The organism is Streptomyces sp. NPDC058741 (genome assembly GCF_042746715.1).
Taxonomy (GTDB): domain Bacteria; phylum Actinomycetota; class Actinomycetes; order Streptomycetales; family Streptomycetaceae; genus Streptomyces.
The window spans coordinates 124862-178981 of record NZ_JBHYQH010000006.1; the positions used below are offsets into that span (position 1 = coordinate 124862).

A 54120-nucleotide genomic window follows, 5' to 3' on the forward strand; every position below is an offset into this window, starting at 1 on the left:
GCTGACAGCCGTGTCCGGAGCGGCGGCACGACCCCGGCGGCCCCCGAGGAACGTGCGGTGCCGCCCCCTCCGTACACCGCCGGCATCGGTGGCCCAGGCAACGTCGCGGCGTGCGCCGCCCCAGGTCACGCGCCCGGGCCTCTCAGACAGCGCCGCACCGACGCCCCACGCACCTCGCAGCATGCATCGCCCGTCCCAGGCCACCCGCCCGGACCTCCCGGCCCGCGTCTCACCACCCGAACGCCGAACACCCCCGAACCTCACGGGGGCTCGTACACGCCCTCCGAGCACCTCGACCCCACACGCGCACCGCACCCGAGATCCGAGCACCCACCAGCCACAGGCGCCCCGCACCCGAACGCCGAGCCCGCCAACCCCACAGGGGCCCGCACCCGAAGGTGCGAGGCCCCTGTCCTGTTCGGGTCCGTGCGGGTGGCTAGCCCAGGAGGCCGCCCACCAGGCCCGGGCGGCCGGAGGAGCCGCTCTCGGAGGAGCCGCCGCCCGTGGAACCCGTGCCGCCCGTCGCCGTGCCGCCGGACGTGGGGCCGGTGGTCGTGCTCGGGGCCTGGTCGGCCGGGGCGGTCTGCCGGGGCGGGGCCTGGCCGGCGCTGCCCTGGGTCTGGCTCGGGACACCGCCGGTGACCGTGCCGGTGTCGCGGGTGGCGTCCGGCCGGGTCGTGGTGCCGGCGCTGGGGCTGGCGGAGCCCGCCGTGGTGCCCTGCGGGGGCGAGGTGGAGGCCGACGGGGTCCGCTCGTCCGGCCGCTGCCCGCCGGGCTCGCCGGGGAGTGGGGAGCCCGGCAGCTCGTTGCGCGGGGCCTCGCCGGGGCCCGGGACGACGACCCGGTCGGCGTCGCGGACGGCGCCGCCGAGCAGCGAGCCGATGAGCAGGGTGAGGCCGACGGCGACGGCGGTCACCAGGGCGCCGCGGCGCAGCACGTGGCGGCGCAGGTCCCAGATGTCGGCACGGGGGCCGAGACGGCGCCAGGCGCTGCCGGCCAGGCGGCCGTCGACGGAGTAGACGGGCGCGCCGGCGATGATCAGCGGGGACCAGGCGGCGAGGTAGATGATGTCGGGGGTCTCGTACGCGGGGACGCTCTTCCAGCTGACGGTGACCAGCAGCGCCGCGGAGAGCAGGGCACCGAAGGCGGCGGCGACCCGCTGCCAGCAGCCCAGGACCGTCAGGACGCCGACGACGACCTGCGCGAAGGCGATGACCAGCCCGGCGCCGACCGGGTGTTCGAGGGCGAACTGCCGCAGCGGCTCGGCGACTTCCCAGGGGTGCAGGGTGTTGAGCCACTTGACCATGGAGCCGCGCTTGCCGCCGTCGAAGTAGACGGGGTCGCACAGCTTGCCCATGCCGGCGTAGATGGAGATGAAACCGAGGAAGACGCGCAGCGGGAGCAGGACGACGCCGAGGTTCATCCGGCGGCCCGGGTAGTAGGCGTGCCGGGCAGGGTCGTCGGCGTGCCGCCGGGAGTGCCGGCCGGTGGCGTCCTCGTGGGCGTCGGGCTCGTCGAAGTCCCCGTCCTCGTAGGCGGGTTCGTCGTAGGCGCTGCCGACCGGGCGCATCTGCGGGAGCAGCCGGGTGCCGTCGGCCGGGTCGTGGGTGCGCTGCGGGCCGACGACGGGTGTCTCGACGGTCTGGGTGAGGTCGTCCCCGTAGCCGCGGTCCCCGTAGCCGTGTCCCGGGTACCCGGCGCCCGCGTACCCGGCACCGTGGCCCGCGCCCTCGTGGCCGGTGCCGAAGCGGGAGATGACCTGCGTGGCGCCGGTGTCGGAGAGGGGCTCGTCGGCGGGGCGGACGCTCTCGTGCCGTACGGCCTGCAGGAGCCGGTGGGCGCCGGTGTCGTCGGGTGCGGATCTGCCGCTCCAGACGACGGGCCGGCGGCGGGCGGTGGCCCCCTCCGCCGCGCCCCCGGCGGTGGTGACGGGGATGCGGGCGGTGTCCTCGGCGGTCAGGTGCCGTGCGACCCGTGGGGACTGGGCGCGACGCGTCGAGACGCCCAACTGCACGCGGAAACTCGCGTGATTGACGATGACCTGCGCCGGGTCGCTCGGCACCTTCACCATGCTCAGCGCGGGAGCGTCGTCGAGTCCCGACGAACGGTCCCCCGTGGGTGTGCGGGGTGTTCTGGTGTCCACACTCATCTAACCGAGTGACGTCGGGTTAGGACACTGCTTTGACCCGCCGGATCTGTCCGGACCCCGTCAAGCTTGTCCTCGTCGTCCCGATGACCCCGGAATTACCGCGTACGGGTGAGGTGGCCGGACACCTGTTCAGGCGCGCCTGCGGGCGGCCTCCCAGAGCACGATCCCCGCCGCCACACCGGCGTTGAGCGACTCGGCGCCGCCCGGCATCGGGATGCGCACCCGCACGTCACAGGTCTCCCCGACCAGCCGGGACAGCCCCTTGCCCTCGCTGCCGACGACGATGGCGACGGGACCCTCCAGCGCCTCCAGCTCGCTCAGCTCGGCCTCGCCGTCCGCGGCGAGGCCGACGACCACGATCCCGGCCTTCTTGTACGCCTCCAGCGCGCGCGTCAGGTTGGTGGCGCGGGCGACGGGCGTCCGGGCGGCCGTACCGGCGGACGTCTTCCAGGCACCGGCCGTCATCCCGGCGGCCCGCCGCTCGGGCACGACGACGCCGTGCCCGCCGAAGGCCGCGACGGACCGGACGACCGCGCCGAGGTTGCGCGGGTCGGTCACCCCGTCGAGGGCGACGATCAGCGCGTCCTCGCCCGCGTCGGCGGCGGCGCCGGCCAGGTCCTCGGGGTGGGCGTACTCGTAGGGCGGGACCTGGAGCACCAGGCCCTGGTGGTTCAGCCCGTTCGTCATCCGGTCGAGCTCGGGGCGGGGCGCCTCCATGAGGTTGATGCCGCCGCGCTCGGACGCGAGCTGCAGGGCCTCGCGGACCCGCTCGTCGCTGTCGATGAACTGCTGGACGTACAGCGTGGAGGCGGGCACACCCTCGCGCAGCGCCTCGACGACGGGGTTGCGCCCGACGACGAGCTCGGAGGTGCTCCGGCCGCGCGGGCCCTTGGTGCGGCTCTGCGCGCGGCGCGCCTTGGACTGGGCGGCGCGCTGCTTGATGTGCCCCTTGCGCATCTCGGCGGGCGGGGTGGGGCCCTTGCCTTCCAGTCCGCGGCGCCGCTTGCCGCCACTGCCGACCTGCGCGCCCTTCTTGCCGGACATGCGACGGTTGTTCGCGGCCATGACCTACCTGTCTGTGTGAGCGTTCGTACGTACGTCTATGCAGTGTGCCGCCCGGAGGCCCGGGCGGCACAATCGATCACCGGCCGGGCCGGCTCAGCGGGGGCCGAGGCTCCAGCGCGGACCCTGCGGGCTGTCCTCGATGACCAGGCCGGACTGGCTCAGCTGGTCGCGGATGGCGTCCGCGGTGGGCCAGTCCTTGCGGGCCCGGGCGGCCTCGCGCTGGTCGAGGACCATGCGCACGAGCGAGTCGACCACCCCGTGCAGGTCCTGGCCGCGCTCACCCTCCCCGGCCCACTGCGCGTCGAGCGGGTCGAGCCCGAGGACGCCGAGCATCGCGCGGATCTCGGCGAGCCCGGCCACGGCGGCTTCCTTGTCGTCGGCGGCCAGGGCGCTGTTGCCCTGCCGGACGGTGGTGTGCACCACGGCCAGCGCCTGCGGCACGCCCAGGTCGTCGTCCATGGCCTCGGCGAAGGCGAGCGGTACCTCGGACGCCGGCTCGACCGGGCCCCCGGCCAGCTCGACCACGCGCTGCACGAAGCCCTCGATCCGCGCGAACGCCGACTCGGCCTCGCGCAGCGCCTCCTCGCTGTACTCGATCATCGAGCGGTAGTGCGGGGTGCCCAGGTAGTAGCGCAGCACGATGGGCCGCCAGCGCTTGACCATCTCGGCGACCAGCACCGAGTTGCCCAGCGACTTGGACATCTTCTCGCCGCTCATGGTGACCCAGGCGTTGTGCACCCAGTACCGCGCGAACTCGTCGCCGTAGGCCTTGGCCTGGGCGATCTCGTTCTCGTGGTGCGGGAAGACCAGGTCGAGGCCGCCGCCGTGGATGTCGAAGGCGGTGCCCAGGTACTTGTGCGCCATCGCCGAGCACTCCAGGTGCCAGCCCGGGCGGCCGGGGCCCCAGGGCGTCTCCCAGCTGGGCTCCCCCGGCTTCGCCGCCTTCCACAGGGCGAAGTCGCGCGGGTCGCGCTTGCCGGTCTCGCCGGCGCCGGAGGGCTGCTGGAGGTTGTCCAGCTCCTGGTTGGACAGCCGCAGGTACTCCGGGAAGGAGCGCACGTCGAAGTAGACGTTGCCGTCGGCCTCGTAGGCGTGCCCGCGCTCGATGAGGCCGCGCATCATCTCGACCATCTCGGTGATGTGGCCGGTGGCACGGGGCTCGTAGGTGGGCGGCAGGCAGCCGAGGGTGCGGTAGCCGTCGTTGAAGGCGCGCTCGTTCTCGTAGCCGATCGCCCACCAGGGGCGGTTCTGGCCGGCCGACTTGGCGATGATCTTGTCGTCGATGTCGGTGACGTTCCGGACGAAGGTGACGTCGTAGCCGCGGTACTCGAACCAGCGGCGCATGATGTCGAAGTTCAGCCCGGACCGGATGTGCCCGATGTGCGGGGCGGCCTGCACGGTGGCGCCGCACAGGTAGATCGAGACACAACCCGGGACGAGCGGGGAGAAGTCACGGATCTGCCGGGCGCTGGTGTCGTACAGGCGAATAGTCACGACACCAGGGTAGTAGGCCCGCGGGTGTGCCTCAGGACCTTTCGTTCCCGGCGTCCGCATTCGTGACCTCCCCCGGGAGGGCCCGCTCAGCCGGCCCGGACCACCAGGGCCGTCGCCACCGCCATCAGGCCCTCGTCCCGCCCCGGGAAGCCCAGGCCGTCCGTCGTCGCCCCCGACACGGAGACCGGCGCCCCGGCCGCCTCCGACAGGAGCTTCTGCGCCTCGTCCCTGCGCTTGCCGATCTTGGGCCGCGGGCCCACCACCTGGACGGCGATGTTGCCGATGCGGAAGCCCGCCTCGCGGACGATGCGGGCCGCCTCGGTCAGCAGGGTCACGCCCGACGCGCCCGACCACTCGGGCCGGCCCGTGCCGAAGTGCATGCCGAGGTCGCCTAGGCCCGCGGCGGAGAACAGCGCGTTGCACGCCGCGTGGGCGACGACGTCCGCGTCGGAGTGGCCCGCGAGGCCGGGGCCCTCGCCCTCCCACCTCAGGCCGGCGCACCAGAGCTCGCGGCCCTCCTCGAAGGCGTGGATGTCGGTGCCGATGCCGACCTGGGGCAGCGGCACGTCCCGCGGGGTCGCGTCAGAAGCCATCGTTGAGCCTCCTGCGGGCCAGGACCGCCTCGGCGAGGACCAGGTCGAGAGGGCGGGTGACCTTGAAGGCCTCCTCGTGGCCGGGGACGGCCACGACCGTGAGGCCGAGCAGTTCGACCATGCCGGCGTCGTCGGTGACCTCGCCGGTCACCGTCTCGTGGGCCCGGACCAGCGTCGCCCGGTCGAAGCCCTGGGGCGTCTGCACCGCTCGCAGCAGCGCCCGCTCCGGAGTGGCCACGACCGGCTCGGGCTCGCCCGGCGTCGCGGCGGGCTCGACCTGCTTGACGGTGTCGGCGAGCGGCAGCGCCGGGACCACGGCCGGGGCGCCGTCGCGTACGGTCTCGATCACCGCGTCGACCGTGTCGACCGGCACCAGCGGCCGGGCCGCGTCGTGGACCAGCACGATGTCGAAGCCGGGGGGCAGGGCGTCCAGCCCGAGCTTCACGGACTGGCGGCGGGTCTCACCGCCGGGCACGACGAGGACGTCCGTGCGCTCGGGCAGCACGTGCGCGTCGAGCAGGGACTTGACCTCGGCGGCGCCGTCGGGCGGGGCCACGACGACGACCAGGGAGACGGCGCGGGAGGCTGCCATCGCGTGGACCGCGTGGATCAGCATGGGGGTGCCGCCCAGCGCGCGGAGCGCCTTCGGGGCGCCCGGGCCGAGCCGTACACCGCGGCCGGCGGCCGGGATCACGGCCGCCGTACGGGTCGCGGCGGAGGTGGCCGGCGGCGAGGGACGCGAATCGTCAGACATCGGTTCCTGTCAGGTTTGTGTGCTGGCCTGGCGTGGGTATGGCCTGGAGGAGTGCCGGGCACGACGCGCTCGACCGGACCCTTCCGTGACGCTGGTCGAGCCGGCGGCCCGGACCCGGCACACCACACGCCGGGGCGTGAGTGATAGCACATCCGGGGCAGCGGCGCACAGGCCTTCGGGGACGAATCTCCTGCCGCAGCCGGTTACGGACATGCCGCAGCGCCCGGCGACAGGAAATTCGTCATCGGGCACCGCGGCATTTCGATGTGCAGGCGCTTGAGAAACGAAGCGCTGGGCGACGGACTCGGCCTCAGGAGGCGAGGACCTCGTCGAGCAGGGCCTCGGCCTTGTCCTCGTTGGTGTTCTCCGCGAGGGCGAGTTCGCTCACCAGGATCTGGCGGGCCTTGGCGAGCATGCGCTTCTCACCGGCGGAGAGTCCACGCTCGCGCTCACGACGCCACAGGTCACGCACGACTTCCGCGACCTTGATGACATCGCCCGAGGCGAGCTTCTCCAGGTTTGCCTTGTAACGACGGGACCAGTTCGTGGGCTCCTCGGCGTACGGTGCGCGCAGCACCTCGAAGACCCGGTCCAGCCCGTCCTGACCGACCACATCACGCACGCCGACGAACTCCGCATTGTCCGCTGGCACACGCACCGTCAGGTCGCCCTGGGCGACCTTCAGCACCAAGTAGGTCTTGTCCACGCCTTTGATCTGGCGAGTTTCGATGGCCTCGATCAGCGCGGCCCCGTGATGGGGATAGACCACGGTGTCGCCAACCTTGAACGTCATGTGACAGGTACCCCTTCCGTGGCTATCCAGGGTAACACGGAAACCGGCGGTTCTGAATGGCGTTTTCGCAGGTCAGGGCATATCTCGGGGCTTGACAACTCCGACAGGAACGTGCTTCGGACGGGGAGCGGAAGAAGGTATTCGCAGGTGGGAGCGGCTGTCCGGGCCGAGCGAAACGCGTACGTTACACACATCCGGACCCTCCCCCGGAGGCCTGAACATCCCTAAATGTCCGGTTCCATATGATCGACTCTCGCTACTCCGTTCGACGACCCGGGCGGGGTTCCGGCCGAATCCGGAATTGATCACCGGGTCCCCCGCTGAGCCGGCGGTGATCAATTCCGGGGGCCACGCGCGCATTCCTTCACGGAAAATCCGCCCGGAGGTGCGGCGCTCTTATACGAATGCCGGACCGGCACTCCGGGCAATGTGACGCAGGAATCCTACGTGACACATGGGTCAGGTGTGACGCACAACGGGATCGGAGTCGCGGGGGGTCGGGTGCGGCGGGGCGGGAACGGCTCGGTAACCTGAGGCCCGCTGACAGACACTGAGGGCGGCTTCATCGGCCGCTCCGCTCGAGTCAAGGAGTTGCCGCCGCCGTGAGCAGCAGCCTTCGACGCGGCGCCCTCGCCGCCGCCGCCATCGCGTTCTCGATCGCCTCGCTCGCCGCATGCGGAGCCGGCAACAACGCCCAGACGCTGCAGATCAAGCCGGACAACGCGGCGACCAGCGTCGGGGACATCATGATCCAGAACGCCGTCGTGATCACCCAGCCGGACCTCGAGTCGACCGGCCCGGCCGCGATCTCCGCCACGTTCTTCAACTCCGGCGACACCGCCCAGACGCTGGAGTCCGTCACCCTTCCCGGCACCGGCAAGAAGGCCGAGCTCAAGCCCGTCGAGGGCGGCAGCCTGACCATCCCGGCCGGCGGCTCGTTGATCCTGGGCGGCAAGGACAACGCCACCGCCGTGCTGCCGAGCAGCCGCGAGGCCGTGCAGGACGGCAACGCCCAGAAGGTCACCTTCACCTTCAGCAAGACGGGCGACGTGAGCCTGCGCGCCTTCGTCGTGCCCGCCGAGAGCTACTTCTCCGAGTGGGGCCCGAGCGAGGTCCCGGCCGGCCCCGCCGGCTCGGCCTCCCCGTCCGGCTCCCCGTCCGAGGGCGCCTCCGGCTCGCCGGCCGAGTCCGGGAGCCCCGCCGCCGGAGAGACGCCGGGCGGCTCCGAGTCGCCGGCCACGCCGACCGACGAGGCCTCCGCGAGCGCCTCGGCCTCGTAGGCCGGGTCGGACCGCAGCGGACCGTCGCAAAGGGGCGGGCCCTCTCGTCGGAGAGGGCCCGCCCTGGTCGTCGTCTCGTGCGGTGCCGGCCTACGGCTCGAACTTGTAGCCCAGGCCGCGGACCGTCACCAGGTAGCGCGGGGCGCCCGGGTCCGGCTCGATCTTGGCGCGCAGGCGCTTGACGTGGACGTCGAGGGTCTTGGTGTCACCGACGTAGTCGGCGCCCCAGACGCGGTCGATGAGCTGCATGCGTGTCAGCACGCGGCCGGCGTTGCGCAGCAGCATCTCCAGCAGGTCGAACTCCTTCAGCGGCAGGTCGATCTTGGTGCCGCCGACGGTGACCACGTGCCGGTCGACGTCCATGCGGACCGGACCGGCCTCCAGCGCGGCCGGGGTCACCTCCTCCGGCTCGCCCCGGCGGCGCAGCACGGCCCGGATCCGGGCGACCAGTTCGCGCGAGGAGAACGGCTTGGTGACGTAGTCGTCGGCCCCTATCTCCAGTCCGACGACCTTGTCGATCTCGCTGTCCTTGGCGGTCACCATGATGACCGGCACGTTGGAGCGGCCGCGCAGCTGGCGGCACACCTCGGTGCCCGGCAGGCCGGGCAGCATCAGGTCGAGGAGGACGAGGTCGGCGCCGTTGCGCTCGAACTCGTCGAGTCCGTCGGGCCCGGTGGTCGCGACGGCGACCTCGAAGCCCTCCTTGCGGAGCATGTACGACAGGGCGTCGGAGAAGGACTCCTCGTCCTCGACGACGAGCACACGGGTCACGGAAGGACCTCCGGGGCGGGAAGCGTTTCGTACGCGGTTGATTCGGGGGATTCGAGGGTGGACCGCCCGGCCTCCACGTCGAGGCCCGCGCCTGCGGCGCGTTCTGCCCGGGCGGGCTGCTGAGGTGCGCGGTCCCGGGCACGTCCGGCCTCCGGGAGCCGCAGGGTGAAGGTGGAGCCCTGGCCTTCGGCGCTCCACACCGTGACCTCCCCGCCGTGCGAGGCGGCCACGTGCTTGACGATGGCCAGGCCGAGCCCCGTTCCGCCCGTGGCACGGGAGCGGGCGGGGTCGACGCGGTAGAAGCGCTCGAAGATGCGCTCCTTGTCCTTGTCGGAGATGCCGATGCCCTGGTCGGTGACGGCGATCTCGATGTGTTCGCCGCCGGGGGCGTTCACCCGGCGGGCCGCTATGCCGACGCGGGTGCGGGCGGGCGAGTAGTTGACGGCGTTCTCGACGAGGTTGCCGAGCGCGGCGGCGAGCTGACCGCGGTGCCCCCACACCCGCAGGTCGGCGGTGCCTCCGGTGGCGATGGTGATCTGCTTGGTGCCGGCCTGGTGCCGGCAGCGGTCCATGGCCTCGGCCACGAGCTCGTCGACCGGGACCGGCTCGGCGTCCTCCAGCGGGTCGTCGTTCTGCACCCGCGACAGGTCGATGAGCTCCTGCACCAGGCTGGTCAGCCGGGTGGCCTCGATCTGCATGCGCCCGGCGAACCGCTGGACGGCCTCGGGGTCGTCACTGGCGTCCATGACGGCCTCGGAGAGCAGCGAGAGGGCGCCGACGGGCGTCTTCAGCTCGTGGCTCACGTTGGCCACGAAGTCGCGCCGGACCGCCTCGATGCGGCGGGCCTCGGTCAGGTCCTCCACGAGCAGCAGCACCAGCCGGGAGCCGAGCGGCGCGACCCGCGCGGAGACGGCCAGGGCCTCCCCGCGTCCGGTGCCGCGCCGGGGCAGGTCCAGTTCCACCTGCCGTATCTCGCCGTCGCGGCGGGTGTCGCGGGCCATCTGCAGCATCGGCTCGACGGCGAGCTTGCCGCCGCGGACCAGACCGAGGGCGTACGCCGCGGAGCTCGCCTTGACCACGCCGTCCGCCTCGTCGAGGACGACGGCGGAGGACCTGAGGACGGACAGGACGGTGTCCACGCCCGGCGGGAGCACCGGGTCGGTGTGCAGGGAGGTGCGGGTGGGGCGCTTCTGCTCGCGCTCACTCCAGCGGAACGCCAGCATCGCGATGACACCGGTGAGCACCCCGGCGATCGCTGCCGCTGCGGCGACCGCCGCGTTCACGTCCATGCACCCAGGTTAGGCATGGCTCGGGCACCCTCCACAGCCGTCGGGGTGCGAGCTCGAACACTCGTCGCCCAGAGTTCACCTTGGAGCCAGTGTGGGTTCATTCGGGATGCCGGAAACGGACGCGTGGGGGCCGGAACGTGGGAGCGTGGGGTCCGGATCGTCGTCTCACGACGGTCGTACCGCCGGTCGTCCGGTGGGCCCCGGCCCCTGGACCCCCGACACAGACGCACGAGAGGGAACGTTGATGCGGGACGCGTACCACGAGGAACTGGACTCGATAAGCGACAGTCTGGTGGAGATGGCCCGGCTGGTCGGGTCGGCGATCGGGCGCGCCACGACGGCCATGCTCGACTCGGACCTGAAGCTGGCCGAGAACGTCATCGAGGCCGACAAGAAGGTCGACGAGCTGCAGCACGAGCTGGAGGCCCGGGCGATCGCCCTGCTCGCGCGGCAGCAGCCGGTGGCGACGGACCTGCGCATCGTCGTCACGTCGCTGCGGATGTCGGCCGACCTGGAGCGCTCGGGCGACCTCGCCCAGCACGTGGCGAAGCTCGCGCGCCTGCGCTACCCGGACCGGGCGGTCCCGAGCGACCTGCACGCCACCATCCTGGAGATGGGCCAGCTCGCGCAGCGGTTGATGGCGAAGGCCGCGGAGGTGATCATCACCAAGGACGTCGACCTGGCGCTGCAGCTGGAGCAGGACGACGACGCGATGGACCTGCTGCACCGCACGCTCTTCCAGCACCTGATGGACGACCGCTGGAAGCACGGCATCGAGACCGCGGTGGACGTCACGCTGCTGGGCCGCTACTACGAGCGGTTCGCCGACCACGCGGTGTCGGTCGCCAAGCGGGTGGTGTACCTGGTCACCGGTGAGCACGCGGACGAGATCCAGACGGACGTGCAGCCGGAGATCCAGGCCGTGCCGGGGGCGGAGGGCGCCTGACGGCGGAGGGGCAGGGTCGCCTCCGTGCGCCGTTGATGCGCCCGGCACCCCGGGGATGCAATGGGGACAGGCACCAGCCTCGAGGAGGGACCCATGGCCGAATCCCCCAGCACCACGCCCGACCCCGCGCAGCAGAGCGAGACCCAGCAGCCCGCCGAGATCAGGAGCCTGCCCCTGGTCGCCGCGTGCGGCTGCGGTTCGGGCTGCGGCTGCGGCTGCCAGTCGGGCGGCCCCTGCCAGTGCGGCTGACGCCGGCAGCCCGTCCGCACGGCCCGTGGGGCCCCGGCCGGACGGCCGGGCCCCCACGGCGTCCGGGTCTCCTCCGAGGGGGCCCGGGCTGAGAGCGCCCGGTCACGTGCCGGTCATGGCCGCCTCGACCGCCGCCCGTACCGTCGGGTAGACGTGTCTCAGCCGGTCCTCGGCGTGGGCGGCTCCCAGGACGTCGCGCACCTGTCCCACGTCACGGGCGAGCAGGAGCCGGACGGCGCGGGTGTCGAGCTCCCCGACCAGCGCGTCGAGCATGCGCACCGCCCCGACGTCGACGAAGGAGACCGTCTCGGCGTCGATCACGACCGCCGTCGTCCCTTTCCGGCCTGCGGCCTGCCGTACCGCGGAGCGGACCCGCTCGGCGTTGGCGAAGTAGATGCCGCCCTCGACGCGCAGCACCACCACGCCCGGGATCCTGCGGCCGTCCGCGTGCCGGTCCAGCGAGGCGAAGTGCCCGTCGCGGGGCAGCTGCCCCAGTTCGCTGACGACCGGCCGTGACGAGCGGTAGAGCAGCAGGAGCAGCGAGGCGCCGATGCCGATGAAGAGGCCGGGCAGCGTGTCGAAGACCAGGACGCCGAGCACCGCGGCGACCGCGGCGAGGAAGTCGGGCCGCGCGGCGACGCCGTAGGCACGGCCGAGCCTGTGGGTGAAGACGCGGTGGAGCGTGAGCAGCGAGGGGATGTAGACCAGCTCGACCACCGCCGCGATCACCACCGCGGCGAGCACCGCCTCGGGCAGGTGCTCGAACAGGCCGGTGAGGAAGAGGAGCGTGACCAGGGTCAGGGCGGCGACGAGGACGCCGGAGAGCTGGGTGCGCGCTCCCGCCGAGCGGTTGACTGCGGTCTTGGAGAGGCTGCCGTTGACGACCATGCCGCTGGACAGCCCGGCGCCCAGGCCGGCGGCCCCGAGCCCGATCAGCTCGCGGTCGGCGTCGATCTCGTAGTGGTCACGGGCGGCGTAGGTCCTGGCCGCTCCGAGCCCCTCGGCGAAGGCGACGAGCAGCACGCCGAGGCTCCCGGCGGCGAGGCTGCCGAGGTCGTCGAACGAGACGCCGGGGAAGCCGAACGAGGGCAGGCCGGTCTCGATGGCGCCGACGACCTCGACGCCGTGGTCCTCCAGGTGGAACGCCGCGGACGCCGCGATCCCGAGCGCCACGGCGACCAGCGAACCGGGCACCGCGGGGGCGAGCCGCTTCAGGACGAGGATCAGCACGAGCCCGCCCGCGCCGACCAGGACGGTGAAGCCGCTGGTGCCGTCGAGGTCCGCGACCAGGCCCCACACCTTCTCGAAGAAGTCCCCCGAGCCGCCCTGAACGCCGAACAGCTTCGGCAGCTGGCCCACGACGATGGTCAGGGCCAGGCCGACGACGAAGCCCTTCAGCACGGGCTCGGAGATGAAGTCGGCCAGGAAGCCCAGGCGCAGCAGTCCGGCGAGGAGCGCAGCCGCACCGACCGTGAGGGCCAGGGCCGCGGTCAGCGCGGTGAAGTGCGCGTCCGAACCGTCCGCGACGTCCCCGACGATCGCCGCCGAGAGCGCCGCCGTCGCCGCCATCGGCCCGACCACCAGGTGCCGGGAGCTGCCGAGGACGGCGTAGAGGACCAGGGCCGCGGGCGCGGCGTAGAGGCCGACGACGGGGGAGACGCCGGCGATCGTCGCGTAGGCCAGCGCCTCGGGGACGAGCACCGCCCACACGGTCGCGCCGGCGAGCGCGTCCCGCCCGAGCCACTGCCGCCGGTACCCGCGCAGCGAGGGGAACAGCAGGCCCATGCCGCCGCGCCGTCAGGAGGAGAGGTCGCTGATGGCGTCGCCGATCAGCTTCGCGGCGAGGATGAGGCAGAGCACGGCCATGATCGCCGAGTTGTTCTTCTCCATCCAGGACTTCAGGCCGTCGAGGAGGTGCTTCGAACGCTCCTTGAGCGCGAAGTAGAGGACGAGGGGGGTGCCGGGCCCGAGCGCCCCGATGACCACGAACTCCGCGAGGGCCACGGCCTGGTCCCCGGCGGAGGTGCCCGTGCGGGCGATCGCCTCCGCCGCGGCGATGACGAGCAGCAGGTTCTTCGGGTTGACGGCCGACAGCGCCATGCCGAGCGCGCCCGCCTTGACGGGGGTGAACGAGTCGACCGTCCGCATCCACTTCGGCAGCTTCACCTCCTCGTCGCCACGCGGCCGGTGGCGCCACTCCGACACCGCCACCCACAGCAGCAGCACGCCGAGCGCCAGGTCGAGCGCGCTGACCCAGTCGGCGGGCTCCCCCTGCTCGCTCGGGTCCGCGCCGCCGGAGACCAGCAGCACGATCGTGCCGACCAGGGACAGGCCCAGCACCCAGCCCAGCACCAGCGCGGGGCCGTTGGTGCGTGCCCGGGGGGTGGCGAGCATCAGGACCACGCCGATGATCGGGAACGGGCTCAGCGCCACGCCGACGCCGTAGGACAGAATCTGACCGATCGCCTCACCCACGGCCGCCTACCTCACGCCGGTTCGATCTCGCCCGGCCGCCAGCTCTGGTCGAACCAGTTTTCGAGCGGACCGTAGAGGCGGAGCATCACGAAGTACCCCTTGCCCGGCACGGTCTGGACCCAGTTCCCCGGTCCGCTCTCCGGCGCCGCCGGGCCGAAGTGGATGACCGTGTCGCCGTTGTCCTCGGACCGGACGGCGTCCGAGAGGCTGTTGACGCTCGGGTACGGAGTGTCGGTGCGCAGCAGGGAACGGGTCTGCGGGTCGTAGACGTTGACCGCCCAGAAGTTCTTCACCGGGATGCCGCTCGGCAGCCTGAGCGTGTAGGCGCGCCCGCCGTCGAGCCAGGCGCCGGTGGAGTCCTCCGCCGTGTACGCGTACTGCGATCCGGCCCCGACGGCCGCCGTCACCATCGCCGGCGAGGAGGCGGCCGCGAAGTAGTAGAACACCGACCGCGAGTCCAGCAGACGGGCGCCCTCCGCCGACAGGAACTCGTGACTGCGCGTGGGGAACGGGGTCTTCCACGACCGGTCGGGGTAGTGGTAGAAGCCCGGGTCGCGCGGTTTGAAGGCCAGCGTCCGTACGATGCCCGAGGCGATCCTGGCGGCGGTGTCGAGGATCGAGCGCATACGGTCGTCCGGCCGGAAAGGCCTGCCGCGCACGATGCCGAGAGCGGCGAGCTGACCGGCCCGCTCGGGGTCGAGCGACTCGGGCGGCTCCGCCTGGACGATGGTGTCGATCTCCTCGAAGAAGGAGAAGTCGTTCGCGTGGATCGTGTTGAAGTCGGATTCGGCCCAGTTGACGAAGCGCTGCTCGGGCCGGTCCGCCGCGGCCGAGAGCGGGTAGATCCGCGCAGTGAGCAGGCTCTCCGTGCCACCCAGAGCACGCAGCAGCACCCAGGAGGCGTACGTCTTGGGCCGTACGACGAAGTAGCCGTCGGGGACGTCATCCTCGTGCCCCGGGGGCAGGAAGAGGTACTTGCCTCCCTTTCCCCTGTCCGGACCGGCGATGCCCATGTCGGTGACGTAGCGCTGCCACAGGTCGTCGACGACGCACAGCGAGTTCCCCGGCGCCTCCACCACGGTGGGACCGTCCTCGTCGAGCGCCAGGAAGGTCATCCCGTAGGTGGTCTCCGTGTTGCCCGTGAGCAGCACCGGTGCGGAGGTGCAGCGCGGGGCCGTGAAGCCGATCGTGCGGGAGTCGACACCGATGCTCCGCAGTCCGCGTCGCATCGCCACCATGGAGGCGCCCGGTACGCAGTTGAGGAACGCCTCGATGCCGCGCAGCAGATCCAGCGTGTCGTAGCTGCGGGTGATCGTCTCGGGCAGGGGCATGCCGTCGAAGAAGTCCAGCGCTCCGAAGACCGTCTCCAGCCGGTCAGGGCAGACGATCGAGGAGAGGGTCTCGGGTGAGGTGCCCGGACTGGGGGCGTCACTGACATGGGGCACTGGGTTCCTCCTGGGGGTGTCGTTCCTCGAGAACCGTCTTCCAGTCGTGCTTCACGCTGACCGTCGTCCAGCCGTCCCGCTCGGCCGCCGCGCGGGCCCGCCGCGCGCTGTCGTCGTAGGCGTACTCCCGGACGTCGTCGTCGTGGACGACGAGCAGGGCGAACCGCGCGGACCGGAGCAGCTCGACGTCCACGTCGTCGTTGCCGGCCGCGAAGCCCGGCAGCCGGCCGGTGCGGGCCAGGACGTACTCCGGCTTTCCGGGGCCGAGCGCGACCGGCCCGTGCAGGACCGCCCGGCGGACCAGCTCGCCGTCCCGGTAGGCGAACTCCGGCGCCGAGCCGATCACGTTCTCCCGCGGCAGGCCCCAGGTGTCCTCGCAGATCACCCGCATGAAGTCGCGCCCGCCGCCCGAGCAGACGAACAGCCGCCAGCCGTACGCCCTGAGGTGGTCGAACAGCTCCAGCATCGGCCGGTAGACCAGGCCGGTGGCGGGCCGGCCGAAGCGCTCGTGGCGCCAGGACGCCAGGTACCGGGCGGCGTCGGCCTCGAACTCGGCGAGGGTGGTGCCCTCCCAGGCCGAGCCGATGGCCTCCACCATCGACGCCACGGCGTCGGGGTCCTGGTCGTTCAGCGCGCGGAAGTACGACTCGTCCCGCTCGGCGATCGCCCGGTAGGCCCGCTCGCCGGCCAGCGACGGGTCCGCCTCCAGCCGCTCGGCCAGTTTCCCGAGGACGAACGGCATCTGCACCGGCACGGGCTTCTCGACCCACAGGGTCCCGTCGTTGTCGAACACGGCGATCCGGTCCATCGGCGCGACGAAGCCCGGCGAGCCCTCGGCCGCCGAGGACGTCACGAAATCGACGATCGCCCGTTTCGCGGCACCGTCGTTCCAGCTCCCCAGCGGGGTCGTGCCCATGCGCCTCACCGTCCGGACCGTCGTGCCCTCACAGCGCCGTCGGGCGGGGTCAGTCCACCCGCTCGACCTCGCCCGGCCGCCAGGTCTTGTCGAAGAACGGCTGCAGCGGGCTGTAGAACCGCAGGACCACGAACCACCCCCGGTCCGGCAGGGTCTGGATCCAGTTGCCCTCGGGGACGCCGTCGGGCCGCTCGGGCCCGAAGTGCACGGTGGTCGTGCCGTCCGCGTCGGTGACCGCCGCCGGGGTGGGGTAGGCCTGGCTGCCGGCCCGGGGGAAGCGCTGCGGGGTGTCGATCATCGACCGCGTCTGGTTGTCGTAGACGGTGACCGACCAGAACCGGGCGGCGGGGACGTCCGGCGGGAGCGTCAGGCGGTAGCGCCTGCCGCCGTCCAGGGGCCGGTCGTCCTGGTCCGCGAACGAGAACAGGTACTGCGAGCCGACGCCGGTCAGCTTCGTGGCGAACGTCGGGCTGATGCCCACGGCCAGGTACCACCACCAGGACCGCAGGTTCAGCTTGCGGGCACCGGTGCTCGGCAGGGGCTCGACGCCGCTGTCGGTGATGTCCGCGGGCGGGGTCATGAAGTCGTAGCCGGACGCGAGCAGGCCGTTGACCCACCGGGAGGACGTGCCGTAGTAGTGCGCCCCCTCGGCCGGGCGCGGGCGGCAGGCGAGGGTGCGGGCCGTGGCGTTCGCGACCGCGGCCGCCTCGGTGAGGATCTTCCGCATCCGCTCGTCCGGCTCGAAGGGCCGGCCCTTGACGATCCCGACGGCGGCCAGCGGACCGGCGATCTCGGGGTCCAGCGCCTCGGCGGGCTGGTCCTGGACCAGCTCGTTCGCGAGGTCGAAGTACGTCTCGTCCGCGGGCGGGACCGTGTTCAGGGGGAGCCCGGAGCCCTCGACGAAGCGCGGCGGGTCGGCCTTGCGCAGCGCGGCGGTCCAGGTCTCCGCGGTCCACGGCAGCGGCGGGGCGGTGCCCCCGGTGACGATCTCCGCGACACTCGTTCCGTACAGGCCCGGGACGTAGCGGTGGATGCGCATCCGCTCCTTGACGCGCGCGACCGCGGGCGCCGGGTCGCCGTCCTCCAGGAACGCCCGCCCGCCGAGGATGAGCCGCGTGGTGCGGACCCGGTACGTGAAGAACCCGCCCTCGGGCAGCGGGCCGTCGTATCCGGGCGGTACGAAGAGGTAGGCGCCGCCGGCCCCGCGGTCCGGCCCGGGCATGCCGGGGTCGGTGACGTAGCGGAACCACAGGTCGTTGCAGAAGGTGAGGGCGAGGGGCGGGACCTCCACCACCAGGGGCCCCTCGGTCAGGTCGAGGAACGTCACGAAGTAGACGGTGTCCGCGTTGCCGGTGAGCAGGACCGTCTTGGGGTCCATGAACTCGGAGAAGAGCACGACGTCGTGGTCGTTGATCCCCGCCTCCAGGAAGCCCTTGCGGGCGGCCCACACGTTGACCCCGGAGTACGCGTCGAGGAAACCGCGGACGGCGTGCAGATGGTCCAGGTGGTCGTAGAGGCGGTCGGCGGTCTCGTCGGTGGGGACGCCCAGCGGGAAGTCGAGCGTGCCCAGGTGCGTCTCGACCCGCTCGGGCGTGGAGAGCGACTCCAGGACCCGGGGGGAGATCCGTGTGGCGTACTGCAAGGAATCGCTCCGTTCGGGAAGGAAAAGACGTTTACCCGACTATGTCCCCAACCCGCCCGGTGACGGCAACTGAAGCTCGGCCGACCGAAGTCCGCCCCCGCCCGGAAGGTGTCCCCGAGGCCCCGCGCCCGTGAGGACGAGGACCCGCCGCGCCGGTCCCCCGGTCACCCGGCCCCGATCTCGGGCCGGGGCCGTGCTCCCACCCCGGGCTCGACCACGGCCGCCCTCTCCCGCTTCTCTCCGGGAAGCCGCCGCATCAGCACCGCGTACCCCGCCCCGGCGACCGTCCCGAGGACCGCGCAGGACCCCCACAGCCACTCCGCCCCGAACCGGTCGACGACGACCCCGGACAGCAGCGGGGCGACGAGCGCGGCGACGGACCAGGACATCGTGTACATGCCCTGGTAGCGCCCTCGTCCCTGCGTCGGGGACAGCCGTACGACGAGACTCGTCTGGGTGGGCGCGTTGACGATCTCGGCGAGCGTCCACACGCACACCGTGAGGGCGATGACCCCGACGGACCCCGCGAAGGCGGTCAGCCCGAAGCCGTACCCCGCGAGGACGGACGAGAGCACGAGCAGCCGGCGCGGGTCGCGGTGCTCGATGAAACGGGTGACCGGGATCTGCAGGACGACGATCAGGACGCCGTTCACCGCGATCGCGAGGCCGTACTCCGCCGCGGAGAACCCGGCCGCGCCCATCGCCACCGGCAGCCCCACCGACCCCTGCATGAAGATCAGCGCGACGAGGAAGGACAGCCCGACGACGCTCATGAAGCGCCCGTCGCGCAGGACGGTGCCCAGGCTGACCGGGTCGCCGGGCGAGGAGCCGGCCGTCCCCCCTTCCTGCCCTGTCCCCGCCGCCCGCCCCGGCTCGGACTCCGGCAGCCGGAGGAAGACGAGGAGCGCGCAGACCAGTGTCATGCCCGCTTCGAGCAGGAAACCGGCGCGGTAGCTGACCTCGGCGATGAACCCGGCGGCCATGGAGGAGACGGCGAAGCCGAGGTTGATCGCCCAGTAGTTGAGGGAGAAGGCGCGGACCCGGTCCTCGGGCCGGACGATGTCGGCCATCATCGCCTGCACGGCGGGCCGTGACGCGTTGCTCGCCATGCCGACGAGGAAGGCGACGGCGGCGATCGCGACGGGGTCGCGCACGAAGGCCAGCAGCGCCACGGACCCGGCGGTCGAGGCCTGCGCGACCAGCAGCGTCGGCCGTCGGCCCAGCCGGTCGGCCATCACGCCGCCACCGATCGAGGAGACCACGCCGCCGAGCCCGTGCAGGGCGGCGACCAGACCGGCGTACGTCGCGGAGCAGCCGCGGTCGAGGGTGAGGTACAGCGCCATGAAGGTGGCGACGAAGCCGCCGAGCCGGTTGACGAGGGTGCTGGCCCACAGCCACCAGAACGCGCGGGGAAGCCCCGAGACGGTCTCCCGGAGGGCACGTCGGACACGCGTGGCGTACGGCATGGAACTCCCCCGTGTAAGTGGCTCTGCACATGGCGCTGCAAGCAGCCCGCCGAGTGACGCCGTAAGTGGTGCTACAGGTAGCCGCAAGTTACCGACGGGGGACTGTCGGACACCACCCGATTAACAGATCCAGTCAAACGTCCGGTCAGATGTCCGCCTGCCGGGCAGCCACGCGAACGGGCGAATGCGTGGATTACGCTCTGGGGCATGGCCGACGCACCGTACAAGCTGATCCTCCTCCGCCACGGCGAGAGCGAGTGGAACGCGAAGAACCTGTTCACCGGCTGGGTGGACGTGAACCTGAACGAGAAGGGCGAGAAGGAGGCAGTCCGCGGTGGCGAGCTCCTGAAGGACGCCGACCTCCTCCCCGACGTGGTCCACACGTCCCTCCAGAAGCGCGCGATCCGCACGGCCCAGCTGGCCCTGGAGGCCGCGGACCGCCACTGGATCCCGGTGCACCGCTCGTGGCGCCTGAACGAGCGCCACTACGGCGCCCTCCAGGGCAAGGACAAGGCACAGACGCTCGCCGAGTTCGGCGAGGAGCAGTTCATGCTCTGGCGCCGCTCCTACGACACCCCGCCGCCCCCGCTGGACCGCGACGCGGAGTACTCCCAGTTCTCCGACCCGCGCTACGCGACCCTGCCGCCGGAGCTGCGTCCGCAGACGGAGTGCCTCAAGGACGTCGTCGTCCGCATGCTCCCGTACTGGTTCGACGGCATCGTCCCCGACCTCCTGACGGGCCGCACGGTCCTGGTCGCGGCCCACGGCAACAGCCTCCGCGCCCTGGTCAAGCACCTGGACGGCATCTCGGACGAGGACATCGCGGGCCTGAACATCCCGACGGGCATCCCGCTGTCCTACGAACTGGACGCCGAGTTCAAGCCGCTGAACCCGGGCGGCACGTACCTGGACCCCGAGGCGGCGGCGGCTGCGATCGAGGCGGTCAAGAACCAGGGGAAGAAGAAGTAAGCAGAGCTGATCAAGGCCCCTGCCCGCCGTTTCCCCGCCGGCAGGGGCCGCGTCGCTGCGGTGGGGCCGTCTGTGGACCGTCAGCTGCCCGGTCGGGCCGTGCTCGGTGCCCGGTGAAGCCCGGCTCCGGCTGTTCCCTCGCTTCTGCTTGTGCTCCCACCGCGTGCAGGGCCGCGACGGCTTCCTCAGCGTCTTCCTGAGGCACGCCGAAGAGGATCACCGCTGGGATCCGTGTGGCGAGGACCTTGCTGCGCCAGAGGCTCAGCCCCGTCAGCCGACGGACGACCTGAACGACGTCCAGCACATGGGCACCGGGGTCAGTGAGCACCACGCCATGGGGCACGTCGTCGCACACCAGCAAGAAGTACTCGTCCGCCATCGCCCCTCCCCCCTCTCCGGTCCGGGCCGAGGGACCCGGCGAGGCCCTTGATGTACTCCCCGGCGTCCTGGAGCACCGAGGCGTGGAAATGGCGCTGCGTGCATGCCGTTGTCACGCGGCTCCGCGTACGGCCGGCCCCGCTCGGGCGCGGAGATGAACGCCGGCCGCCGCGAGTTGCTGCCCGCTGACGAGCCGAGGCACGGTTTTCTCCAGGACGAACTCCTGCTGCGACGGCGTTGGATTTCGCAAGAGCTTTTCTCGCGTCAGGTTCCCCAGGGGAATGAATGCGGCATTGTTCGCCGCACTCGGATCCTGTCCGCTCGGCACCCTGCGGAGTGCGTGCGCGGTGCCGTGCCTCCGGGCCTTTATGCCGGGGACTTCATCCAGGCGACGAGCCGGGCCCACCAGCGGGCGTTCGGGGCCGACGCCGTACGAGACGTGTGTTCTCCCGGGCGCACCCGCTCGGGCTCCGCCGTACCGCACTGGCACCGCTGATGCGGTGGCACGTCGACGAGTACCTGCTCCACGTGTTTCCCGCAGCCCTCGTAGGTCGCCTTCCGGCATGACTGGCACTCGGCACGTCGGCACATGATTGCCCTCCACCCGCTTCCGCATGGATGCTCAGTAATATCAACAGTTTCGTCACAGTCAAATTCACAGGAACACCACAATCACAGCCCGTAAGGGCACTGTTTCCACGGGACGTCGCCGTCCTTCTGCGGAACACCCGGACGCGAGGGGGTCACGTCGGAAATGTCGTGACGGCCCACGTCACTTGGCCTTGTCGAGAGGTGACGAAGGGAATTCTCCCGAGGTTGCCCGGGACGCCGAAACAGTGGTTGCATCACGGCCGGTCGAGAAAGGAGGGCACCACCACTCCGCACATGAGAGGCCGTCACCGCTCCTTTTGACATCGTCGACCCGGGCGCGGCGAGGGCACGAGACCGAGAACGGCGACCGCCCTCACGGAACGGGTGGTGTGCGCCGGTCAGAAGGGAGCGACGTGGGTTGCTCGCATGCCGCAGGATGTCCCCTCTTCCCGTTGCTCAGGGCGAGTCTGCAAGGTTGGCGCGACTACTACTGCGACAGCGGGGATCAGTGGCTCGGCTGTGCGCGCTACAAGATGTCACTCACCGGTGATCGTGTGCCGATCAGTCTGCTGCCCAACGGGGCCTACGCGCGCCACCTCGAGAACGCGGCCGCCGGCACGGACCGGTCCGGTGTCGTCGGCCAGAGGCAGAGACCCTGTCAGGAGGCGCCCGTGCAGGACACTTCCTGGGCGTCGGGGAACGCCTCGTGGTCTCAGCCGGCACCCGCACGGCCTGGAGAGTGGCCGGAGCCCGTGCCCATGGGATCGCAGACCGCGGCTCACTTCGCGACCCCCTCCGCGACGGTGCCGGCCTCGTATCACCGACCGTCACAGGTCCCGCAGACCCCGCAGGCCTCCGGGCCGCCACCCGCACCGTCCCGCCCGGCCGGAAGAAGGACCAGGTCGAAGCGCGGCTGGTGGGCTCGGTTCACCGAATGGATGGGAGGCCCCGCATGAGTGGCTACTGGCCCTGGTGGGCCGGCGCCGCCGCGCTGGCACTGATCACCGTCAACTACACCCTCAGCACGGAACGGTCCTTCGGGGTGTCGTCCGCGTGGGATCGGGTGCTGCACTGGCGCAGGGAGCGCCGCCTCGAGCAGATGGACGAGGAGTTCACCGACGAGCGCGCTCTCGCCGACGCCCTCGCCGCGGCCACGGCGGAGCACTTCGGCACCGGACCCACCGCCGCCGCGACGGCCGCGCCGCCGGCTCCGCACGGGTCTGCGGGGTCGCTCGACGGGTACCCCGAACCGGCGGAGCGCGAGGACACCTCGGAGGCGAGCCCGGGTCCGGCCCCGCTGGTCACTCAGGCCGCCCTGCTGCTGTCGATCTTCTTCGGCGGGCTGATCGCCGCGGTCACCTCCGGGCGGTTCCACCTCAGCCTCGACATGGGGCCGGGATTCGAGAACGTGGTCACGGCGGATCCGATCACCATGATCATCGTGCTCTTCGCCGGCGGCGTGCTGGTCGGCTTCGGCACCCGGCTGGCCGGCGGGTGCAGCTCCGGCCACGGACTCAACGGCTGCGGGCGTCTGCGTCCCGTCAGCCTGGTGGCGACCGCCGTGTTCTTCGGCACCGCCGTCGCGGTGTCGTTCCTGCTGTGGAAGGTGATCTGATGCGTACGCGGGGCGCGATTCTGCTGGCCAACATCATCACCGGACTGGCTCTCGGCTACACCGTCTCCCACATCGGCTTCGGCGACTACACCGAGCTGAACCGCATGTTCACGTTCCAGGACCCGCGCATGCTCCTCTCCTTCGCCGGCGCCGTCCTGATCATCGTGTGTGCGTTCGTCCTGCTGCGGGTCCGCCGCACCCCGGGGCGCGTCCACGCCGGAGTGATCCCCGGCGCGGTGCTGTTCGGTACGGGCTGGGCGATCTCCGGAGGGTGCCCGGCGATTCCGATCGTTCAGGTCTCCGGTGGTTACCTGCCCGCCCTGGTCACCATCGTCGGCGTCGTCGTCGGCATCCGGCTCAGCCGCTGGGCGAACGCCCGCTTCTTCCACCTCGACCGCGGATCCTGCGGCTTGTAGGCAGGTACGGGTGCGTGGGGCGGCGGCGCGTGTGCCTCCGACGCCGTCGTCAGGGCGCCTTCTTGGGCGGGCGCTCCGTGCTCCTGCCCTGGGGCGTGTCCGTGCCGCCGCCGTCCGGAGCGGTGGGCGCGGGCTTGCGTCGTGGGGGCTGGTCCGTGACGGACTCCGGGCGGGGCGGCGCCGGCTCCGGTGGGGTGGTGGACCACGTGAACTCGATCTCCAGCTCGATCTCCCCGCCGCCGATCTCGACCTCCACCTCGAAGCGGAGGTTGTCGGGGACGCGCAGGCTCAGCGTCCCGGGGTGCAGGTCCACTCCGGCCTCTCCGCCCTGTCTCAGGGCCTCCGCACCGCGAGTGCCGTGAGCCGGTCGGCGGCCTCATGACGGGACAGTGAGCGCTTCTGCTCGAACTTGAGGTCCTTCATGGAGTCCTCCGGTGTGGCACTCGGGATGAGAGAGGGCCGGTGGTGAGGCTCCCCGCCGGAGCGCGGAGGCTTCGAAGCGGTGGAGCCCCACAGCGGCGCGGTCCCGCCGTCGACCACGCGGTCCTAGGCCCGCTTCTGGGCCTCCGCGTCGGCGACCGCGATCGTGATGCCGAGGGCCTTGGCGATGTTGCCGGCCGCCGTCATGATGCGGGCCGTGCCCACCACCGGCGCGATGGCGACCAGGACGTCCTGCACCTGCTCCGCGGTCACCCCGGACTGGATGGCGGGGTCGATGTGGGCGATGTAGGAGATCGGCGGGGCGTCCGAGGCGGCGAGGGCCGCGATGCGCGTGAGCATGAACGTCTCGGGAGCCAGCCCGCACCGCTCGACCGAGTCGCCCGTCATCGCGGCGAGCGTGTCCAGGACCGGGGTTTCTGAGGCTGTGGCCATAACGGGTCGTCTCCTGTTTTGGTGGGTGTCGGAAGGGGATCGTGTTCTGGTGGGTGTCGGAAGGGGATCGGCGGAAGCTCCGGGGCATGAGGTCCCCGTGGGACGTCCGGGGCGCCCGCCGCTCGACTCGACCGTAAGGCCGTTTGCCCCGGGTCGCCCGTCGAGAGCGTCGGCCTACGGGTCGCACACACTCCTGAGCAGCGCATTCGCCGCGCGCCCCGGTACCGTCCGGCCTACCCTCGGGGCATGACCGTCGCCGGGCCCGGCGGCGTCCGGGCCGAACGGATCGGCTGAGGGCCGATATTCGGTGGCGGGCCCGGCCTCCGCGGTCCACCATGCCCGCATGACATCGGGTGAACACACGGGCGCACGACCGACGGCGGGCACCTCTCCGGAGACGGCGGCCGCGGACCGGTGGACGGCGGCGACGGTCTACCCCGACATGTGGGTCGACCCGGAGGACGACCCGCGCGAGACCGAGTCCGTACCGGGCGACGAGCGCGAGATCCTGCTCGACTACCTGCGCAACTACCGGCTCACCCTGGAGATGAAGTGCGCAGGCCTGGACGCCGAGCAGCTGGCCCGGCGGTCCGTGCCGCCGTCCACGATGTCCCTGCTGGGGCTGCTGCGGCACGTGGCCGAGGACGAACGCCACTTCCGCCGGGTCATGGCCGGTGAGGACGCACCGTGGCTGTACCGCACGCCCGAGGACCGCGACGCCGCGTTCGACGGGGCGGTGCCCGACGAGGCGGTCGTGGCGGACGCCTGGCACCGGTGGCGGACCGAGGCCGAGCTCACCGACCGCTACCTGGCCGGGGCCACCGACCTCGGTGCCTGCAACGCCGGCTACTCCGACCTCGGCCCCGAACCCGGCGGCCGGCTCCAGCTGCGCGACATCCTGGTCGCCCACATCGTCGAGTACGCGCGCCACTGCGGCCACGCCGACCTGCTCCGCGAGCGGATCGACGGCCGGGTGGGGCAGTGAGCAGGGCAGTAGGCCCCTTTACCTCCGGCGTCATCGCCGCCCGCAGCAGCGCGCCGTGCACCACGCCCATCCCGCCCACCTGGTACGGGCGTTCGGCACCGCGTACGACATCGCCCCACATCAGTACCTGACGTCGCTGCGCGTGGGGCGGGCCCGGCGGCTGCTGCTGGAGGGGCGCTCACCGGGCGAGGTGGCGGCCGCGACCGGGGTCTACGACCAGTCTCATCTCACGCGGCACTTCAGGAATCTGGTGGGGGTGCCGCCGGGGCGTTTCCGCGCGGGGTGAGCGGGGGCTGCCGGGAGCGGCCCGGTCAGCGCTCCGGGCGCTGGGTGAGGTGGGCGAACGCCTCCAGGTTCTGAGTCGACTCGCCCCGGGAGACGCGCCAGTCGTACTCCTTGCGGATCGCCGCGGCGAAGCCCAGCTCCAGCAGGGAGTTGAAGCTGCCGTCGGAGGCCTCCAGGACCTGGCCGAGCAGCCGGTCGAGCTCCTCGGGGGTGACGGCGGCGAGGGAGAGGCGGCCGGTGACGTAGACGTCGCCGTGCCGGTCGACGGCGTAACTCACGCCGTAGAGCTTGAGGTTGCGTTCGAGCAGCCAGCGGTGGACGCCCTGCTCGTTCTCGTCGGGGTGGCGTATGACGAAGGCGTTCAGGGACAGGGAGTGGCGGCCGACGCGCAGGGAGAGCGTCGTCCTCAGCTTGCGCGTGCCGGGGAGCTGGGCGACGTAGGTGCCGGGTTCGGGGCTCTCCCACTCCAGGTCGGCGTCCTTCAGGACGGTCTCGACGACCTGTGCCACGCGCTGTTCGAGATCGGTTTCACCCATGCAGCGAGCGTACGTGACGGCGGTGCGACTGCAGGGCGGCCGCGTAGACGTCCGCCGTGGCGGCCGCCGCGGTGTCCCAGCCGAAGGACTGGGCGTGGCGGGCGGCCTGGTCGCCGAGCCGGGGCGCCAGGCCGGGGTCGTCGGCGAAGTCGCGCAGCACGCGCGCGTAGTCGGCCGGGTCGTGGCCGCGGACGAGGAAGCCGGTGTGGCCGTCGCGCACGGCGACCGGCAGGCCGCCGACGGAGGCGGCGAGCACGGGGGTACCGGCCGCCTGGGCCTCTATGGCGACCAGGCCGAAGGACTCGCTGTACGAGGGCATGACGAGGACGGAGGCGGCGCGGAACCAGTCGGCGAGCTGGTCCTGGCCGACGGGCGGGCGGAACCGTACGACGTCCGCGATGCCGAGGCGGGCGGCGAGCTTCTGCAGGCCCTCGGGCTTGGCGAGGCCGCTGCCGCTGGGGCCGCCGACGACGGGCACGAGGATGCGCGAGCGCAGCTCCGGGCGCTGGTCGAGGAGGACGGCCACGGCCCGCAGCAGCACGTCGGGGGCCTTGAGGGGCTGGATGCGGCCCGCGAAGAGCGGGATGAGGGCGTCCTGGGGCAGGCCGAGGCGGGCCCGGGCTGCGGCGCGGCCGTCGGCGGGCGAGAAGCGGCCGAGGTTCACGCCGGGGTGGACGACGGCGACCTTGCCGGTGTCGGCCGCGTAGTGCTGGACGAGTTCGTCGGCCTCTTCGGTGGTGTTGGCGATGAGGCGGTCGGCGGCGGCGACGATCTGCGTCTCGCCGATGACGCGGGCGGCCGGTTCGGGGGTGTCGCCGTGGGCCAGGTTGGCGTTCTTGACCTTGGCCATCGTGTGCATGGCGTGCACCAGGGGGACGCCCCAGCGCTGGGCGGCGAGCCAGCCGACGTGGCCGGACAGCCAGTAGTGGGAGTGGACCAGGTCGTAGTGGCCGGGGCGGTGTCCGGCCCAGGCCTGCATCACGCCGTGGGTGAAGGCGCACAGCTGGGCGGGAAGGTCCTCCTTGTTGAGGCCCTCGTAGGGGCCGGCGTCGATGTGCCGGACGAGGACGCCCGGGGCCAGTTCCACGGTCGCGGGGAGGGCGGCGGCGGTCGCGCGCGTGAAGATCTCCACCTCGATGCCGAGGGCGGCGAGGCGCTGCGCGAGCTCCACGATGTAGACGTTCATGCCGCCGGCGTCGCCGGTGCCGGGCTGGTGGAGCGGGGAGGTGTGCACGGACAGCATGGCGACCCGGCGGGGCCTGCGGTGGAGGCGGAGACGGGCGGGTGAGGACGCGGCACGCCGCCCGAGCCTGCCGATGTACTGGCTCACGTGGCGTTCCTCCTCGCTCCAGGCATGCCTCTCGCAGGGCGCCCGATGCCCTCCGCCCCCGTGCAACACCGGACGAGTGCGCTCCATTTCCCGATTCGAGACTTTTACCGAATCATTACCGCCCATCGCTCAACCGTTCGATCGACGCGGAGGTGGAGGCGCGCGGCCGAGGGCCCGCGCGGGAGGCGCCGAGGCCCGCGCAGGACGCGCCACGGGCCCGCGCGGGAGCGCGGAGAGCTCGCGCGGAAGCCCCGAGGGCTCGCGCGGAAGCACCGAGGCCCACACGGGAAGCGCCACGGGCTCGCGCGGAAGCACCGAGGCCCACACGGGAAGCGCCACGGGCTCGCGCAGGAGCACCGGGGGCCCACACGGGAAGCGCCACGGGCTCGCGCAGGAAGCGCCACGGCCCGCCCGGGAAGCGCCGAGGGCCGCGCAGGAGCACCGAGGGCCGCGCAGGAGCACCGAGGGCCGCGCAGGAGCACCGAGGGCCCGCGCAGGAAGCGCCGAGGGCCCGCCCGGGAAGCGCCACGGGCTCGCGCAGGAAGCGCCACGGCCCGCCCGGAAAGCGCCGAGGGCCGCGCAGGAGCACCGAGGGCCCGCCCGGGAAGCGCCGAGGGCCGCTTAACCTCGTAGGTATGACACCCCGCGCCGCCGCCCTCCCCATCGGCACGGTGACCCGCGGGACGACCAACCCCAACCGGCTGCGCCGTATGGACCGCTGGATCGCGACCGTGCACGGCGCCCGGCTGCGCCGCGCCGCCGACCCCGTCGCGGTCGACCTCGGGTACGGCGCCGCGCCCTGGACGGCCGTGGAGTTGCTGGAGCGGCTGCGCACGGTCGCGCCCCGCGCACGGGTCGTCGGCGTCGAGATCGAGCCGGCCCGGGTCGCGGCGGCTCTGCCGTACGAGCGGGAGGGGCTGGTCTTCCGGCACGGGGGCTTCGAGATCCCGATCCCGCAGCGCCCTGTGCTCATCCGCGCCGCGAACGTGCTGCGGCAGTACGACGAGGGCGAGGTCGCGGCCGTGTGGCGGCGGCTGTGCGCACGGCTGGCGCCCGCGGACCCGGCAGCCGGCACGCCCGGCGGGCTGCTGGTGGAGGGGACCTGCGACGAGATCGGGCGCCGCCACGTGTGGGTCTCCCTCGGCCCGGAGGGACCGCGCACGGTCACCTTCGCCACCCGCCTGGGCTCCCTGGAACGCCCCTCCGACCTGGCGGAACGCCTGCCGAAGGCGCTCATCCACCGCAACGTCCCCGGCGAGCCCGTCCACGCGTTCCTCCGCGACTTCGACCGCGCCTGGGCGGCCGCCGCACCCTACGCCTCCTACGGCGCCCGGCAGCGCTGGATCCGCACGGTGCGGGACCTGACCGGCGACTGGCCGGTGGTGGACGGGCCGGTGCGGTGGCGGCAGGGCGAAGTGACGCTGCGCTGGGAGGCGTTGGCCCCGCGCGGCTGAACACCGGGCGGTCCGGCACGTCCGGAACCAGGCCTGCCCGGCCGGGAACGATCTCTTCGTGGCGTTCGTCACACACGCGGGGAGACCGTCGGACCGGGGCATACGGGCCGGGGGTCGGCGGGAAGCACTCCCCCTGTCGCTTGGCCCGCCGACATGGCACCATCCCCAGGCGGACCGGATGTTACTGACGGTTAATCAGCTGGGGAGGGCCGAGGTATGGATACGGGCAGGCGTGGCCTGATCGCGACGGCCGTGACCGTGGTCTGCGCGGTCACGGTGCTGGCGGTACCGGGCACGGCGTTCGCGCGCTCCTCCAGCCCCGACCCCTCTCCCGCCCCGGGCGCGAGCGCGCCGCTCGCACCGCCCACGCCGGGCAAGGACCTCGAAGCCGTCCAGGAGAAGCTCGACACGCTCTACCGCGCCGCCGCCCGCGCCACCGACGAGTACAACGCCGCCGAGGAGAAGGCGGACCAGCAGTCCGCCGAGATCGTCAGGCTGGCCAAGAAGATCGTCGCGGGCAAGGAGAAGCTGAGGAAGCTCAAGGGCCGCGCGGGCGCCGCGGCCGCCGCGCAGTACCGCGGCGGCGGCCTGCCCCCGGAGGCCCACCTGGTACTGAGCGACGACCCGCGGGAGTTCCTCGACGGCGCGGACCGGGTCCGCCAGGGCCACCACGCGACGAAGGGCCTGCTCGGCGAACTGACGCGCACTCAGGAGGACTTGGAGCAGTACGCCGAGGACGCCTCCGCGCAGTGGAAGAAGCTGGAGGCCGGCCGCAAGGCCAAGGCCGCCGCCCAGAAGAAGATCGAGCAGCAGATCGAGCAGGCCGAGAGGCTCGAGTCGGAGCTGCGCGAGGAGGAGCGGGAGCGCCTCGCCGAGCTCGAGCAGGAGGCCGCGCGCAAGGCCCAGACCGCCTGGCTCGACTCCGGCGTCCTCGACGAGAGCGACGGCAAGGCCTCGGAGCAGGGCAAGAAGGCCGTGCGGTACGCCACGGCCCAGATCGGCAAGCCGTACCAGTGGGGCGCCGAGGGCCCGAAGACCTACGACTGCTCGGGGCTGACGTCACAGGCCTGGATGTCCGCGGGCCGCGGCATCCCGCGCACGTCGCAGGAGCAGTGGAAGCGGCTGCGGCACGTCGACGTCCGCGAGGTGCGGCCCGGCGACCTCGTCATCTACTTCGGCGACGCCAGCCACGTCGGCATGTACATCGGCGACGGGGCGATCGTGCACGCCCCGCGGCCCGGGCGGACGGTGACGACCGCCGGCGCGGGCACCATGCCGATCCTCGGCGTCGTACGGCCGGACGCCGGCTGAACCACCCGTCGCACACCGGCCATCGGACGCCGACCCGCGCGGTGACCTGGGCCATATGACCCAGCGCACCCGCAACGCCCGCCGCGGCAGAGCGCCGACGTGACGTTCGTCATCCCCGCGGCATCTTCGGCCTGTCCAACTGCGGCGCATATCGCGGCATATGACACTGGCCGATGGCACAGCGGCATGGCCTACACCATTCCACTGCGGCGCCGACACCCGCTATGGTCCCGCTCGGTGGGTCGAGGTCCCTCGCCCCACCGTGCCCTCGGGGGGAGGGAAGGAAGCGAAGAAGATGCCCGTACCCATACCGCGGCAGAGAGGTATCCCGGCCGTGGAGAGTGGTCAGGCCCAGGCCGCGTCCCCGCGCGGTGGATCCGCCGAGGAATCCGGCACGGACGCCTCGGCCCACGCTCGCACGCCGGACAGCGCCGGCACCAGCACGGACACGACGGACAAGGCGGAGAACAACACCGCCCACACCAACCTCACCCTGCTGCTGATCGAGGACGATCCGGCCGGCTCGCCGATCGTGCCGGACCTGCTCGACCAGGCGGGCAAGCCCATCCGCGTGCGCACGGCCCGCAACCTGACGGAGGCGGAGCGGCTGCTGACCGACGACGTCCACTGCATCCTGCTGGACCTCGCGCTGCCCGCGCCCGGCCGCGGCGACTCCGACGACGAGCTCGCCGTGCTCAAGCACGTGCTGGAGCTCGCGCCCCGGCACGCCGTCCTGGCGCTGACCGCCTCGGGCGACGCCGAGCGCGGCGCGCAGGCGGTGCGCGTGGGCGCCCAGGACTACCTCTTCCGCGACGAGCTGGACGGCCGGCTGCTGAGCCGCGCGATCCGCTACGCCGTGGAACGCAAACGCTCCGAGTCGGCCGAGCGCCGGCTCGCCGAGGGCCGGCTGCGCGCCCAGGAGAACCGCCGCCTGGAGCGCGGTCTGCTGCCGACGCCCCTGCTGGAGGGCTCCTCGCTGCGGTTCGCCGCCCGCTACCGCCCGGGCCGCTCACGCGCCCTGCTCGGCGGTGACTTCTACGACGTCGTCCGTACGCCGGACGGCACCGTGCACGCCATGATCGGCGACGTCTGCGGCCACGGCCCGGACGAGGCCGCCCTCGGGGTGGAGCTGCGTATCGCGTGGCGCGCGCTGACGCTGGCGGGCCTGTGCGGCGACCAGCTGCTGGGCACGCTGCAGCAGGTGCTGGAGCACGAGCGGGCCGACGACGAGATCTTCGCGACCCTGTGCACGGTGGACATCGCGCCGGACGGGCGCCGCGCCGGGCTGTGCCTGGCGGGCCACCCGTCGCCGCTGCTGGCCCGCCCGGGCATCCCGGCGCGCCTGCTGCCCTACGACAACAACGGCCCGGCGCTCGGGCTGCTGCCCGGCGCGCGCTGGCCGCGGATGCAGGTGGAGCTGGGCGCCGAGTGGAGCCTGATGCTCTACACCGACGGCCTGATCGAGGGCCGCGTCGGCGGGGGCCGGGAGCGGCTGGGCCAGGAGGGCATGACGGAGATGGTCCGGCGCCAGTTCGCCGAGGGCCTGCGGGGCGAGCAGCTGCTGCGGGCGGCGGTGAACGAGGTCCGCGACCTCAACGGCGGCGAGCTGACGGACGACGTGGCGGTCCTGCTGCTGGACCGGGTGCCCTAGCCCCCGCAGGGGCCGGGGGCGCGCCCGGTCCTACCGGCCGCCGTTCCACGGGCCGTACGGGCCGTCGCTGCTGGAGCCGCCGCGCCGGCTGCGGCCGCCGCCCGGCAGCGCCCGGAGCGCCGGGCGCACGTCGACCATGTACACGATCGTCGCGATGAGGCCGATGATCGGCAGGAACGACAGGATGTTGAAGATCAGACTCACCACGAAGGCGAGCCCGAGGACGATCAACCAGAACGGCTTGGTCTTCTTGTCGGCCGCGCGGTAGGCGTCCTCACGGCGCACGGCGGCGTCGATCAACGCGAAGCCGCTGAAAACGATCAGGGCCAGGTTCAACAGCCACAACAAGTTCTGGAAGCCCTGCATCAGCACTACGTCCACCACCCGAGTCGGCTCGTCCCTTTGCGGTCACCGTACCCGTACAACGGGCCGGGCACCCCCAGGGTGCCCGGCCCGGATCACGCGTCGGTCCGTGCCGCCTACTTCGCGGGCGGCGTCGTCTTCTTGGCGGTGGTGGGCTTGCGGGCCGGGGCCTTCTTGGGCGCGGGCGCCTTCTTCGCCGCGGCGGCGGCCTTGGCCTCGGAGGCGATGACCTGGGCGGGCCTGGCCGGCTCGTCCTTGACCTCGACCGGCTCGCGCTTGGGCTCGACCGCGACGGCCAGCTCCTCCACGCCCTCGGCGATGTCCTCGATGCCCTCGGCGGCCTCGCCACGCCAGGTGCGCACGGCCTGCTCGCCGTGCTCGGCGACCTTCTCGTAGGTCTCCCGGGCCTTCACGGCGTACTCGGCGGCCACGCCGACCCCGCGCAGCGCGAGGTCCTGGGCGCTCTCGCCGAACTTCTTCAGGTCCGCGTCGAGAGTGCTGCCGATCTTCCTGATGTCGGCGTCGAGGGAGCCGATGAACCCGGTGACCTTGCTCTGCAGGCTCTCCTGCGTCTCCTTGACGCGGGCGGAGGCCTCCTTGGCCCGGGCGGACGCCTTCTCCTGGACGGCCTTGGTGTCGGTGTTGCGGACGGCCTCGAACCGCGCGGGGGCCTCGGACCGGAACTGCTCCACCAGGGCCGGCACCTTCTTGGCCTGCTGAAGGGCGAGGTCTGCGGTGCCTGCGGCGAAGTAGAGCGGCGTCGGGTCGCTGAGGGTCTTGCGCAGGTCGTCGGTGATGGCCATGGTGATGGTCCTCCCGGATTCTGTGTCGCTTGAGGGTTCGGTTGAGGGTGGTGTGATCCGCAGCACGGCGGCCGGTGCCCTGGTCCGGCTCAACCGGCCGTCTGCTGCGGGTCGGTGTCGCCGCCGGCGCGCTTGCGGGGGCGGCGGGTGGCGGTCGTACCGCCGTCGTCGTTCCTGATGGCCGTGACGCCGATGTCCTTGCCGCCCGCGACGCCGTCGGCAGCGCGGACGTTCCGTATCCCGGTGCCGGCGCCGTCCGGGAGACCCCCGCCGACACCGTCGATCCCGTCGATCCCGTCGCCGCTCCCGAACCCGTTCTCCTTGCGGAAGGATTCGTAGATCTGCAGCAGCACCTGTTTCTGCCGCTCGTGGAGCGTCGGGTCCGCGAGGATCACGGCCCGGGTCTCCACCGCGTCCCGGTCCCGCTCGGCGTCGAGGATGCCGGCGCGCACGTACAGCGTCTCGGCGGAGATCCGCAGGGCCTTGGCGACCTGCTGCAGCACCTCCGCGCTCGGCTTGCGCAGCCCGCGCTCGATCTGGCTCAGATAGGGATTGGACACCCCGGCGGCATCGGCGAGCTGCCGCAACGACAGCTGCGCGTTGCGCCGCTGCTCGCGCAGGTAGTCACCGAGATTGCCGACGTTGAGCGATGCCATGCCTCCACAGTGCGTCATCACGCTAACTATTGCAAGCACCTGCTTGCAAAAGTGCGCCACGCCACGGGACGCGGCGACCATCGGTGGCGTCCCTGACCTGTCTCTGCGAAGTTGAGGCAGTCCCGGTCATCGTGAGGCATCCGACCGCACGTCTCGCTCAATCTCGGGCATCTGGTGTGACGTCTCGATCAATCTGAGGTGCTGACTTCTTCCGCCTCCTACGGTCGTTCCACCTGGTCAGCGCCGAGTGGGGGTGGCTGGTGGAGGCGGAGGACTTCTGGCTGGAGTACACCGACGCCCGAGGTGAGCTGCATGGCGGGCCGCTTGAGGTGATGTGGCCGACCCGGTTCGAGGCGGCCGGGCAGGTGCGCGCGTTCCCGTCGTACCGCGGGCAGCGGAACTTCCCCGGCTGGTACTGGGCTGCGACCTGCTCCGAGCTGGTGGGTTACGAGTCCTGGGTGGAACTCGGGCACCTGATGCGGCTGGATGCCGAGCCAGACGTGGCGGCAGTGGCCTCGCAACCATTCCGGCTGTCGTGGCGGTACGGCGGCCGGGGTCGGCGGATCAAGCACACGCCGGACTACTTCGTACGCCGACGGGACGGCACGGCCGTGGTGCTGGACGTGCGTCCGGACGAGCGCATCGAGCCCGAGGACGCAGCGAAGTTCGCAGCGACGGCTGCTGCCTGCGCCCGGGTCGGCTGGGGTTATGAACGGGTCGGAGTGCTTGATCCAGTGTCGGTGGCGAACCTGCGGTGGCTGTCGGGCTACCGGCATCCCAGAGTTCGGCGGGAACCGATGGCGGACGCTCTGCTGGCGGTGTTCAGCGAGCCACTGGGGCTGCTGGCGGGGGCTCGGGCGGTCGGTGATCCTCTCGCGGTGCTGCCGGTGCTCTACCACCTGCTCTGGCACCACGAGCTGACGACGGAGCTGCGGACGGAGCGCTTGTCAGCCGCGTCGCTGGTGCGGCTGGTGCCTGCGGCGGTGAAGGAGGTGGGCTGGGATGCCGACGCGTCCGCGGCTGTTGTCGCTGGGTGACCGGGTCCACTACGACGGGCGTGAGCACACCGTCGCCGCCCTGCACGGCACATCGGTTCGCCTGGTCGATGACGCCCAGGCCGCAAGCGTCGTGCTGCTCGGGCATCTGCTGGCTTCGGAGGGCTTCGCGGTGCTCAGCGCCGGCCCGGCCCGCCCGCCGCTGCCCGAGGAGGGAGTGCTGGACGGGCTGCCCGAGGAGGCGGCGGAGCGGGCCCGGTGGTGGCAGCGGCATCTGACCGAGCTGATGACGGGCCGCCCAGATGCGACTCCTGGCACGGCTGTGAGGCGGGAGTACGACCCAGAGGTGCGCTCGGTGCGCCAGCGAGAGTTGGCCAAGCTGGCCGAGCTGCGCGAGGCCGGTGAGGAGGTGTCTTTGAGCACTCTGCAGCGGCTGCGCACCCGTTTCGAGCGCGAGGGGGTGGCGGGGCTGGTGGACCGGCGGCTGGTCAAGCCCTCCACCGGCACGAGCCGGGCGGATCCGCGGCTGGTGGCCGCGATCGAGCAGGTCGTGAACAGCCGGACCGATGAAGCGACGGTGTCCGCGCAGGTGCTGCGGCGCAAGGTCGAACGGCTCCTGGCGGCCGAGCACGGCGCCGGAGCGGTGGCGATGCCGTCGCGGGCCGCGTTCTACCGGCTGCTGGAGGCGGTTTCGACGGGACGGCATCTGCTGGGGTCGGCCCGCACCCGCCGCTCGCTGGGCAAGCAGCCGAAGCGGATGTTCGGACAGCTGACGGCGGCCCGGCCGGGCGAGGTGATGGAGATCGACTCCACGCCACTGGACGTCATGGTGATCCACGACGACGGCGAGGTGGACCGCTGCGAGCTGACCGGGCTGGTGGACGTGGCCACCAGGACACTGGCAGCGGTGGTGCTGCGGCCGTCGACGAAGGCGGTGGACGCCGCGCTCCTGCTGGCGCGCGCGATGACACCGGAGCCGATGCGGCCGGGCTGGTCGGACGCCCTGCGCATGTCGCGCTCGGTGCTGCCCTACGCTTCGCTTCTGCCGCTGGACGAGCGGCTGGCCCAGGCCGCCGCGAAACCAGTGATCGTCCCGGAGACGGTGGTCAGCGACCACGGCAAGGCATACATCTCAGACAACTTCCGCAACGCCTGCCGCCACTTGGGAATTTCGTTCCAGCCCGCGCACCCGGACACCCCGACCGACAAGCCGCACGTCGAGCGGACGCTGGGCTCGGTGGCGACCATGTTCGCCCAGTACGTGGCCGGCTACACCGGCCGCAGTGCGGAAATGCGCGGCAAAGATCCGGCCGCGCAGGCAGCCTGGTCCATCCACGAACTCCAGGAACTCTTGCAGGAGTGGGCCGTCGCCATCTGGCAGACCAGGCCCCATGACGGACTGCGTGACCCGCTGATGCCGGGCCGTCCGCTGAGTCCGAACGAGAAGTACGCCGCGCTGGTGTCGGCGGCCGGATACGTCCCAGTCGCGCTCAGCCAGGAGGAGTACGTCCAGCTCATGCCGCGCGAGTGGCGGGTCATCGGCGCCAGCGGGGTGCGGATCAACAACCGCACCTACGACGCCTGTGAACTCAGCCCCTATCGGCGACAGCCCTCGGGGGCGGGGCCGGACGGCAAGAGATGGGAAGTCCACTACGACCCCTACGACATCTCCTGTGTCTGGGTACGCAACCACCGCGGCCAAGGGTGGATCACCGCGACCTGGCGCCACCTGCGCACTTCTCCGGTCCCGATGGGCGAGTTGGTCTTCGACCGAGCCCACCAGGTACTGACCGAACGCGAACGACGCCGACCGCACGAGGAGGAAATCGCACAGGCCGCCGTCAAGCTGCTGGACCGCGCGGCCGACGGTCCCGAAGGCGGAGTCGAAGGGCCCGCAGGCCAGAGCAAGGGCAGGCGCCGAGCGGTCGGTCGGCGCGACCGCAAGGTGGCCGCCCGCACCCGTGCCACCAGCACCCCCACCTGGCCTCGTCCGGAACTGCCGGCGGTCAACCAGGCACCCCAGCCCGAACCGGACCCGGACCCCGAAGCCGCCGAGGAGAACGAAGAGGTGGCCAAGGTGGTGCCGTTGGGCATCTTCAACGCCCGTGAGGAGGCAAAACGATGGTGGTGAACACGCCCGACGAACGCGAACCACCGACGGGCGACGACGAACGGATCGAACCGCCCACTTCCCTGAGCGGCTGGCGCCGTTTTGTCGAGAAGGACCCCGCGACCTTCGATCTCGCCCCGCCCAAACGCTGGGAGGCCATGGACGACGAAGCGCGCGCCGACTACGACGAGGCTCGCATCGATTACCACTCCGAACTCCAGGTCGTGCGCACCTCCACCGTCAAAGAAGTCGCCCACCAAGGGCGCCTTCTGACCTTGCTGAACCGGCGCGAGCACGGCGCCCGCCGCGGCCTGATCATCTCCGGGGAGCGCACCACCGGGAAGACCACCGCACTGCGGCAACTCGGCCGGCTACACGAGCTTCGTATCCGGCAGCGTTACGGAGACAGCCGACGCATCCCGGTGGTCTACGTGACGGCCCCACCCAAGGGCTCGGCCCGCAAGCTAGCGCTGGAGTTCGCCCGATTCCTCAAGCTCCCGACCATTTCCCCCAGGCACAACACCGCCGACATCACCAGCTCTGTCTGCCAAGTACTGACGGAGGCCCGCACCGATCTCGTCCTGGTCGACGAGATCCACCTGATGAACCTCGCCACCATCGCGGGTGAGGAGTTGTCCGACCACCTGAAGTACTTCACCGAGCACCTGCCCGCCACATTTGTCTATGCGGGCATCGACGTCGAGCATTCCGGGCTGTTCACCGGAATCCGGGGCGGCCAGATCGCTGGCCGTTGCACACTCCTGCACACCGGCCCTTTCCCGCCCGGAGCCGAATGGGAAGGGCTGGTAGCGACCATGGAGGACACCCTCCGCCTGCATCACCACACTCCAGGAACCCTGACCAAGCTGCACGCCTACCTCCACCAACGCACCGGTGGCATGATCGGCAGCCTCTCTCACCTGATCCGGGCCGCCGCCATCTCGGCAATCCTCGACGGCAGTGAGCGGATCACCCGCCGCCAGCTGCACACCATTCACGTCGACCACGCCAGTGAGAGCGCCTACAGGACATCGGCATGACCCCCTCCGCGGACCTCTACGGACCAGTCTGGCCGCTCCCCCTCACCACCACCCCCTTCCCGAACGAGACCCTGCGGTCCTACATTGCACGGCTCGCCCTGCTCAACAGGCTTCCGCCCGAACGCATACTCCGCCGCTTCTACACAGCGGAATCGCCCCTGGACAACGTGAAACTCCTGGCATCGCGCAGCGGGCAGGCCCCTCTTCTGCTGATGCGGAAATTGCCCGAGCTGGCCACTCCAGGCCCCTGGCCCCACGAGCAGTACGAAGGTCTCGCCCGCAGTTGGGCCTGCCATCCCTGCGTTGCGGCCCGCACCGGACGGGACGACTGGAAAGTCGAAATCTGGGTCATCAATGGACACCATCACCTCTGTGTCAAACACCGCCGATGGACGGGCACCCACCACGGGCACTACATGGCCAACTTCGCCGGCCCCATCGACGGACAGTTCAGCCTCAACCGGGCCCCTGAGATCGTCCATGCGCAGCGGAGGCTCCATCGGCTGTTTCGGCGGCGGACACCCCGAAGGGTTCTGGCTGCCTACCAGGAATGCGTCGACTTCTGGCGTGAGCTGGCCAAGCACGGATATGCCGTCAACAGGACCGAACGCCTTCTCGACCTCATCGCTCCCGACGAGCCCCTTGCTCGCCGAAGTTACGCGATGCGCGAGGCCGCTCTCCTGCCAGACCTCGTCGAAGTCCTGGGGATCTACACATCTCCGGTCTGGCGCCACCTAGCTCTCGGCAGCCCCCGCGATGTTCAGCTCTTTCACCGAGAGTTCGAGCGGCGGTTGCCTCCCGAACGACGGCTGAGAACGACCGCCATCCCATGGTTCACAAGCGAAATCACACTGGTCGCGGAAAGGATCAATGAACGGATGGACGAACAGGAACGTCAACTGATGCGGGTGGCGTCGGCTGCACCAGGCACGCCAGAGTGGTGGCCTCCACTCATCATGCGCAGACTTCTGCGACACACCCCCTCTCATGCACGGTGAAGCACCACGTGGTCGAAGTCGAGGCGCTACCTGTCCGGCGTCAGGGACGAACGGACCGCACGGAGTTGATCAGCCCCTCTGCGGTGATCATCCGTCACACCGACTCTGCACGACATCCTGATCACTGGGGCTACTGTGTCGAGGCATGAAGACGGACCAGTGGTTGGCAGACACCCGCACGTCCTACGACACGGTCGCGGTCAGCTATGCCGACCAGCTGCGCGAGGCCCTGGCGGGGGAACCCTACCTTCGAGCAGCTCTGGCGTTGTTCGCCGAGTTGGTGCACGCCACTGGCGGCGGGCCGGTGGCGGACGTGGGCTGCGGACCTGGACACGTCACCGCTCACCTGCACGAGCTGGGCGTGGACGCGTTCGGCATCGATCTTTCACCCGCGATGATCGACCTCGCTCGGCGCGACCACCCCAACCTGCGGTTCGAGGTCGGCTCGATGACGGATCTCCACCTCGCCGACGCTTCGCTCGCCGGCCTGCTCGCCTTCTGGTCGTTGATACACGTCCCCGACGATGCCGTCCCCACGGTCTTCAGCCACTTCCACCGGGTGCTACGCCCTGGCGGACCACTGCTGCTCGGCTTTCACGTCGGCGACGAGTCGAGGCTGAAGACACAGGGCTACGGCGGTCACCCGATGAACGTTTACGTCCACCGCCGCCAGCCTGACCAAGTGACAACCTGGCTTCGCGATGCTGGCTTCACGGTCGAGGCCCACATGCTCCTCGACCTCGACGAGAGCGTTCCAGGGGCGGTCCTCTTCGCACACCGTCAGCCCTAGCTCAGCCAGCAGTCCATGTCCCCTGAACACGTCAACACCTGATGAGCAAGCCAGCGTCTTGGGCTCAGATGGTCCACACATCCGACGAGAGCGAGGAACCTTGGCAGGGCCAGCAAGGCTTCTTCCTGGCTCACAAGCCCAGGGGATCGTGACGGAATGCCTCAGGTTGAGCGAGACCGACGAACATCGAACGTCTCGCTCTGCCTGAAGCACCCCAGGTCAGAGCGCTGCCCTGCCTCACCTTCAGCGAGACGGGACAGTCCCCCGCGAGACGGAGCCGGCAGGCGCTTCACCGGGCCCTCCACGCGGCCGGGCCGCGCCGCGGCTGAGCACGCTCGTCCGGCCCTGGAGGACGGGCGCCCGCGTCACCGCGGCCGGTACGCCAGGACCGTCCCCGTCTTCCTCCTCGCCCCGCCCTCCGGCTCCTGCACCATCCGCGTCGTGACCACGAGTCCGGCCTGATCCAGCAGCGCGGCGATCCGCTCGGGCGGGAGGAGGTAGGACTCGTAGAACACCGGGTGATCGCCGCAGGCCCGGGTGGGGCGGAGATGCTCGCCGTCGCCGACGTGGCCTGCCAGGAGCAGGTGGCCGCCCGGCGCGAGGGTGCGGTGGAACTCGGCGAAGACGGCCGGCAGCAGGTGCGGCGGGGTGTGGTGGGTGGCGTAGTACGACAGGATGCCGCCGACCTCGCCCGTGCCGATGTCCAGCGCGGTCATCGAGCCGGTGGTGAAGCGCAGGTCCGGGTACGCCGCCCGGGCCAGCGCTGTCGTCTTCGGTGAGACGTCCACGCCGAAGATCGGCACCCCCAGGGCGGCGAGGTGGGCCGTCACCTTGCCCGGGCCGCACCCCAGGTCCGCTACCGGGCCCGGGTGCGGAGGCAGTACCAGGTCGGCGGAAGCGGCCAGCATGGCGCGGGACACCGGGTCCAACTCGGCCGGTCCGGCACGAGTCGGGCGTAGGCCTCGGCGACCGTGTCGTAGGACTGCCGGACGGCGCTGAGGTAGGCGGGTTCGGTCATGGCGTGGAGGTAGGCGACGGTACCGACACGCCCGTGCCGTACGCCCACCCCGGTACGCCGGGTTACTCCCCCCATGGGACGCCCTCGGCGCCTGCGCCCGGCAGCGTGTCGTGCATGCAGAGTGAAACCAGGCCGACCGCACTCCCGCAGCTCCGGCGCCCCGCCCGGCGAGCCGTTCTCGTCGTCCACGTCGTCGCCTCCGCGAGCTGGCTCGGGCTCACGCTCGGGCTGCTCGCGCTCGGTGTCACCGCGGCCGGCGGCGGCTCCGCCGGGGCCGTGGAGGCGTCCGTGCGGTCCATGCGGCTGTTCGCCGACTGGCTGCTGCTCCCCGTCGCGTTCCTCACCCTCGGCAGCGGACTGGTCCTGTCGCTCGGCACGCCGTGGGGGCTCGCGCGGTACCGGTGGGTCTGGACGAAGTTCTGGCTGGCCCTCGCCACGACCACCGCCACCGCCTTCGCGCTGCGCCCGGCCGTGCGCGCGGCGAGTGACGCCGTCGCCGCGGGCGGGCCGCTGCCCGACGCCGGTGACGTGGTGATGGGGCCGGTCGTGTCGCTGACCGCGTACGTCTTCATGACGGTGATCTCCGTCCTGAAGCCGTGGGGGCGGACACGGCGGGGGAGGCGAGGACAGGTTCGCTAAGGATCATTGGATTTGCCTAAAGCTGTTAGGCAAGGGCACACTTCCTCAAGGCAAAAGGAAGGTTCCCTATGGCACGCGCGGGACTCACACCCGAACGACTCACCCAGGCCGGTGCCGAGCTCGCCGACGAGGTCGGGTTCGAGCAGGTCACCGTCTCGGCGCTGGCCCGGCGGTTCGACGTCAAGGTCGCGAGCCTCTACTCGCACGTGCGCAACTCACAGGACCTGAAGACCCGGATCGCCCTGCTCGCGCTCACGGAACTCGCCGACCGGGCCGCCGAGGCCCTGGCCGGACGGGCCGGCAAGGACGCGCTCTCCGCCCTGGCGAACGTGTACCGCGACTACGCACGGGAACACCCCGGCCGCTACGCCGCCGCCCAGCTGCGGCTCGACCCCGAGACCGCCGCCGCGAGCGCCGGTGTCCGGCACGCGCAGATGACCAGGGCCCTGCTGCGCGGCTACGACCTCACCGAACCCGACCAGACGCACGCGGTCCGGCTGCTCGGAAGCGTCTTCCACGGGTACGTGAGCCTGGAACTGGGCGGCGGCTTCAGCCACAGCGCCCCCGACACCGACGCCACCTGGACCCGGATCCTCGACGCCCTCGACACGCTCCTGCGGAACTGGCCCGCACTCCCTACAGACCCCCGAGGCTGACACACGATGCACACCGAGCACGACTGGATCACCACGCCCCTCACCGCCGAGCTGCTGCGCGGCGCCCTCGACGTGGAACACACCGAGCACGGCCTGATCCCGCACCGGCTGCCCGCAGCGGCCCGGGCCCAGAACACCGACCAGCAGCTGGCCATGGCCGAGGCGCAGCCCTCCGGCGTACGGCTGGCCTTCCGCACCGCCGCCAGGGCCGTGGAGCTGGACATCCTGCGCACCAAGCGCGACTACGCCGGTTTCCCGCCCCGCCCCGACGGGCTGTACGACCTGGTCGTCGACGGGCGCCCGGCCGGTCAGGCGCCGGCCAACGGCGGCAACGTCCTCACCATCGACCTCTCCACCTGGCAGGGCGAGGTCACGCCCGGCCCGGTCGGCACCGTCCGCTTCGCCCTGGCCGAGGGCGAGAAGGACGTCGAGATCTGGCTGCCGCACAACGAGACCACCCAGCTCGTGGCGCTGCGCACCGACGCGCCCGTGGCGCCCCTGCCGGACCGGGGCCGCCGGGTGTGGCTGCACCACGGCAGTTCCATCAGCCACGGCACCGACGCCGCGAGCCCCACGGGCATCTGGCCCGCCGTCGCCGCGTCGCTCGGCGGCGTGGAGCTGGTCAACCTGGGGCTGGGCGGCAGCGCGATGCTCGACCCCTTCACCGCGCGGGCGATGCGGGACACCCCGGCCGACCTGATCAGCGTCAAGATGGGCATCAACCTCGTGAACCAGGACGCGATGCGGCTGCGCGTCCTCGGCCCGGCCGTGCACGGCTTCCTCGACACGATCCGCGAGGGGCACCCCGACACCCCGCTGCTGCTGGTCTCGCCCATCCACTGCGCCATCCACGAGGACACCCCCGGCCCGACGGCACCGGACCGCGAGGCGATCGCGAACGGGCGGATGCTGTTCGCCCCCATGGGCGACCCGGCGGAGACGGCCGGCGGCAAGCTGACGCTCACCGTCATCCGCGAGGAACTCGCCCGCATCGTCAAGCAGCGCGCGGCCGACGACCCGAACCTCCACCACCTCGACGGCCTCACCCTCTACGGCCAGGACGACGCGGCCGAACTCCCCCTCCCCGACCACGTCCATCCGGACGCCGCCACCCACCGCCGCATCGGCGAACGCTTCGCCGCCCACGTCTTCACGGAGGGAGGCCCCTTCTCGGCACGGGGTTGAGAACGACCGACGACACTCCGCCCGACGCCCCGGTACCCACTTTTTTGTGGGTACTTGGCAGTGCTCCGCCCCTGGGAGAGGCTGAGGGCGGGCAGGCGGTGAGGCGTCGGCGCGGAGAGGACGGAGGTGACGCGCGCGTCAGGGAGCGGGCCGGGCGACCCCGGTCAGCTTCTCCAGGCGGCGGTGCCCCCAGTCGGACAACGGGGCCAGCGCCTCGGCCAGTTCACGGCCGAAAGGGGTCAGGGAGCAGACCGTCTCGGCGGCAGCACCTCGTACACCTTCCGGCGCACCAGCCCGTCCGCCTCCATTTCCCGCAGTGCCTCGGTGAGCACCTTCTCGGTGAGGCCGGGCATTCCGGCCGGCCGCACCCTCCGAAGACCGGGGGGACCCTCCGAAGTCCGGGGGGACCCTCCGAAGACCGGAGGCACCCACCGCGGACCAGGGGCACCCTCCGGAGAGCAGGGGCACCCTCCAAGGACCCGAACCGGAGGCACCCTCCGACGACCGGAGGCACATTCCGACGACCGGAGGCCGCCGCTCAGAACGGCAGCGGCCTCCCCCGCACCACCTCCAGCCGGGACACCGCCCGCGTCAGCACCACGTACAGCCGGTGCAGCCCCCGCTCCTCGGCCTCGGCGATCGCCGCCGGCTCGACGGCCACGACGTGGTCCAGTCCCTTGACCACGGTCGCCGGTACCAGGGACACCCGCGCGCCCGGTTCCTGCGGACCCGCCGCCGCGATGCCCGCCGCGTCCAGGGCCGCCCGCACCCACGGCACGTCCGCGTCCGCCGCGACGACGCCGACCGAGCCCTCCCGCCCCAGCGCGTCCCGTACGGCGTCCACGACCGCGGCGGGCACCCCGTCCGGGGCGGTCTCCCGCATCCGCAACTCCCCGTCCCCGCGCAGCGAACGGCCCGGCGGCACGTCCACGTCCAGCCGTTCCAGCAGCCGGTTGGCCAGGGCGACCACCGCCCGCGGCACCCGGAAGCCGGTCGTCAGCGCCACCACGGCCGCGTCGGGCCCTGCCCAGGTGCGCCAGCGCCGTCCGCCACGACCGGGCCGCCCACGGCGTCGTCCCCTGCGCCAGGTCCCCCAGGACCGTCAGCGAACCGAAGGGGGCGCGGCGGGCGACCGCCCGGCACTCCATCGGCGACAGGTCCTGCGCCTCGTCCACGACGACGTGCCCGTACCCCTCGGGGTGCTCGATCAGCCCGGCCACCTCGTCGAGCAGCACCAGATCGGCCGCCGACCAGCGCGCCGACTTCCACGACCGGGGCGGCTCGCCCCACCGCAGCGCCCGCTGCTCGACGGCGTCCAGCAGCCCGTCGCCGGCCGACGCCAACGCTCCTTCGTCGGAGAGCAGTTCGGCCACGACCTCCTCGGGCCGCACCCGGGGCCAGACGGCGTCGACGTACGCCGACACGGGCCGGGACCGCTCGAAGGCCCCGCCCAAGTCCTTGCGCATCCGCATGCTGGTGCCGGTCTTCACGGCGCGCAGCCAGTCGGGGAACTCGGCCTCGGTGACGGGACGTACGTCTGTTTCGGCGCGCGGGGTCATGGGGGCCACAGGAGGCGCGGGGCCGGCCGGTGTCGCGCGCCTATCCGACCGCCCCCGCCATGAGCCCCCGGCGGTCACACCAGCAGGTCGTCGACCTGCGCCTCCCCTTCGCGGTAGCGGCGCGCGATCTCCGCGCCGCACTCGTCGGCCGTGCGCTGGAGCCGTCGGCGCCGCCGGGAGACCTGCTGCTCGTAGCGCACGAGCCGCCCGATGCCCGTGTTCAGCTCCGGGTCCGTGCGCGCCTGGAGGTCCGACAGCTCGACCTCGCCGAGCATCTCCGCCGCCAGCCGCCGGTACTCCTCGCCCCGCGGGGTGCCCAGGGTCACGTGCCGGGCGGAGGAACGCTGCCCGGCCGGGGCGTCCCGCAGGATGTCGGCGAGCCGCTCCACCACCGACCCCTCCGCGGCCACGGCGACGCGGGCCGCGCCCGCCGGAGCACGCCGGGCCAGCTCCGCGCGCAGGATGTCGATCCGCCCGTGCAGCAGCCGCCGGACGTAGCTGAGGTCGGCCTCGTCGCGCTGGGCCCGCCGGAGCACCGTGCGCAGCTCGGGCAGGCTCAGCGCGGTCAGCTCGTTCTCGGGGGCGTACGAGGGCAGCGGCGGGCTGTCCGTGCGCTGTAAGGGCGGCCGGTGGTACTCCGACGTCCCGATCCCCGTGTACGCCGACCGGACAGCCCCCGACTGCTGCCCGGTGCTTGATGTGCTCATGTGCTCGACCGTCCCCTCGACCGGTGTGTGCCAGCATCGTGCCACCCCGGGTGGCCGCTATGGGAACGAGTGCCCCCGATAGACCCCAGATGGGCGGTTAAGCAGCAAAATACGGCCGTGCAGGGCCCGTTGGCGTCCGAGGCAAACCACCCTTTCGTGCCATGCGCGAACCGCTCGCGGCGCGGAAATCACCGCCCTGCATGATGGACACATGCGAGCTGTGGTGCAGAGGGTGGACGGCGCGAGCGTCGTCGTGGACGGCGAGACGGTGGGCGCGATCGAGGGCGAGGGGCTGTGCGTCCTGGTCGGCGTGACCCACGAGGACACCAAGGAGAAGGCCGCCCAGCTGGCCCGCAAGCTGTGGTCGATCCGCATGCTGCACGACGAGAGGTCCTGCAGCGACCTCGACGCCCCGCTCCTGGTGATCAGCCAGTTCACCCTCTACGGTGACGCCCGCAAGGGCCGCCGCCCCACCTGGAACGCCGCCGCGCCCGGCGATGTCGCCGAGCCGCTGGTGGACGAGGTGGTCGCCCAGCTGCGCTCGCTGGGCGCGACGGTGGCCACGGGCCGTTTCGGGGCGGCCATGCGTGTGTCGCTGACGAACGACGGCCCGTTCACCGTACTGATCGAGATCTGACCCGAAAGGTCTACGAGCCCTACGGCTCGACGACGACCTCCTGGGCGGCGGCGGTGTCCCCGGCCACCAGCGGCGCGTCCAGGGGCACGTTCCGCTTCACCAGGGCGAGCGCGACCGGACCCAGCTCGTGGTGGCGCGCGGACGTCGTGATGAAGCCGACCTTCCGGCCGTCGGGGCCGTCCTCCGCGAGCCGCAGCCCGGTCCCGGCCGCCGGCAGGTGGACCTCGCTGCCGTCCAGGTGCAGGAAGACCAGACGGCGCGGCGGCTTGCCCAGGTTCTGCACCCGGGCGACCGTCTCCTGCCCCCGGTAGCAGCCCTTCTGCAGGTGCACCGCCGGGCCGATCCAGCCCAGCTCGTGCGGGATGGTGCGGTGGTCGGTCTCGAAGCCGAGCCGTGGCCGGTGCTGCTCCACGCGCAGCGCCTCGAGGGCGAGGATCCCGGCGGGCGGACCGGCCCGGTCCGCGAAGGCCTCGAGCTCGGCGCGCGGCAGGAACAGATCACGGCCGTACGGGGTCTCGCGGACGGCGGCGCCCCGAGGGACCTCGGCGATCGAACCGGCCGGCAGGTGCACGACCGCGATGTCGGCCGAGCGGTCGGCGACCTCGACCCTGTAGAAGAACCTCATCGACTCCAGGTAGGCGATCAGCGCCTCCTGGGTGCCCGGTTCCACGTGGGCCCAGACCGTCTCGCCGTCGTCGACGAGGTACAGGGCGTGCTCGATGTGGCCGTGCGCGGAGAGGATCAGCGCTTCGGTCGCCTCGCCCGGGGGCAGCTCGCTGACGTGCTGGGTGAGCAGCAGGTGCAGCCAGGCGAGCCGGTCCTCGCCGGTGACGGTGACGACCCCGCGGTGCGAGAGGTCCACGAAACCGGTGCCGTCGGCGAGGGCGCGCTGCTCGCGGAACAGGTCGCCGTAGTGGGCGGCGACGGCTTCGTCCACGCCCTCGGCGGGGACGGCGCCGGGCAGGGTCAGCAGGGGGCTCTTCATATCCGTAAGCCTACGACTCGGTAGTTGAAGCCTTGAGTGTGCAGTCCTCGCACCGGCCGAAGATCGCGAAGTGCTTCATGTCGGTGTCGAACCCGAACGTCCGGCGCAGCTTCGCCGTGAACTCGGCGGCCTCGGACACGTCCGCCTCGATCACGTCCTGGCAGTCCCGGCAGACCAGGTGGAGGTGGTGGTGCCGGTCGGCCAGGTGGTACGTCGGCGCCCCGTGACCGAGATGCGCGTGACTGACGAGGCCGAGCTCCTCCAGGAGCTCCAGGGTCCGGTACACCGTGGAGATGTTGACCCCCGACGCGGTCTTCCTCACTTCCACGAGGATGTCGTCGGGGGTCGCGTGCTCCAGGGTGTCCACGGCTTCGAGCACGAGTTGCCGCTGCGGGGTCAGCCGGTAGCCGCGCTGCCGCAGATCGCTCTTCCAGTCGGTGCTCACCACACCACGAGTCTAGGACGACTCGCGCACGAGCGGTCGAGGACGCCGTCCGCCTACCTGAAGAAGGCGATCCCGTCGTCCGGCATGTCGTCGGGCAGGGCCTTGGCCCAGCGCTCGACCTCCTCGGGCGTGACGACCTTCTTCAGGTGGGCCGACATGTAGGGGCGCAGCTCGACCTCGGGGGTCTGCTTCTCGCCGACCCACATCAGGTCGCTCTTGACGTAGCCGTACAGGCGCTTGCCGCCGCTGTAGGGCTGGGAGGCGGCGGTGCGGGCCACCGCGTCCGTGACGAGGTCGATCTGCGGCTTCTTGTCGGCCATCTCGCCGTACCAGATCTCGATGACGCCGTCGTCGCGGGTCATCGTCACCTCGACCTTGCGGCCGGCGTCGATCCGCCAGTAGCCGTGCTCGGACTCCAGCGGGCGGACCTTGTTGCCGTCGTTGTCGAGCACCCAGGTGTGGGAGTGGTACTCCAGGAAGTCCCGGCCGTCGTGGGTGAAGCTGACCTCCTGCCCGAAGTTGCACTTCTCGGAGCCGGGGAAGTCGTGCACGCCGGCCCCGGCCCAGTTGCCGAGCAGGAACGCGAGCGGGACGAGGTCCTTGTGGAGGTCGGACGGGATCTCGATCATGGGAATGTCCTAGACGTGGGTCAGCGCTGGCCCTGGAACAGCTTCTTCACGGTCAGTCCGGCGAAGGCGAGGACGCCGACGCAGACCAGGACCAGCAGGATTTCGAAGAAGATCTCCACGGGGGTGCTCCTTGAGCGTGAGCTTGGGGTGCGGACGGTTGCACAGGGCCGGGCCCAGCTTACGCGGGCCCTTTCGGCCTTACGATTCCGGCTATGGCGAAGAAGCTGGTGATCAAGGTGACGGCCGGGGCGGACGCCCCGGAACGGTGCTCCCAGGCGTTCACGGTGGCGGCGGTGGCCGTGGCCAGCGGCGTCGAGGTCTCCCTGTGGCTGACCGGCGAGTCCGCCTGGTTCGCCCTGCCGGGCCGGGCCGCCGAGTTCGAGCTGCCGCACGCCGCGCCCCTGCCCGACCTGCTGGAGTCCCTGCTGGCCGGGGGCCGCGTCACCCTGTGCACGCAGTGCGCGGCCCGGCGGGAGATCACGGAGAAGGACGTCATCGAGGGCGTGCGGATCGCGGGTGCGCAGGTGTTCGTGCAGGAGGCGACTGCGGACGGGACGCAGGCGCTCGTCTACTGAGCCGCGGTTCACCGCCGGCGCTTCTTGCCGTCCAGCTCGTCCCACCACTCGTCGGACTGGGGGTCGCCGGACGGATCGTCCCACCAGCGGTCGTCCGGGCCCCTGCGGTTCGCGACCATCGCGGCGACGGGCGGGATGACCATGGCCACCACGCACATGCCCACGGCCACGGGGATCGACCAGATCCGTACGACCCCCCAGGCCAGGACGAAGAGGGCGATGCAGCCGCCCATCATCGCGAAGTACGTCCGCCGCCGTCGTGCGTACATACCTCCAGCGTAGGTCCGGGCGGGCCGAAGGGCCGCACTCCAGGCGTCCAACCCGGTGGGTGCGGCCCTTCGAGGACCGGTCGCCGTCAGACGGCGATCGCGACCTCCGCCAGACCGCCCTGCTGGGCGACGACCGTGCGGTCGGCGGTGGCGCCGGGCACGAGGGCGCGGACCGTCCAGGTGCCCTCGGCCGCGTAGAAGCGGAACTGTCCGGTCGCCGAGGTCGGCACCTCGGCCGTGAACTCGCCGGTCGAGTCCAGCAGGCGGACGTAGCCCACCACGGGCTCGCCGTCCTTGGTCACCTGGCCCTGGATCGTGGTCTCACCGGGCTTGATCGTCGAGGCGTCGGGGCCGCCGGCCTTCGCACCACACATGTCGTACTCCTGAAGAGAGGTCTGGAAAGGTCGGAGGGGGGCGCTTACCTGGCGGGGCCGAGCTCGATCGGCACGCCCACGAGGGAGCCGTACTCGGTCCAGGAGCCGTCGTAGTTCCTGACGTTCTGGACGCCGAGCAGCTCGTGCAGCACGAACCAGGTCAGCGCGGAGCGCTCACCGATGCGGCAGTAGGCGATGGTGTCCTTCGCCAGGTCGACGCTCTCCTGCTCGTAGAGGGCCTTGAGCTCCTCGTCCGACTTGAAGGTGCCGTCGTCGTTGGCGTTCTTGGACCACGGGATGTTGCGGGCGCTGGGCACGTGGCCGGGGCGCTGGGACTGCTCCTGCGGCAGGTGGGCCGGGGCGAGCAGCTTGCCGGAGAACTCGTCGGGCGAGCGCACGTCGACGAGGTTCTGCGCGCCGATGGCGGCGACGACGTCGTCCCGGAAGGCGCGGATGGAGGTGTCCTGCGGCTTGGCCTTGTAGTCCGTCTTCGGGCGCTCGGGCACCTCGTCGCCGGCGACCAGCTCGCGGGCGTCGAGCTCCCACTTCTTGCGGCCGCCGTCGAGGAGCTTGACGTTCTCGTGGCCGTAGAGCTTGAAGTACCAGTAGGCGTACGAGGCGAACCAGTTGTTGTTGCCGCCGTAGAGGACCACGGTGTGGTCGTTGGCGATGCCCTTCTCCGACAGGAGCTTCTCGAAGCCCTCCTGGTCGACGAAGTCACGGCGCACCGGGTCCTGCAGGTCCTGGGTCCAGTCGATCCGGACGGCGTTCCTGATGTGGTTCTTCTCGTAGGCGGACGTGTCCTCGTCCACCTCGACGATCGCGATGGTCGGGTCGTCCAGGTGCTCCTGGAGCCAATCGGCGTCGACCAGGACGTCGCTGCGGCTCATGCTCTTTCTCCTCCGGGGCAGTTGCGGCGGGGCGTGCGAGATCTGCGGGGCGCGCGCCCATGACGAGGGCGGCGCACGGGTGCCCTGGATGCAGGGCGGCGGGGATGCGCGCGTCGGCGAGGGCCGACGCGGTCGCTCAGAAGGTGCGACAGAGCATGGCGGCGACGCGGCACAGGTCGACTGCCCGCCGCTTCGTGAGTTCCGCCTGTCGCTTCATGCAGTCGATCGTAGGGACGGCAGGGCGGGCATGTCACCGGCGTGTCGCATAGTGAGACACGATGATCCGCATTTTGGGATCGACACCCTACCGAAGCGCCCCCCGCACGGCCCACGGGCGGCTGCGTCCGCCGTCACATCTACGCTGCGGACCCAGCCGTCTCGCCCACCGGACAGGCCAGGTGGGTATCACCCGGCGAGGCGGACGTCGGAACCCCTGACCGCGATCTCGACACCGTCCGGGGCCGCCTGCACCGAGTCGAGCTCGATGCCGCCGGGGAGGCCGTCGACGACCTGCTGGAAGTCGGTGATGGAGCGGACGCGGGTCTCCGCGAGGTCGACACCGGCGAAGCTGGGCAGGCCGTCGGCCTTCACCCGGACGGTGTCGCCGTCGACCTTCACGGCGCTGAGCACGGAGACCGGCTTCGGCAGCTTGTTGCCGAGCACGGTGGCCTCGACGCTGACCTTGATCTTCCCGTTGCCGCCGTCGGAGAGTCCCACGACGCGGGCGGTGATGCCCGGGGCGACCTGGGTGGGCTCGGACTTCGCCGTCCTGAGCAGCTCGTCGTAGGAGATGGTCGCGGTGCCGGTGGCGCTCGTGGCGGTGGCGGAGCTGTAGTCGCCGGAGAACTCGACGCCCTTCATGTCGGCGCGGAGGTCGTCGATACGGATCTTGCGGGCACCGTCGCCCGCGGCGGCCTCGTAGCTGTCGATGCCGACCTCGATGTTGTCGAGGGAGCCGCTGACGACCTGGGTGAGGAACGGGAAGCCCTTGATGGAGACGTCGGGGGTGGAGGGCAGGTTCTCCGTCGCCCTCAGCCGGTCGGCGGCCTCGTCCTCGGCGAAGTTCACGGCGAGGCGGTCGGCCAGGACGAAGAGTCCCCCCAGGATCACGACGAAGATCAGCAGTATTCGCAGGGCGCGCATACGGTGTGTTCCCCCACCCAGTCGTTCGACAACGGTCCCCGACGACCGGGCGGCCGCCTTTGCGTGAGGGTAACTCCGTGGGGAACGGGAACCGGGTGATTGTCGATCAGCTGTGACAGGGTGCACGGCGTTGCCGCTGGGGCCGGGCAGGTCTGCAACCCGGCGACGCGGGGTACCGCCGCGCCCACCGGTGCCGCCCCTGGCGGCACGACTGCCCGCAGCTGAGCGGACCCGCACCCGCGCACGCACGGAAGGGGCCGTGTCTGGGGTGCCCGCCCGCAGCGGTCGGCGCGTCGACGAACAGTCAGCCGTGACGCAACCCCATCGCGACGATCCGGGGACGGACACCCCCCGGCGCGGCCCCGACCCACCCACTGCCGGCAGGCGCAACGCGCACCCCCGCCGAACAGCCACAGGCCGCCGCAGGCGCTACGCCAGCGCACGGCCCAGGACGTAGACCACCGGGGCCGCCGCCGCCAGAGGCAGGGCCACGCCCGCCGTGAAGTGGACGAAACGGGACGGATAGTCGTAGGCGGCGGCACGGTGGCCGATGAGGGCGCAGGCCGCCGCGCCCGCGCCCAGGACGGCGCCCGACGTGCCCAGCCCGGTCATCACCCCGGCCGCGGCACCGGCACCCGCCCCCACGACCAGCGCGACCGCCACCGACATCGCCGTCGGCAACGGCAGCGCACGCGCCACGGCCGCGACCGCCACGGCGACCGCGCCGACGGTGACCGCGTCCGCGTCCGCCGCGAGGTAGCCGCCCGCAGCGATCGCCAGCGCCGCCGCCGTGACGATCGCCATCAGCCCGTACATCCGCTCGTCGGGATCCGCGTGCGAGCGCAGCTGCAGCACGAGCGCCAGCAGCACCCACACCCCCAGCGTCCCGAGGATCGCGGCCGGGGACCGGTCGGAGACGAGCAGCGCCGCGTCCGCGACGAGCGCTCCGGCGAAGCCCAGCGCGATGCCCTGCCGCGCCGGCCACATCCCGTTCAGCCGGAACCAGCCGGCCGCGGTGACGGCCTGCAGCACGACCAGCGGCACGAGCAGCGCGTACGGCCCGGCCGTCGCCGCACCGGCGAGCAGCAGCCCCAGCAACGCCGTCAGTGCGGCGGGCTGCATGCCGGGGTCGATGATCGGCGAGCGCCCCTCCGCGCGTGCGCGCTGCGCGTCCGTGACGCGGGAGTTCCCGGCGAGGGTGGCGGGCCCGTATCCGGTGTCGTCCCCGGGGTCGGCGGGTTCGGCGGCGGCCTGCGGCGTCGCGTACCCCTGCTGCGGCGGATACGCCGTCTCGGCGGCCGGCGCGGCCGGTGCGGACACCGCCTGCTGCGTCCGCGTCTCCCAGGTCTGCCCCTGCCACTGCTGCGTGTACTGCTGAGCGGCGTGCGGGTCGTCGTACCCCTGGTACTGCTGATGCTGCTGGTACTGCTGATGCTGCTGGTACTGCTGATGCTGCTCGTACTGCTGATGCTGCTGGTACTGCTGATGCTGCTCCTGCCCGGGCCACGGCTGCCGCGACTGCTGACCGTGAGAGCCGTCAGAGCCGTAAGGCTCGTGCCCGTCGTACCGGTCGTACCCGTTGCCGCCGTCATACGGCTGGTCGGTCATCGCTCACCCTCCTGCGAACGGCGGAAGCACCTCGACCGTGCCGCCGTCGGCCAGCCGTACCGTCTCGTGCGCGCGGGTACCCACGGGGTCGCCGTCCACGAGGAACGAGCATCGCCGCAGCACGCGCTCCAGCTCTCCGGGGTGCCGCTCGCGCACCCCGTCGAGCGCCTCGGCGAGCGTGGCCGCCTCGCAGGGCTCCTCGGCCACCCCGGCCGCGGCCTTGGCGGCGGCCCAGAAGCGGACCGTGACCTTTGCCATCTGCTTCCTCAATCGCACCGTCGCTGCGCACGCACACCGCACGCACAACGCACTCGAACGGGCTCACCGGACGGTGAACCCGGCCAGGCTAGCCCGCCCGGCCGACGACCCACTCCCCGATACGGGCGAGCAGCTCGTCGCCCGCCGCGTGCTCGGCGTGCCCCATGCCCGGCTCCAGCCACAGTTCCCCCTGGTCACCGGCGGCAGCCGCCAGCATCCTCGGATGGTCGACGGGGAAGTAGCCGTCGCTGTCGCCGTGCACGATGAGCAGCGGCGTCGGCGCGATCCTCGGTACCGCCTCCACCGGCGACAGCGGTACCGGGTCCCAGTGCCGGTGGTGGATGCGCGTACCGAACCCGTACCGCCCGACCAACCGGCCCTCCGGCCGCGTCACCATCCAGTGCAGCCGCCGCATCGGCGCGGTCCCCCGGTAGTACCAGCGGGCCGGCGCGCTCACCGACACCACCGCGTCCGTCGCCGCCCCGTGCAGCGCGGCGTGCCGCAGCACCACCGAGCCGCCCATGGAGAAGCCGACCGTGGCCACGCGCGCGTGGCCGAGCTCACGGGCCCAGTCGACCGCCGCGGCGAGGTCGAGCACCTCCCGGTCCCCGACCGTCGACCGCCCGCCGGACGCCCCGTGCCCGCGGAAGGAGAAGGCGACCACGGCCCCGTACCGGGCGAAGGCCCGTGCCACCCGCCGGACGTGCGGCCGGTCGACCGCGCCGGTGAAGCCGTGGGCGACGACGAACACGGGGTGGCCGGAAGGCGTCCGGGAGGCGTCGAACGCGACGGCGCCCGGGTCGTACAGGGCGTCGATCAGCACACCGTCGGAGGCACGCAGAAACGTCCTCGACGGCCACCGTACGGGCGTTCCCGCGGCCGTCCCACTGTGCGGACGTTCCGTGGAACGCGCCACATGACCTGCCGGACCAGAGCTCATGTGGGCTATTGTGCTGGGCAGAGGACTCGGGCAGCGACGCCCCCGGGTCCTTTTGTGCTTTCGGAAGCGTTGTATACGAAGCGGGAAACCGCGGGTGTACGGGGCCTTCGGGATCGCAGAGCGATGC

53 protein-coding genes and 5 pseudogenes are annotated in these 54120 nt (G+C 71.8%); 21 read left to right on the forward strand and 37 right to left on the reverse strand.

Features of this window, described 5'->3' with window-relative positions; all coding sequences use genetic code 11:
• Window positions 1–436: 436 nt before the first annotated feature.
• The 6 genes from ACFW6P_RS07285 to ACFW6P_RS07310 form a co-directional block, all read right to left on the reverse strand.
• Window positions 437–2149, reverse strand: a complete 1713-nt coding sequence (locus ACFW6P_RS07285) for a DoxX family membrane protein (protein ID WP_386347211.1) — start codon at window positions 2147–2149, stop codon at window positions 437–439.
• Window positions 2150–2278: 129 nt separating this feature from the next.
• Window positions 2279–3214, reverse strand: a complete 936-nt coding sequence (gene rlmB / locus ACFW6P_RS07290) for a 23S rRNA (guanosine(2251)-2'-O)-methyltransferase RlmB (RefSeq protein WP_386347213.1) — start codon at window positions 3212–3214, stop codon at window positions 2279–2281.
• A 93-nt stretch (window positions 3215–3307) separates the two neighbouring features.
• Window positions 3308–4708: a cysteine--tRNA ligase gene (gene cysS, locus ACFW6P_RS07295; RefSeq protein WP_386347215.1), complete on the reverse strand. Its 1401-nt coding sequence runs from the start codon at window positions 4706–4708 to the stop codon at window positions 3308–3310.
• A gap of 86 nt (window positions 4709–4794) precedes the next feature.
• On the reverse strand, window positions 4795–5301 hold the full coding sequence (gene ispF / locus ACFW6P_RS07300) for a 2-C-methyl-D-erythritol 2,4-cyclodiphosphate synthase (protein ID WP_386347217.1): 507 nt from the start codon (window positions 5299–5301) through the stop codon (window positions 4795–4797).
• Window positions 5291–6055: a 2-C-methyl-D-erythritol 4-phosphate cytidylyltransferase gene (gene ispD / locus ACFW6P_RS07305; RefSeq protein WP_386347219.1), complete on the reverse strand. Its 765-nt coding sequence runs from the start codon at window positions 6053–6055 to the stop codon at window positions 5291–5293. Before ispD ends, ispF begins: the two co-directional genes overlap by 11 nt.
• Before the next feature lie 310 nt (window positions 6056–6365).
• Window positions 6366–6848, reverse strand: a complete 483-nt coding sequence (locus ACFW6P_RS07310; RefSeq protein WP_003953493.1) for a CarD family transcriptional regulator — start codon at window positions 6846–6848, stop codon at window positions 6366–6368.
• Window positions 6849–7450: 602 nt separating this feature from the next.
• Here ACFW6P_RS07310 and ACFW6P_RS07315 point away from each other — a divergent pair.
• Window positions 7451–8128, forward strand: coding sequence for a DUF461 domain-containing protein (locus tag ACFW6P_RS07315; RefSeq protein WP_386423130.1), 678 nt, complete (start codon window positions 7451–7453; stop codon window positions 8126–8128).
• Window positions 8129–8218: 90 nt separating this feature from the next.
• Here the strand turns inward: ACFW6P_RS07315 and ACFW6P_RS07320 are convergent, their stop codons facing one another.
• Both ACFW6P_RS07320 and ACFW6P_RS07325 read right to left on the reverse strand, forming a co-directional pair.
• Window positions 8219–8899: a response regulator transcription factor gene (locus ACFW6P_RS07320; RefSeq protein ID WP_030243122.1), complete on the reverse strand. Its 681-nt coding sequence runs from the start codon at window positions 8897–8899 to the stop codon at window positions 8219–8221.
• Window positions 8896–10188, reverse strand: a complete 1293-nt coding sequence (locus ACFW6P_RS07325; RefSeq protein ID WP_386423131.1) for a sensor histidine kinase — start codon at window positions 10186–10188, stop codon at window positions 8896–8898. Before ACFW6P_RS07325 ends, ACFW6P_RS07320 begins: the two co-directional genes overlap by 4 nt.
• Before the next feature lie 244 nt (window positions 10189–10432).
• Here ACFW6P_RS07325 and phoU point away from each other — a divergent pair, with 244 nt between their 5' ends.
• Both phoU and ACFW6P_RS07335 read left to right on the forward strand, forming a co-directional pair.
• Window positions 10433–11134: a phosphate signaling complex protein PhoU gene (gene phoU, locus ACFW6P_RS07330; RefSeq protein ID WP_386347225.1), complete on the forward strand. Its 702-nt coding sequence runs from the start codon at window positions 10433–10435 to the stop codon at window positions 11132–11134.
• Window positions 11135–11227: 93 nt separating this feature from the next.
• On the forward strand, window positions 11228–11383 hold the full coding sequence (locus tag ACFW6P_RS07335) for a hypothetical protein (protein ID WP_386347227.1): 156 nt from the start codon (window positions 11228–11230) through the stop codon (window positions 11381–11383).
• Between the two features lie 102 nt (window positions 11384–11485).
• Here ACFW6P_RS07335 and ACFW6P_RS07340 read toward each other — a convergent pair whose 3' ends face one another.
• From ACFW6P_RS07340 to ACFW6P_RS07365, 6 genes are all read right to left on the reverse strand, one after another.
• Window positions 11486–13168, reverse strand: a complete 1683-nt coding sequence (locus tag ACFW6P_RS07340) for a SulP family inorganic anion transporter (protein WP_386423133.1) — start codon at window positions 13166–13168, stop codon at window positions 11486–11488.
• Window positions 13169–13180: 12 nt separating this feature from the next.
• Complete coding sequence (locus ACFW6P_RS07345) at window positions 13181–13858, reverse strand: GAP family protein (RefSeq protein ID WP_386423135.1); 678 nt, start codon at window positions 13856–13858, stop codon at window positions 13181–13183.
• An 11-nt stretch (window positions 13859–13869) separates the two neighbouring features.
• A complete protein-coding gene (locus ACFW6P_RS07350; RefSeq protein ID WP_386347233.1) occupies window positions 13870–15303 on the reverse strand; it encodes a DUF1254 domain-containing protein in 1434 nt (477 codons plus the stop codon).
• Window positions 15287–16219: an HAD family hydrolase gene (locus ACFW6P_RS07355; RefSeq protein WP_386347235.1), complete on the reverse strand. Its 933-nt coding sequence runs from the start codon at window positions 16217–16219 to the stop codon at window positions 15287–15289. The genes ACFW6P_RS07350 and ACFW6P_RS07355 overlap by 17 nt, the downstream gene beginning before the upstream one ends.
• 49 nt (window positions 16220–16268) lie before the next feature.
• The gene (locus ACFW6P_RS07360; RefSeq protein WP_386347237.1) at window positions 16269–17861 is read right to left on the reverse strand and encodes a DUF1254 domain-containing protein; all 1593 of its coding nucleotides are present in this window, start codon (window positions 17859–17861) and stop codon (window positions 16269–16271) included.
• Window positions 17862–18025: 164 nt separating this feature from the next.
• Window positions 18026–19327 carry an MDR family MFS transporter gene (locus ACFW6P_RS07365; RefSeq protein WP_386347239.1) on the reverse strand — a complete coding sequence of 434 codons (1302 nt, stop codon included), beginning with the start codon at window positions 19325–19327 and terminating at the stop codon, window positions 18026–18028.
• A gap of 207 nt (window positions 19328–19534) precedes the next feature.
• Here ACFW6P_RS07365 and ACFW6P_RS07370 point away from each other — a divergent pair, with 207 nt between their 5' ends.
• A complete protein-coding gene (locus ACFW6P_RS07370) occupies window positions 19535–20296 on the forward strand; it encodes a phosphoglyceromutase (RefSeq protein ID WP_386347241.1) in 762 nt (253 codons plus the stop codon).
• A 115-nt stretch (window positions 20297–20411) separates the two neighbouring features.
• On the opposite strand, the pseudogene ACFW6P_RS07375 reads toward ACFW6P_RS07370, so the two are convergent.
• Window positions 20412–20675, reverse strand: a pseudogene (locus tag ACFW6P_RS07375) (ribosomal protein L7/L12); the annotation flags it as partial.
• A gap of 1542 nt (window positions 20676–22217) precedes the next feature.
• On the opposite strand from ACFW6P_RS07375, the gene ACFW6P_RS07380 reads away from it, so the two are divergent.
• A complete protein-coding gene (locus ACFW6P_RS07380) occupies window positions 22218–22880 on the forward strand; it encodes a YeeE/YedE family protein (RefSeq protein ID WP_386347243.1) in 663 nt (220 codons plus the stop codon).
• Complete coding sequence (locus tag ACFW6P_RS07385; protein WP_386347245.1) at window positions 22880–23296, forward strand: YeeE/YedE thiosulfate transporter family protein; 417 nt, start codon at window positions 22880–22882, stop codon at window positions 23294–23296. Before ACFW6P_RS07380 ends, ACFW6P_RS07385 begins: the two co-directional genes overlap by 1 nt.
• 49 nt (window positions 23297–23345) lie before the next feature.
• On the opposite strand, the gene ACFW6P_RS07390 is transcribed toward ACFW6P_RS07385, so the two are convergent.
• Together ACFW6P_RS07390 and ACFW6P_RS07395 are read right to left on the reverse strand one after the other, a co-directional pair.
• Window positions 23346–23609: an amphi-Trp domain-containing protein gene (locus tag ACFW6P_RS07390; protein WP_386347247.1), complete on the reverse strand. Its 264-nt coding sequence runs from the start codon at window positions 23607–23609 to the stop codon at window positions 23346–23348.
• 233 nt (window positions 23610–23842) lie between these two features.
• Window positions 23843–24169, reverse strand: a complete 327-nt coding sequence (locus ACFW6P_RS07395; protein WP_386347249.1) for a carboxymuconolactone decarboxylase family protein — start codon at window positions 24167–24169, stop codon at window positions 23843–23845.
• Between the two features lie 442 nt (window positions 24170–24611).
• On the opposite strand from ACFW6P_RS07395, the gene ACFW6P_RS07400 reads away from it, so the two are divergent.
• Window positions 24612–25154, forward strand: a complete 543-nt coding sequence (locus ACFW6P_RS07400) for a DinB family protein (protein WP_386347479.1) — start codon at window positions 24612–24614, stop codon at window positions 25152–25154.
• Between the two features lie 58 nt (window positions 25155–25212).
• Window positions 25213–25440, forward strand: a pseudogene (locus ACFW6P_RS07405) (helix-turn-helix transcriptional regulator); the annotation flags it as partial.
• Between the two features lie 25 nt (window positions 25441–25465).
• Here ACFW6P_RS07405 and ACFW6P_RS07410 read toward each other — a convergent pair.
• Entirely contained in the window at window positions 25466–25975 is a 510-nt protein-coding gene (locus tag ACFW6P_RS07410; RefSeq protein WP_386423137.1) for a YbjN domain-containing protein, read from the reverse strand.
• Entirely contained in the window at window positions 25968–27305 is a 1338-nt protein-coding gene (gene mshA, locus ACFW6P_RS07415; protein ID WP_386423139.1) for a D-inositol-3-phosphate glycosyltransferase, read from the reverse strand. The genes ACFW6P_RS07410 and mshA overlap by 8 nt, the downstream gene beginning before the upstream one ends.
• Window positions 27306–27940: 635 nt before the next feature.
• On the opposite strand from mshA, the gene ACFW6P_RS07420 reads away from it, so the two are divergent.
• The 3 genes from ACFW6P_RS07420 to ACFW6P_RS07430 all read left to right on the forward strand — a co-directional run bounded on the left by ACFW6P_RS07420 (window position 27941) and on the right by ACFW6P_RS07430 (window position 31721).
• Window positions 27941–28759, forward strand: coding sequence for a class I SAM-dependent methyltransferase (locus ACFW6P_RS07420; protein ID WP_386423141.1), 819 nt, complete (start codon window positions 27941–27943; stop codon window positions 28757–28759).
• 216 nt (window positions 28760–28975) lie between these two features.
• Window positions 28976–30070 carry an NlpC/P60 family protein gene (locus ACFW6P_RS07425; RefSeq protein ID WP_386423143.1) on the forward strand — a complete coding sequence of 365 codons (1095 nt, stop codon included), beginning with the start codon at window positions 28976–28978 and terminating at the stop codon, window positions 30068–30070.
• Window positions 30071–30365: 295 nt separating this feature from the next.
• Window positions 30366–31721 carry a PP2C family protein-serine/threonine phosphatase gene (locus ACFW6P_RS07430; RefSeq protein ID WP_386423145.1) on the forward strand — a complete coding sequence of 452 codons (1356 nt, stop codon included), beginning with the start codon at window positions 30366–30368 and terminating at the stop codon, window positions 31719–31721.
• Between the two features lie 30 nt (window positions 31722–31751).
• On the opposite strand, the gene ACFW6P_RS07435 is transcribed toward ACFW6P_RS07430, so the two are convergent.
• From ACFW6P_RS07435 to ACFW6P_RS07445, 3 genes are all read right to left on the reverse strand, one after another.
• Window positions 31752–32087: a DUF2516 family protein gene (locus tag ACFW6P_RS07435; RefSeq protein WP_386347482.1), complete on the reverse strand. Its 336-nt coding sequence runs from the start codon at window positions 32085–32087 to the stop codon at window positions 31752–31754.
• Window positions 32088–32200: 113 nt separating this feature from the next.
• Window positions 32201–32887: a hypothetical protein gene (locus ACFW6P_RS07440; RefSeq protein ID WP_386423146.1), complete on the reverse strand. Its 687-nt coding sequence runs from the start codon at window positions 32885–32887 to the stop codon at window positions 32201–32203.
• 89 nt (window positions 32888–32976) lie between these two features.
• Window positions 32977–33543, reverse strand: a complete 567-nt coding sequence (locus tag ACFW6P_RS07445; protein WP_386347265.1) for a helix-turn-helix domain-containing protein — start codon at window positions 33541–33543, stop codon at window positions 32977–32979.
• A gap of 260 nt (window positions 33544–33803) precedes the next feature.
• On the opposite strand from ACFW6P_RS07445, the gene ACFW6P_RS07450 reads away from it, so the two are divergent.
• The 5 genes from ACFW6P_RS07450 (at window position 33804) to ACFW6P_RS07470 (ending at window position 39476) form a co-directional block, all read left to right on the forward strand.
• On the forward strand, window positions 33804–34580 hold the full coding sequence (locus ACFW6P_RS07450; protein WP_386423147.1) for a TnsA-like heteromeric transposase endonuclease subunit: 777 nt from the start codon (window positions 33804–33806) through the stop codon (window positions 34578–34580).
• Window positions 34546–36669 carry a Mu transposase C-terminal domain-containing protein gene (locus tag ACFW6P_RS07455; protein WP_386423148.1) on the forward strand — a complete coding sequence of 708 codons (2124 nt, stop codon included), beginning with the start codon at window positions 34546–34548 and terminating at the stop codon, window positions 36667–36669. Before ACFW6P_RS07450 ends, ACFW6P_RS07455 begins: the two co-directional genes overlap by 35 nt.
• Window positions 36660–37688: a TniB family NTP-binding protein gene (locus ACFW6P_RS07460; RefSeq protein WP_386423150.1), complete on the forward strand. Its 1029-nt coding sequence runs from the start codon at window positions 36660–36662 to the stop codon at window positions 37686–37688. The genes ACFW6P_RS07455 and ACFW6P_RS07460 overlap by 10 nt, the downstream gene beginning before the upstream one ends.
• Window positions 37685–38686, forward strand: coding sequence for a hypothetical protein (locus ACFW6P_RS07465; RefSeq protein WP_386423152.1), 1002 nt, complete (start codon window positions 37685–37687; stop codon window positions 38684–38686). The genes ACFW6P_RS07460 and ACFW6P_RS07465 overlap by 4 nt, the downstream gene beginning before the upstream one ends.
• 145 nt (window positions 38687–38831) lie before the next feature.
• Entirely contained in the window at window positions 38832–39476 is a 645-nt protein-coding gene (locus ACFW6P_RS07470) for a class I SAM-dependent methyltransferase (protein ID WP_386423153.1), read from the forward strand.
• Window positions 39477–39841: 365 nt separating this feature from the next.
• Here ACFW6P_RS07470 and ACFW6P_RS07475 read toward each other — a convergent pair.
• A pseudogene (locus ACFW6P_RS07475) lies at window positions 39842–40494 on the reverse strand (class I SAM-dependent methyltransferase).
• Window positions 40495–40608: 114 nt separating this feature from the next.
• Between ACFW6P_RS07475 and ACFW6P_RS07480 the strand changes: the two are divergent.
• From ACFW6P_RS07480 to ACFW6P_RS07490, 3 genes are all read left to right on the forward strand, one after another.
• On the forward strand, window positions 40609–41133 hold the full coding sequence (locus ACFW6P_RS07480) for a DUF2269 domain-containing protein (protein WP_386423154.1): 525 nt from the start codon (window positions 40609–40611) through the stop codon (window positions 41131–41133).
• Between the two features lie 68 nt (window positions 41134–41201).
• Complete coding sequence (locus tag ACFW6P_RS07485) at window positions 41202–41789, forward strand: TetR/AcrR family transcriptional regulator (RefSeq protein ID WP_386423155.1); 588 nt, start codon at window positions 41202–41204, stop codon at window positions 41787–41789.
• Window positions 41790–41795: 6 nt separating this feature from the next.
• Window positions 41796–42974, forward strand: a complete 1179-nt coding sequence (locus ACFW6P_RS07490) for a GDSL-type esterase/lipase family protein (protein ID WP_386423156.1) — start codon at window positions 41796–41798, stop codon at window positions 42972–42974.
• Window positions 42975–43112: 138 nt separating this feature from the next.
• On the opposite strand, the pseudogene ACFW6P_RS07495 reads toward ACFW6P_RS07490, so the two are convergent.
• The 3 genes and pseudogenes from ACFW6P_RS07495 to ACFW6P_RS07505 form a co-directional block, all read right to left on the reverse strand.
• Window positions 43113–43402 (reverse strand): annotated as a pseudogene (locus ACFW6P_RS07495) (winged helix-turn-helix transcriptional regulator).
• A 110-nt stretch (window positions 43403–43512) separates the two neighbouring features.
• Window positions 43513–44413 (reverse strand): annotated as a pseudogene (locus ACFW6P_RS07500) (AAA family ATPase); the annotation flags it as partial.
• A 194-nt stretch (window positions 44414–44607) separates the two neighbouring features.
• A complete protein-coding gene (locus ACFW6P_RS07505; protein ID WP_386347292.1) occupies window positions 44608–45240 on the reverse strand; it encodes an aerial mycelium formation protein in 633 nt (210 codons plus the stop codon).
• Window positions 45241–45451: 211 nt separating this feature from the next.
• Here ACFW6P_RS07505 and dtd point away from each other — a divergent pair, with 211 nt between their 5' ends.
• Window positions 45452–45877 (forward strand): D-aminoacyl-tRNA deacylase, encoded by a 426-nt coding sequence (gene dtd, locus ACFW6P_RS07510; protein ID WP_386347293.1) that lies wholly within the window; start codon window positions 45452–45454, stop codon window positions 45875–45877.
• A gap of 19 nt (window positions 45878–45896) precedes the next feature.
• On the opposite strand, the gene ACFW6P_RS07515 is transcribed toward dtd, so the two are convergent.
• The 3 genes from ACFW6P_RS07515 to ACFW6P_RS07525 are packed head-to-tail and all read right to left on the reverse strand — an operon-like array spanning window position 45897 to window position 47936.
• The gene (locus tag ACFW6P_RS07515) at window positions 45897–46862 is read right to left on the reverse strand and encodes a YgfZ/GcvT domain-containing protein (RefSeq protein ID WP_386347295.1); all 966 of its coding nucleotides are present in this window, start codon (window positions 46860–46862) and stop codon (window positions 45897–45899) included.
• 10 nt (window positions 46863–46872) lie between these two features.
• Window positions 46873–47310: a Fur family transcriptional regulator gene (locus ACFW6P_RS07520; protein WP_386347297.1), complete on the reverse strand. Its 438-nt coding sequence runs from the start codon at window positions 47308–47310 to the stop codon at window positions 46873–46875.
• Between the two features lie 50 nt (window positions 47311–47360).
• The gene (locus tag ACFW6P_RS07525; protein WP_386347299.1) at window positions 47361–47936 is read right to left on the reverse strand and encodes an FABP family protein; all 576 of its coding nucleotides are present in this window, start codon (window positions 47934–47936) and stop codon (window positions 47361–47363) included.
• A gap of 212 nt (window positions 47937–48148) precedes the next feature.
• Between ACFW6P_RS07525 and ACFW6P_RS07530 the strand changes: the two genes are divergently transcribed.
• Window positions 48149–48511 (forward strand): DsrE family protein, encoded by a 363-nt coding sequence (locus ACFW6P_RS07530; RefSeq protein WP_386347301.1) that lies wholly within the window; start codon window positions 48149–48151, stop codon window positions 48509–48511.
• An 8-nt stretch (window positions 48512–48519) separates the two neighbouring features.
• On the opposite strand, the gene ACFW6P_RS07535 is transcribed toward ACFW6P_RS07530, so the two are convergent.
• The 8 genes from ACFW6P_RS07535 to ACFW6P_RS07570 all read right to left on the reverse strand — a co-directional run bounded on the left by ACFW6P_RS07535 (window position 48520) and on the right by ACFW6P_RS07570 (window position 53993).
• Window positions 48520–48780 (reverse strand): DUF3099 domain-containing protein, encoded by a 261-nt coding sequence (locus ACFW6P_RS07535; RefSeq protein WP_386347303.1) that lies wholly within the window; start codon window positions 48778–48780, stop codon window positions 48520–48522.
• 86 nt (window positions 48781–48866) lie between these two features.
• Entirely contained in the window at window positions 48867–49154 is a 288-nt protein-coding gene (locus ACFW6P_RS07540; protein WP_003991226.1) for a DUF1416 domain-containing protein, read from the reverse strand.
• Between the two features lie 44 nt (window positions 49155–49198).
• A complete protein-coding gene (locus tag ACFW6P_RS07545; RefSeq protein ID WP_386347305.1) occupies window positions 49199–50044 on the reverse strand; it encodes a sulfurtransferase in 846 nt (281 codons plus the stop codon).
• 136 nt (window positions 50045–50180) lie between these two features.
• A complete protein-coding gene (locus ACFW6P_RS07550) occupies window positions 50181–50261 on the reverse strand; it encodes a putative leader peptide (protein WP_363051509.1) in 81 nt (26 codons plus the stop codon).
• Window positions 50262–50449: 188 nt separating this feature from the next.
• The gene (locus ACFW6P_RS07555) at window positions 50450–51187 is read right to left on the reverse strand and encodes a DUF2993 domain-containing protein (RefSeq protein ID WP_386347307.1); all 738 of its coding nucleotides are present in this window, start codon (window positions 51185–51187) and stop codon (window positions 50450–50452) included.
• 429 nt (window positions 51188–51616) lie between these two features.
• Entirely contained in the window at window positions 51617–52795 is a 1179-nt protein-coding gene (locus ACFW6P_RS07560) for a hypothetical protein (RefSeq protein ID WP_386423158.1), read from the reverse strand.
• A 3-nt stretch (window positions 52796–52798) separates the two neighbouring features.
• Entirely contained in the window at window positions 52799–53053 is a 255-nt protein-coding gene (locus ACFW6P_RS07565; protein WP_386347311.1) for a MoaD/ThiS family protein, read from the reverse strand.
• Between the two features lie 88 nt (window positions 53054–53141).
• Window positions 53142–53993 (reverse strand): alpha/beta hydrolase, encoded by an 852-nt coding sequence (locus tag ACFW6P_RS07570; RefSeq protein ID WP_386347313.1) that lies wholly within the window; start codon window positions 53991–53993, stop codon window positions 53142–53144.
• Between the last annotated feature and the right edge of the window lie 127 nt (window positions 53994–54120).

Coding starts and splice junctions, on each gene's coding strand:
- ACFW6P_RS07285 (WP_386347211.1), bottom strand. CDS start 2,149: ATGAGTGTGGACACCAGAACACCCCGCACACCCACGGGGGACCGTTCG.
- rlmB (WP_386347213.1), bottom strand. CDS start 3,214: ATGGCCGCGAACAACCGTCGCATGTCCGGCAAGAAGGGCGCGCAGGTC.
- ispF (WP_386347217.1), bottom strand. CDS start 5,301: ATGGCTTCTGACGCGACCCCGCGGGACGTGCCGCTGCCCCAGGTCGGC.
- ispD (WP_386347219.1), bottom strand. CDS start 6,055: ATGTCTGACGATTCGCGTCCCTCGCCGCCGGCCACCTCCGCCGCGACC.
- ACFW6P_RS07310 (WP_003953493.1), bottom strand. CDS start 6,848: ATGACGTTCAAGGTTGGCGACACCGTGGTCTATCCCCATCACGGGGCC.
- ACFW6P_RS07325 (WP_386423131.1), bottom strand. CDS start 10,188: ATGGACGTGAACGCGGCGGTCGCCGCAGCGGCAGCGATCGCCGGGGTG.
- phoU (WP_386347225.1), top strand. CDS start 10,433: ATGCGGGACGCGTACCACGAGGAACTGGACTCGATAAGCGACAGTCTG.
- ACFW6P_RS07335 (WP_386347227.1), top strand. CDS start 11,228: ATGGCCGAATCCCCCAGCACCACGCCCGACCCCGCGCAGCAGAGCGAG.
- ACFW6P_RS07340 (WP_386423133.1), bottom strand. CDS start 13,168: ATGGGCCTGCTGTTCCCCTCGCTGCGCGGGTACCGGCGGCAGTGGCTC.
- ACFW6P_RS07355 (WP_386347235.1), bottom strand. CDS start 16,219: ATGGGCACGACCCCGCTGGGGAGCTGGAACGACGGTGCCGCGAAACGG.
- ACFW6P_RS07365 (WP_386347239.1), bottom strand. CDS start 19,327: ATGCCGTACGCCACGCGTGTCCGACGTGCCCTCCGGGAGACCGTCTCG.
- ACFW6P_RS07370 (WP_386347241.1), top strand. CDS start 19,535: ATGGCCGACGCACCGTACAAGCTGATCCTCCTCCGCCACGGCGAGAGC.
- ACFW6P_RS07380 (WP_386347243.1), top strand. CDS start 22,218: ATGAGTGGCTACTGGCCCTGGTGGGCCGGCGCCGCCGCGCTGGCACTG.
- ACFW6P_RS07385 (WP_386347245.1), top strand. CDS start 22,880: ATGCGTACGCGGGGCGCGATTCTGCTGGCCAACATCATCACCGGACTG.
- ACFW6P_RS07395 (WP_386347249.1), bottom strand. CDS start 24,169: ATGGCCACAGCCTCAGAAACCCCGGTCCTGGACACGCTCGCCGCGATG.
- ACFW6P_RS07400 (WP_386347479.1), top strand. CDS start 24,612: ATGTGGGTCGACCCGGAGGACGACCCGCGCGAGACCGAGTCCGTACCG.
- ACFW6P_RS07410 (WP_386423137.1), bottom strand. CDS start 25,975: ATGGGTGAAACCGATCTCGAACAGCGCGTGGCACAGGTCGTCGAGACC.
- ACFW6P_RS07420 (WP_386423141.1), top strand. CDS start 27,941: ATGACACCCCGCGCCGCCGCCCTCCCCATCGGCACGGTGACCCGCGGG.
- ACFW6P_RS07425 (WP_386423143.1), top strand. CDS start 28,976: ATGGATACGGGCAGGCGTGGCCTGATCGCGACGGCCGTGACCGTGGTC.
- ACFW6P_RS07430 (WP_386423145.1), top strand. CDS start 30,366: ATGCCCGTACCCATACCGCGGCAGAGAGGTATCCCGGCCGTGGAGAGT.
- ACFW6P_RS07435 (WP_386347482.1), bottom strand. CDS start 32,087: ATGCAGGGCTTCCAGAACTTGTTGTGGCTGTTGAACCTGGCCCTGATC.
- ACFW6P_RS07440 (WP_386423146.1), bottom strand. CDS start 32,887: ATGGCCATCACCGACGACCTGCGCAAGACCCTCAGCGACCCGACGCCG.
- ACFW6P_RS07445 (WP_386347265.1), bottom strand. CDS start 33,543: ATGGCATCGCTCAACGTCGGCAATCTCGGTGACTACCTGCGCGAGCAG.
- ACFW6P_RS07455 (WP_386423148.1), top strand. CDS start 34,546: ATGCCGACGCGTCCGCGGCTGTTGTCGCTGGGTGACCGGGTCCACTAC.
- ACFW6P_RS07460 (WP_386423150.1), top strand. CDS start 36,660: ATGGTGGTGAACACGCCCGACGAACGCGAACCACCGACGGGCGACGAC.
- ACFW6P_RS07465 (WP_386423152.1), top strand. CDS start 37,685: ATGACCCCCTCCGCGGACCTCTACGGACCAGTCTGGCCGCTCCCCCTC.
- ACFW6P_RS07470 (WP_386423153.1), top strand. CDS start 38,832: ATGAAGACGGACCAGTGGTTGGCAGACACCCGCACGTCCTACGACACG.
- ACFW6P_RS07480 (WP_386423154.1), top strand. CDS start 40,609: ATGCAGAGTGAAACCAGGCCGACCGCACTCCCGCAGCTCCGGCGCCCC.
- ACFW6P_RS07485 (WP_386423155.1), top strand. CDS start 41,202: ATGGCACGCGCGGGACTCACACCCGAACGACTCACCCAGGCCGGTGCC.
- ACFW6P_RS07490 (WP_386423156.1), top strand. CDS start 41,796: ATGCACACCGAGCACGACTGGATCACCACGCCCCTCACCGCCGAGCTG.
- ACFW6P_RS07505 (WP_386347292.1), bottom strand. CDS start 45,240: ATGAGCACATCAAGCACCGGGCAGCAGTCGGGGGCTGTCCGGTCGGCG.
- dtd (WP_386347293.1), top strand. CDS start 45,452: ATGCGAGCTGTGGTGCAGAGGGTGGACGGCGCGAGCGTCGTCGTGGAC.
- ACFW6P_RS07515 (WP_386347295.1), bottom strand. CDS start 46,862: ATGAAGAGCCCCCTGCTGACCCTGCCCGGCGCCGTCCCCGCCGAGGGC.
- ACFW6P_RS07525 (WP_386347299.1), bottom strand. CDS start 47,936: ATGATCGAGATCCCGTCCGACCTCCACAAGGACCTCGTCCCGCTCGCG.
- ACFW6P_RS07530 (WP_386347301.1), top strand. CDS start 48,149: ATGGCGAAGAAGCTGGTGATCAAGGTGACGGCCGGGGCGGACGCCCCG.
- ACFW6P_RS07535 (WP_386347303.1), bottom strand. CDS start 48,780: ATGTACGCACGACGGCGGCGGACGTACTTCGCGATGATGGGCGGCTGC.
- ACFW6P_RS07540 (WP_003991226.1), bottom strand. CDS start 49,154: ATGTGTGGTGCGAAGGCCGGCGGCCCCGACGCCTCGACGATCAAGCCC.
- ACFW6P_RS07545 (WP_386347305.1), bottom strand. CDS start 50,044: ATGAGCCGCAGCGACGTCCTGGTCGACGCCGATTGGCTCCAGGAGCAC.
- ACFW6P_RS07550 (WP_363051509.1), bottom strand. CDS start 50,261: ATGAAGCGACAGGCGGAACTCACGAAGCGGCGGGCAGTCGACCTGTGC.
- ACFW6P_RS07555 (WP_386347307.1), bottom strand. CDS start 51,187: ATGCGCGCCCTGCGAATACTGCTGATCTTCGTCGTGATCCTGGGGGGA.
- ACFW6P_RS07560 (WP_386423158.1), bottom strand. CDS start 52,795: ATGACCGACCAGCCGTATGACGGCGGCAACGGGTACGACCGGTACGAC.
- ACFW6P_RS07565 (WP_386347311.1), bottom strand. CDS start 53,053: ATGGCAAAGGTCACGGTCCGCTTCTGGGCCGCCGCCAAGGCCGCGGCC.
- ACFW6P_RS07570 (WP_386347313.1), bottom strand. CDS start 53,993: ATGAGCTCTGGTCCGGCAGGTCATGTGGCGCGTTCCACGGAACGTCCG.